The 57671-nt window shown below is 68.8% G+C and carries 44 protein-coding genes, 3 tRNA genes, 2 pseudogenes and 1 riboswitch (1 of these 50 running past the window's edge); of the genes and pseudogenes, 17 read left to right on the forward strand and 32 right to left on the reverse strand.

Annotated features, from left to right (window positions below; genetic code table 11):
- Positions 1–179 precede the first annotated feature (179 nt).
- Positions 180–1076 carry a hypothetical protein gene (locus BA895_RS13055; protein WP_139142643.1) on the forward strand — a complete coding sequence of 299 codons (897 nt, stop codon included), beginning with the start codon at positions 180–182 and terminating at the stop codon, positions 1074–1076.
- Between the two features lie 118 nt (positions 1077–1194).
- Here BA895_RS13055 and pntB read toward each other — a convergent pair whose 3' ends face one another.
- From pntB to BA895_RS13070, 3 genes are all read right to left on the reverse strand, one after another.
- Positions 1195–2577 (reverse strand): Re/Si-specific NAD(P)(+) transhydrogenase subunit beta, encoded by a 1383-nt coding sequence (gene pntB, locus BA895_RS13060; protein ID WP_070192348.1) that lies wholly within the window; start codon positions 2575–2577, stop codon positions 1195–1197.
- A gap of 3 nt (positions 2578–2580) precedes the next feature.
- Positions 2581–4140 (reverse strand): Re/Si-specific NAD(P)(+) transhydrogenase subunit alpha, encoded by a 1560-nt coding sequence (locus BA895_RS13065; RefSeq protein ID WP_070192349.1) that lies wholly within the window; start codon positions 4138–4140, stop codon positions 2581–2583.
- A 136-nt stretch (positions 4141–4276) separates the two neighbouring features.
- Positions 4277–5272, reverse strand: coding sequence for a sugar-binding transcriptional regulator (locus BA895_RS13070; RefSeq protein ID WP_070192350.1), 996 nt, complete (start codon positions 5270–5272; stop codon positions 4277–4279).
- A gap of 189 nt (positions 5273–5461) precedes the next feature.
- Between BA895_RS13070 and BA895_RS13075 the strand changes: the two genes are divergently transcribed.
- From BA895_RS13075 to xylB, 6 genes are all read left to right on the forward strand, one after another.
- Positions 5462–6811 (forward strand): sugar ABC transporter substrate-binding protein, encoded by a 1350-nt coding sequence (locus BA895_RS13075; RefSeq protein WP_070192351.1) that lies wholly within the window; start codon positions 5462–5464, stop codon positions 6809–6811.
- Entirely contained in the window at positions 6808–7764 is a 957-nt protein-coding gene (locus BA895_RS13080) for a carbohydrate ABC transporter permease (RefSeq protein WP_070192352.1), read from the forward strand. Before BA895_RS13075 ends, BA895_RS13080 begins: the two co-directional genes overlap by 4 nt.
- Positions 7765–7835: 71 nt before the next feature.
- On the forward strand, positions 7836–8675 hold the full coding sequence (locus tag BA895_RS13085; protein ID WP_070192386.1) for a carbohydrate ABC transporter permease: 840 nt from the start codon (positions 7836–7838) through the stop codon (positions 8673–8675).
- Positions 8672–10159, forward strand: coding sequence for a mannitol dehydrogenase family protein (locus BA895_RS13090; protein ID WP_070192353.1), 1488 nt, complete (start codon positions 8672–8674; stop codon positions 10157–10159). Before BA895_RS13085 ends, BA895_RS13090 begins: the two co-directional genes overlap by 4 nt.
- A gap of 67 nt (positions 10160–10226) precedes the next feature.
- Positions 10227–11246 (forward strand): NAD(P)-dependent alcohol dehydrogenase, encoded by a 1020-nt coding sequence (locus BA895_RS13095; protein WP_070192354.1) that lies wholly within the window; start codon positions 10227–10229, stop codon positions 11244–11246.
- A 51-nt stretch (positions 11247–11297) separates the two neighbouring features.
- A complete protein-coding gene (xylB, locus tag BA895_RS13100) occupies positions 11298–12707 on the forward strand; it encodes a xylulokinase (RefSeq protein WP_070192355.1) in 1410 nt (469 codons plus the stop codon).
- Positions 12708–13290: 583 nt separating this feature from the next.
- Here the strand turns inward: xylB and argS are convergent.
- From argS to BA895_RS13125, 5 genes are all read right to left on the reverse strand, one after another.
- Positions 13291–15063: an arginine--tRNA ligase gene (argS, locus tag BA895_RS13105; protein WP_070192356.1), complete on the reverse strand. Its 1773-nt coding sequence runs from the start codon at positions 15061–15063 to the stop codon at positions 13291–13293.
- Between the two features lie 139 nt (positions 15064–15202).
- On the reverse strand, positions 15203–16792 hold the full coding sequence (locus BA895_RS13110) for a hypothetical protein (RefSeq protein WP_070192357.1): 1590 nt from the start codon (positions 16790–16792) through the stop codon (positions 15203–15205).
- Between the two features lie 164 nt (positions 16793–16956).
- Entirely contained in the window at positions 16957–18663 is a 1707-nt protein-coding gene (locus BA895_RS13115) for an AMP-binding protein (protein ID WP_083283316.1), read from the reverse strand.
- A gap of 213 nt (positions 18664–18876) precedes the next feature.
- Positions 18877–21915, reverse strand: coding sequence for a S8 family peptidase (locus tag BA895_RS13120; protein WP_139142644.1), 3039 nt, complete (start codon positions 21913–21915; stop codon positions 18877–18879).
- 195 nt (positions 21916–22110) lie between these two features.
- Positions 22111–22851 carry an SDR family oxidoreductase gene (locus BA895_RS13125; RefSeq protein ID WP_070192358.1) on the reverse strand — a complete coding sequence of 247 codons (741 nt, stop codon included), beginning with the start codon at positions 22849–22851 and terminating at the stop codon, positions 22111–22113.
- 138 nt (positions 22852–22989) lie between these two features.
- On the opposite strand from BA895_RS13125, the gene BA895_RS13130 reads away from it, so the two are divergent.
- Positions 22990–23589, forward strand: a complete 600-nt coding sequence (locus BA895_RS13130; protein WP_070192359.1) for a bifunctional 2-polyprenyl-6-hydroxyphenol methylase/3-demethylubiquinol 3-O-methyltransferase UbiG — start codon at positions 22990–22992, stop codon at positions 23587–23589.
- Between the two features lie 127 nt (positions 23590–23716).
- On the opposite strand, the gene BA895_RS13135 is transcribed toward BA895_RS13130, so the two are convergent.
- From BA895_RS13135 to BA895_RS24935, 7 genes and pseudogenes are all read right to left on the reverse strand, one after another.
- Positions 23717–25651, reverse strand: a complete 1935-nt coding sequence (locus BA895_RS13135; RefSeq protein WP_083283318.1) for an aspartate ammonia-lyase — start codon at positions 25649–25651, stop codon at positions 23717–23719.
- A gap of 114 nt (positions 25652–25765) precedes the next feature.
- Positions 25766–27289: an anaerobic C4-dicarboxylate transporter family protein gene (locus BA895_RS13140; RefSeq protein ID WP_070192360.1), complete on the reverse strand. Its 1524-nt coding sequence runs from the start codon at positions 27287–27289 to the stop codon at positions 25766–25768.
- Between the two features lie 224 nt (positions 27290–27513).
- The gene (locus BA895_RS13145; protein ID WP_070192361.1) at positions 27514–28263 is read right to left on the reverse strand and encodes a succinate dehydrogenase/fumarate reductase iron-sulfur subunit; all 750 of its coding nucleotides are present in this window, start codon (positions 28261–28263) and stop codon (positions 27514–27516) included.
- Entirely contained in the window at positions 28260–30242 is a 1983-nt protein-coding gene (locus BA895_RS13150) for a fumarate reductase/succinate dehydrogenase flavoprotein subunit (RefSeq protein WP_083283319.1), read from the reverse strand. The genes BA895_RS13145 and BA895_RS13150 overlap by 4 nt, the downstream gene beginning before the upstream one ends.
- Positions 30239–31039 carry a succinate dehydrogenase cytochrome b subunit gene (locus BA895_RS13155; RefSeq protein WP_254666458.1) on the reverse strand — a complete coding sequence of 267 codons (801 nt, stop codon included), beginning with the start codon at positions 31037–31039 and terminating at the stop codon, positions 30239–30241. Before BA895_RS13155 ends, BA895_RS13150 begins: the two co-directional genes overlap by 4 nt.
- Positions 31040–31353: 314 nt before the next feature.
- Positions 31354–32103: a GMC oxidoreductase gene (locus tag BA895_RS24930; RefSeq protein ID WP_083283321.1), complete on the reverse strand. Its 750-nt coding sequence runs from the start codon at positions 32101–32103 to the stop codon at positions 31354–31356.
- A gap of 119 nt (positions 32104–32222) precedes the next feature.
- A pseudogene (locus BA895_RS24935) lies at positions 32223–32582 on the reverse strand (GMC family oxidoreductase N-terminal domain-containing protein).
- 10 nt (positions 32583–32592) lie between these two features.
- On the opposite strand from BA895_RS24935, the pseudogene BA895_RS24940 reads away from it, so the two are divergent.
- Positions 32593–32896: pseudogene (locus BA895_RS24940) on the forward strand (IS3 family transposase); the annotation flags it as partial.
- 68 nt (positions 32897–32964) lie between these two features.
- On the opposite strand, the gene BA895_RS13170 reads toward BA895_RS24940, so the two are convergent.
- On the reverse strand, positions 32965–34464 hold the full coding sequence (locus tag BA895_RS13170; RefSeq protein WP_070192364.1) for a hypothetical protein: 1500 nt from the start codon (positions 34462–34464) through the stop codon (positions 32965–32967).
- A 101-nt stretch (positions 34465–34565) separates the two neighbouring features.
- Here BA895_RS13170 and BA895_RS13175 point away from each other — a divergent pair, with 101 nt between their 5' ends.
- On the forward strand, positions 34566–35630 hold the full coding sequence (locus BA895_RS13175; RefSeq protein ID WP_083283322.1) for a LysR family transcriptional regulator: 1065 nt from the start codon (positions 34566–34568) through the stop codon (positions 35628–35630).
- A 977-nt stretch (positions 35631–36607) separates the two neighbouring features.
- Here the strand turns inward: BA895_RS13175 and BA895_RS13185 are convergent.
- Positions 36608–36680, reverse strand: a tRNA-Arg gene (locus BA895_RS13185).
- A 410-nt stretch (positions 36681–37090) separates the two neighbouring features.
- On the opposite strand from BA895_RS13185, the gene BA895_RS13190 reads away from it, so the two are divergent.
- Entirely contained in the window at positions 37091–38926 is a 1836-nt protein-coding gene (locus tag BA895_RS13190; protein WP_217493901.1) for a phosphoenolpyruvate carboxykinase (GTP), read from the forward strand.
- A 76-nt stretch (positions 38927–39002) separates the two neighbouring features.
- Here BA895_RS13190 and BA895_RS13195 read toward each other — a convergent pair.
- Positions 39003–39089, reverse strand: a tRNA-Ser gene (locus BA895_RS13195).
- A 250-nt stretch (positions 39090–39339) separates the two neighbouring features.
- Here BA895_RS13195 and BA895_RS13200 point away from each other — a divergent pair.
- Positions 39340–40872 (forward strand): LCP family protein, encoded by a 1533-nt coding sequence (locus tag BA895_RS13200; RefSeq protein ID WP_070192367.1) that lies wholly within the window; start codon positions 39340–39342, stop codon positions 40870–40872.
- Between the two features lie 93 nt (positions 40873–40965).
- On the forward strand, positions 40966–42522 hold the full coding sequence (locus BA895_RS13205) for an LCP family protein (protein WP_070192368.1): 1557 nt from the start codon (positions 40966–40968) through the stop codon (positions 42520–42522).
- Positions 42523–42635: 113 nt separating this feature from the next.
- Here the strand turns inward: BA895_RS13205 and BA895_RS13210 are convergent, their stop codons facing one another.
- The 3 genes from BA895_RS13210 to BA895_RS13220 form a co-directional block, all read right to left on the reverse strand.
- Complete coding sequence (locus tag BA895_RS13210; RefSeq protein ID WP_070192369.1) at positions 42636–42839, reverse strand: cold-shock protein; 204 nt, start codon at positions 42837–42839, stop codon at positions 42636–42638.
- A 235-nt stretch (positions 42840–43074) separates the two neighbouring features.
- A complete protein-coding gene (gene folP, locus BA895_RS13215) occupies positions 43075–44004 on the reverse strand; it encodes a dihydropteroate synthase (RefSeq protein ID WP_070192393.1) in 930 nt (309 codons plus the stop codon).
- A 476-nt stretch (positions 44005–44480) separates the two neighbouring features.
- Positions 44481–45059 carry a histidine phosphatase family protein gene (locus BA895_RS13220; protein WP_070192394.1) on the reverse strand — a complete coding sequence of 193 codons (579 nt, stop codon included), beginning with the start codon at positions 45057–45059 and terminating at the stop codon, positions 44481–44483.
- Positions 45060–45080: 21 nt separating this feature from the next.
- A riboswitch (cobalamin riboswitch) is annotated at positions 45081–45212 on the forward strand.
- A 31-nt stretch (positions 45213–45243) separates the two neighbouring features.
- On the opposite strand from BA895_RS13220, the gene BA895_RS13225 reads away from it, so the two are divergent.
- Both BA895_RS13225 and BA895_RS13230 read left to right on the forward strand, forming a co-directional pair.
- A complete protein-coding gene (locus tag BA895_RS13225) occupies positions 45244–45462 on the forward strand; it encodes a CbtB-domain containing protein (protein ID WP_070192370.1) in 219 nt (72 codons plus the stop codon).
- A gap of 10 nt (positions 45463–45472) precedes the next feature.
- Positions 45473–46336, forward strand: coding sequence for a CbtA family protein (locus BA895_RS13230; protein WP_070192371.1), 864 nt, complete (start codon positions 45473–45475; stop codon positions 46334–46336).
- Positions 46337–46385: 49 nt separating this feature from the next.
- Here the strand turns inward: BA895_RS13230 and BA895_RS13235 are convergent.
- From BA895_RS13235 to cysK, 4 genes are all read right to left on the reverse strand, one after another.
- Positions 46386–46476: transfer RNA gene (locus tag BA895_RS13235), tRNA-Ser, on the reverse strand.
- 40 nt (positions 46477–46516) lie between these two features.
- Positions 46517–47071 (reverse strand): hypothetical protein, encoded by a 555-nt coding sequence (locus BA895_RS13240; RefSeq protein ID WP_139142647.1) that lies wholly within the window; start codon positions 47069–47071, stop codon positions 46517–46519.
- A gap of 118 nt (positions 47072–47189) precedes the next feature.
- Positions 47190–47927, reverse strand: a complete 738-nt coding sequence (gene epsC / locus BA895_RS13245; protein WP_083283324.1) for a serine O-acetyltransferase EpsC — start codon at positions 47925–47927, stop codon at positions 47190–47192.
- 16 nt (positions 47928–47943) lie between these two features.
- Positions 47944–48873, reverse strand: coding sequence for a cysteine synthase A (gene cysK / locus BA895_RS13250; RefSeq protein ID WP_070192373.1), 930 nt, complete (start codon positions 48871–48873; stop codon positions 47944–47946).
- 298 nt (positions 48874–49171) lie between these two features.
- On the opposite strand from cysK, the gene BA895_RS13255 reads away from it, so the two are divergent.
- Complete coding sequence (locus tag BA895_RS13255) at positions 49172–51505, forward strand: (Fe-S)-binding protein (protein WP_070192374.1); 2334 nt, start codon at positions 49172–49174, stop codon at positions 51503–51505.
- 104 nt (positions 51506–51609) lie between these two features.
- Here the strand turns inward: BA895_RS13255 and BA895_RS13260 are convergent, their stop codons facing one another.
- Positions 51610–52251 carry a TVP38/TMEM64 family protein gene (locus tag BA895_RS13260; RefSeq protein WP_175442322.1) on the reverse strand — a complete coding sequence of 214 codons (642 nt, stop codon included), beginning with the start codon at positions 52249–52251 and terminating at the stop codon, positions 51610–51612.
- Between the two features lie 362 nt (positions 52252–52613).
- Here BA895_RS13260 and BA895_RS13265 point away from each other — a divergent pair, with 362 nt between their 5' ends.
- The gene (locus BA895_RS13265; RefSeq protein ID WP_070192375.1) at positions 52614–53312 is read left to right on the forward strand and encodes a hypothetical protein; all 699 of its coding nucleotides are present in this window, start codon (positions 52614–52616) and stop codon (positions 53310–53312) included.
- Positions 53313–53429: 117 nt separating this feature from the next.
- On the opposite strand, the gene rpmG is transcribed toward BA895_RS13265, so the two are convergent.
- The 6 genes from rpmG to BA895_RS13295 form a co-directional block, all read right to left on the reverse strand.
- Entirely contained in the window at positions 53430–53597 is a 168-nt protein-coding gene (gene rpmG / locus BA895_RS13270; RefSeq protein ID WP_070192376.1) for a 50S ribosomal protein L33, read from the reverse strand.
- A 162-nt stretch (positions 53598–53759) separates the two neighbouring features.
- A complete protein-coding gene (locus BA895_RS13275; protein ID WP_070192377.1) occupies positions 53760–54686 on the reverse strand; it encodes an ABC transporter substrate-binding protein in 927 nt (308 codons plus the stop codon).
- A gap of 39 nt (positions 54687–54725) precedes the next feature.
- On the reverse strand, positions 54726–55514 hold the full coding sequence (locus tag BA895_RS13280; protein WP_070192378.1) for an ABC transporter permease: 789 nt from the start codon (positions 55512–55514) through the stop codon (positions 54726–54728).
- Positions 55511–56149 (reverse strand): ABC transporter permease, encoded by a 639-nt coding sequence (locus BA895_RS13285; protein ID WP_070192379.1) that lies wholly within the window; start codon positions 56147–56149, stop codon positions 55511–55513. The genes BA895_RS13280 and BA895_RS13285 overlap by 4 nt, the downstream gene beginning before the upstream one ends.
- Positions 56146–57303: an ABC transporter ATP-binding protein gene (locus BA895_RS13290; RefSeq protein ID WP_070192380.1), complete on the reverse strand. Its 1158-nt coding sequence runs from the start codon at positions 57301–57303 to the stop codon at positions 56146–56148. The genes BA895_RS13285 and BA895_RS13290 overlap by 4 nt, the downstream gene beginning before the upstream one ends.
- A 127-nt stretch (positions 57304–57430) precedes the next feature.
- A protein-coding gene (locus BA895_RS13295; RefSeq protein WP_254666459.1) for an alpha/beta fold hydrolase crosses the window boundary here: on the reverse strand, positions 57431–57671 show its end. Its footprint extends 548 nt past the window's final position; only the last 241 of its 789 coding nucleotides appear in the window; its start codon lies beyond the right edge, outside the window — the gene reads right to left on this strand; the stop codon is at positions 57431–57433.

Genomic DNA, 57671 nt, shown 5'->3' on the forward strand with positions numbered 1-57671 from the left:
CCCCACCCTTTCCCGCGAACGACTCGTTCGAGGGCGAACGACGGGGTATGCCGCGTCGTTCGCTCACGAACCCGTCGTTCGAGCAATGTGGCCGAGGTTTTCCACAGGCACTCCGACGCCCAACGTCGACAAGCGTCACCATGGTCGGCATGTACCTGCAGGCCATATCCACTGACGGCGTGTTCTCTGCCCGCCATGCCGCAAACATCGGCGTCGACGGCACGACGTTGCGTCGGCTGGTCAAAGATGGCGACTGCCACCCGCTTCACCGCGGGTGGTACGCCGTAGACCGGCCTCGCGACCCCAGGGAGCACCATCGACGGCGGACCGCTGCCCTGCTTCAGGAATACGCCGGGCAGGTCGTGGCCTCGCACGGATCGGCGGTGGTGCAGCTAGGGCTTCCCACCGAGGCGATCGACTTCGGCACCGTGCACCTGATGTGGGTCGACCCGAAGAAGCCGTATCAGGCCTTCAGCCGAACCCGCATCCACGAGACCGTCCTGGAACCGGGCCTACCCCTTCAGGATCGAACCGTCCACCCCGCACTGGCCGTCGTCCAAGCCGGCCAGACCGACCCCCGAGCGCTGGTCGTCGCCGCGGATGCCGGGATGCGAGCGGGGATGATCGAGCAGGCCGATCTGGTGACGGCCTGCTCCGCATCGAAGGGGCAGCGCGGCATGACACGAGTGCGGGCCGCCCTCGGGCTGTGCGACCCACGGCACGAATCACCCGGCGAGTCACTGACCGCCTTTGTGCTCCACGCCCTCGCCTACGAGTTCGAGCCGCAGTTCCCCCCAGGAACCAACGGCCCCGGCGGCAAACCCCAGTACGCCGACTTCCGGATCAGCGGCACGTGCGTGCTCGTCGAGTTCGACGGTGAGAGCAAGTACAGCGCCGCAGACCCGGAGCAGGCCCAGGCGTTGCTCTTCGCCGAGAAGAGGCGCGAAGACCGCATCCGGGCACTCGGTTGGGAGGTCGTGCGCCTCACCTGGGCAGATCTCTATCGACCCGACCTGGTGCGCGCCAAGATCGAGGCGGCGATCGCGCGGGGCCGGTCGCGGCCGAAAGCCGGCTGACCGGCATCCTGCCTGGCGGGCGGCTCGAACGACGGGTTCATGAGCGAACGAGTCGGCATACTGCGGCGTTCGCCCTCGAACGAGTCGTTCGCGGGGACAGGGAAGGGAGGGGGTGGGGTCAGAGGGCCTTGATGATGTCTTCGACGCGCTCCTTGGCGTCGCCGAAGAGCATGGCGGTGTTGTCGCGGAAGAAGAGCGGGTTCTGCACTCCCGCATACCCGGCGTTCATCGAGCGCTTGAACACGATGACCTCACCGGCCTTCCACACCTCGATGACCGGCATCCCCGCGATGGGTGAGGTGGGGTCGTCGTTGGCGGCGGGGTTGACCGTGTCGTTGGCGCCGATGACGAGCACCACGTCGACGCCGGCCAGGTCGTCGTTGATCTCGTCCATCTCGAGCACGATGTCGTAAGGCACCTTCGCCTCGGCGAGCAGCACGTTCATGTGCCCGGGCAGACGGCCGGCGACGGGGTGGATGCCGAACCGCACGTCGATACCGCGTTCGCGCAGCTTGGCCGTGAGGTCGGCGACGGGATACTGCGCCTGCGCCACCGCCATCCCGTAGCCAGGCGTGATGACGACCGAACCGGCGTGGGTGAGCAGCTCGGCCACCTCGGACGCTGAGGTCTCGCGATACTCGCCATAGTCGACGTCGACGTTCGAGACCGTTCCGTCGGAGCCGAAGCCGCCGGCGATGACCGACACGAACGACCGGTTCATCGCGGTGCACATGATGTACGAGAGGTAGGCACCCGAGCTGCCCACGAGCGCCCCGGTGACGATGAGCAGGTTGTTGCCGAGCATGAAACCGGCCGCCGCCGCGGCCCAGCCGGAGTAGCTGTTGAGCATCGAGACCACGACCGGCATGTCGCCGCCGCCGATGGAGGCGACCAGGTGCCACCCGAACGCGAGCGCGATGACGAGCATCAGCAGCAGCGGGACGAGCGAAGCGGCGGCGACGAACCAGACCAGCAGCGCCGTCGACGCCACGAGCGCAGCGAGGTTGAGCCAGTGCCGGTTCGGCAGCATCAGCGGCTTGCTCGACATGCGGGCCGACAGCTTGAGGAACGCGACGATCGACCCGGTGAAGGTCACGGCCCCGATGAACACCCCGAGAAAGATCTCGACGAGGTGCACTCCGTCGCTGCCGCGTCCGCCATCCACAAACGTGTTGAGGCCGACGAGCACCGCCGCGGCACCGACGAAGCTGTGCAGCATCGCGATGAGCTCGGGCATCTGCGTCATGCCGACCCGGCGCGCGAGCCAGATGCCGATGGCAGCACCGATCGCCATGGCGACGACGATGGCGACGACGTTGCCCCACAACGCTCCCCGTAGCGCGAGCCACCAGGTGGCGACCAGAGCGATCGCCATGCCGACCATGCCGAGCACGTTTCCGTCGCGGGCACTCTCGTGCTTCGACAGACCGGCGAGCGAGGTGATGAACAGCAGCGCAGCAACCACGTAGGCGGCCTGGATGAGGGCGAGATCGGTTCCCATCGCTCAGCCCTTCCGGAACATCGTAAGCATCCGCCGGGTCACGGTGAACCCGCCGAAGATGTTGATGCTCGCGATGAGCGTGGCCAGGAACGCGAGCACCACGACGACCGCTTGGCTCCCGCCGTCCATGGGGTTGCTGCCCCCGAGCTGGATCAGCGCCCCCACGATGATGATGCCGCTGATGGCGTTGGTCACCGACATCAGCGGGGTGTGCAGCGCGTGGTGCACTTTGCCGATCACGTAGTAGCCGATGACGACCGCGAGCGCGAACACCGTGAAGTGGCCGAGGAAGTCAGCGGGCGCGAAGGCGGCCACAAGACCGAACACTGCCGCACCGATCGCCATGCCGACGTAGCGTCGTCGCGGGTCGGGCGGTCGGGGTGGCTCCTTCACCACCGGGGCGGATGCCGCTGCGCTCGCCGGCGCAGCCGACACCTGCACCGCCGGCGGGGGCCAGAGCAGCTCGCCCTCCCGCACGACCGTCATGCCCCGTTGCACGACGTCGCCCAGGTCGAGCACGAGCCGCCCATCCTTGGCCGGCGTGAGCAGCTTCATCAGGTTGACCAGGTTGGTGCCGTAGAGCTGGCTGGCCTGGGTGGGCAACCGGGCCGGAAGGTCGGTGTAGCCGATGATCTTCACCCCGTTCTGCGAGACCACCATCTGATCGGCCACGGCGCCCTCGACATTGCCGCCGTTGGCCGCCGCCATGTCGACGATGACCGACCCGGGCTTCATCGTGGCGACCATCTCACCAGTGATGAGCCGTGGTGCCGGGCGCCCCGGGATGAGCGCGGTCGTGATGATGATGTCGACGTCGGGCGCCTGGGCGGCGTAGAGCTGGGCGGCTCTCGCGTTGTAGTCCTCGCCCATCTCCTTGGCGTAGCCGTCCGTCGATACGGCGTCAGCAGCCTCGGCCGCCTGCACCGAAAGGAAGTCGGCCCCCATCGACTCGACCTGCTCGGCCACCTCGGCCCGGGCGTCGGTCGCCCGTACGATCGCCCCCAGCGAGCGCGCCGTGCCGATGGCGGCCAGCCCGGCGACGCCCGCCCCGACGACGAGCACCTTGGCCGGCGGCACCTTGCCCGCGGCCGTCACCTGACCGGTGAAGAACGACCCGAACTCGTGGGCGGCTTCGACGACCGCCCGGTACCCGGCGATGTTGGCCATCGAGCTGAGCACGTCGAGCGACTGGGCGCGGCTGATGCGCGGAACGGCATCCATGGCCATGGCCGTGACACCCGCCACACGAAGCCGCTCGAGCAGCTCGGGCTGCAGGGCCGGCGCCATCAGGCTGACCAGGGTCGTGCCCGAGCGGAGCCGGGCGATCTCTTCGTCGTCGGGAGGGTTGACCTTGTGCACGATGTCAGACCCCCAGACCTCGGTGGCCGGCGCCAACCGGGCCCCGGCGGCGGCGTACGCCTCGTCGTCGAAGCTGGCCGCGAGACCGGCCTGCGACTCGATCACGACGTCATAGCCGAGGCCGACAAGCTGGCTCACGGTCTTGGGGGTGGCGGCGACGCGCGTCTCACGGGCGCGACTCTCGCAGGGGACACCGATCTGCACAGCGGGCTCCTTTGACCGGGCGACGAGACGACGGGGGGTGCATGACGAACCTATGTCACGAGCCTCGATCCTCGGGCGGGAGAGCCAGAATCACCGCTCGCCTCCGACCGGTCGAAGACAGCGGCGCGGTCGTCGGTCAGCCGGCCGCCGCGCCTTGTGCGTCGAGCAGCCGGGTTGCGCTCGCGACGTCTTCGAACAGGGCGTCGGCGTGCACTGTGTCGACGACGAGCGCGTTGACGAGACCTCCGCGCAGCGCCGCGCCCACAGCGCAGGCCTTCGGGCGACCGGAGACGAGACCGATCACCTCAGGGATGCCGCGCAGCTCGTCGGCGCCGATGGTGACGATGCGCTCGGCAAGGGGTGGTTCGACGAGGTGTCCGTGAGCGTCGAAGCAGCGGCCGGCGATCTCACCGACAACGCCGGCGGCTCGCGCCTGCTCACGGTCGTCGGGGGTGGCGGCGTCGTAGACGGTCGACAGCCCGGCCGACCATGAGCCGATCCCCACCACTGCTGTCGTGACCCGTGACGCCTCGGCGAGGCCACGCAACACCGCGCCGTCACGACGAAGGGTCTGGGCGGCCACGACGTCGTCGAGCAGCAGCGGGGCGTGGAAGATCGACGACGACCCGCCGGTGAGCCGCGCTGCTCGGCGCACGATGTCGACGGCGCTGCTGTCGACTCCCGGGATCTCCATCGCGCCCGAGAGCTGCACCACGTCGACCCGCGGCAGCTGGCCCAAAGCGTGGGTCATGATGTCGATCGACCGAGCCCAGGGCAGGCCCAGCACGTCACCCTCCTCGAGGATCTCGGCCAGCAGCGCGGCTGCCGCCTCGCCGAGGTGCTCGCTCAGGGTGTGGAAGTCGAGGCCCGTGCCGTCGATGACCACGGCGTGGCGCAGCCCGAACGCCTCCTGCAGCCGCGCCGACCGGTCGAGGTCGATCTCACCGTCAGCGACGATCTCGATGTGCACCATGCCCCGCTCGTGGGCCAGGTCGAGCAGCCGGGCGACCTTGAACCGACTGATGCCCAGGTCAGCGGCAATCTCGGTCTTCGACTGGCCCTCGAGGTAGTGGCGCCGCGCCACTGCAGCGGCGCGCACCAGCTCAGCCGGTCCGCGGCTCTCTTTCGCCATTGCCCTCACGCCCCGATTCTGGCGCCTCATCGCGCCGTTCGTGGTCGCTCGCCGGATGTTGGCCCAACGGTTGACACCAGTGACCTGAGTCACTTTACTCATACGTGCAATGTCTCGCTCAAGTGAGCGGGCCTCGACGAGGAGGGCGACGTGCGACGAAGCAGACACGCAACAAGGCGACGGGCCAAGATGGCCGGCGCCGTGGCGCTCACGGGTGGGCTCGTCGCGAGCCTCTCGGCCTGCGCCGGCTGGGGTGGTGGCGGCGGCGGCGATGGCGGGGCGAACAGCATCAACGTGCTGATGGTCAACAACCCGCAGATGATCGACCTCCAGCAGCTAACGGCCGCGAACTTCACCAAGCAGACCGGTATCACCGTCAACTTCACGGTGCTGCCCGAGAACGACGTTCGCGACAAGATCAGCCAGGAGTTCTCCAGCCAGGCGGGTCAGTACGACATCGCCACGGTCAGCAACTTCGAGATCCCGATCTACGCGAAGGCCAAGTGGCTCAGCCCGCTCGACCCCTTCATCGCCAAGGACGCGGCGTTCGACCAGGCCGACATCCTCAAGCCGATGCAGGTCTCGCTGTCGTCTGACGGCAAGGTCTACGGCGAGCCCTTCTACGGCGAGTCCTCGTTCCTGATGTACCGCAAGGACATCATGCAGCAGAAGGGCATCACGATGCCCGCGAAACCGACCTGGCAGGAGGTCGCCGACATCGCGGCCAAGGTCGACGGCGCGCAACCCGGTATGGCCGGCATCTGCCTTCGTGGCCAACCCGGCTGGGGCCAGATCTTCGCCCCCCTCACCACCGTGGTCAACACCTTCGGCGGCACCTGGTTCGAGAAGGACTGGACCCCCGGCGTCAACGCCCCGCCGTTCAAGGAGGCCGTCAACTTCTACGTCAACCTCGTGAAGGCGCACGGTGAGAAGGGCGCTCCGCAAGCCGGCTTCACCGAGTGCCTCAACAACCTCACCCAGGGCAACGTGGCGATGTGGTACGACGCCACGTCGGCCGCCGGTTCGCTCGAGGCAGAGGGCTCCCCGGTCAAGGGCAAGCTCGGCTACGTCGCTGCCCCCGTCGTCAAGACGAAGAGCTCGGGTTGGCTCTACGCCTGGTCGTGGGGCATCCAGGCCGCGAGCACGAAGCAGGAGAACGCCTGGAAGTTCATCTCCTGGGCCTCGGGCAAGGACTACGAGAACCTCGTCGGCAGCAAGCTCGGCTGGTCACGAGTCCCCGCCGGCAAGCGCGCTTCGACCTACGAGATCCCGGAGTACCTGAAGGCCGCATCGGCCTTCGCCGGGCCGACCAAGGCCGCGATCGAGGCCGCCGACCCGACCAACCCCGGCGTGCAACCGCGACCGGCAGACGGGATTCAGTTCATCGACATCCCCGAGTTCCCCGACCTGGGCACCCAGGTCAGCCAGGACGTCAGCGCGGCCATCGCCGGCCAGACCACGGTCGACGATGCCCTCAACAAGGGCCAGAGGATCGCTGAAGACGTCGCCGAGCGCTACCAGTCCCGGGAGAAGAAGTGAGCACCGCAACCACGAACCCCCCTGCCGGTTCGTCCGCGCCGAAGGCTGCGAACCAGAAGCCGAGCACGCAGCTGGCCCGAGCCGGCAAGTGGGCGAGGCGGGCCCCGCTGCTGCCCGCGCTGATCTTCGTGATCCTCATGACGCAGCTGCCGTTCCTGGCCACGCTCGTCATCTCGTTCATGAACTGGAACGCCTACTACCCCGACGAGCGCGGGTTCGCCGGCTTCGACAACTTCAAGCGGGTCTTCACCGATGTCAACGCCCGGCAAGCTGTCGTCGTCACCATCTTGCTGACGCTGGCCGTCGTGATCATCAGCCTTCTGCTCGGCCTCGGTATCGCACTGTTGCTCGACCGCAAGTTCCGCGGCCGCGGCATTGTGCGAACCCTGATGATCACGCCGTTCCTCATCGTGCCGATCGCCGCCGCCCTGCTCTGGAAGCACGCGCTCTACAACCCGGAGTACGGCCTGTTCAACGGCGCGCTGAAGTTCGTCTTCGGTGACAACGCTCCCCAGCCCGACTGGATCAGCAACAACCCTCTCTGGGCCATCATCGCGGCGCTCGTCTGGCAGTGGACACCGTTCATGATGCTGATCCTTCTCGCGGGTCTACAAGGTCGACCCCTCGACGTGGTCGAGGCGGCCCGCATCGACGGGGCCAACGGCTGGCAGATCTTCAAGAGCATGACCCTGCCCCACCTGCGCCAGTACATCGAGCTGTCGGGCCTGCTGGGCGCCATCTACGTGGTGCAGAACTTCGACCACGTGTTCACCATCACCTCGGGTGGCCTCGGCACCGCGAACCTGCCGTACTACATCTACCAGACCTTCTACACCGCCCAGGACTACGGCCGCGCGTCGGCCGCCGGCGTCGTGGTCGTCGTCGGCACGATCATCATCGCCACCTTCGCCCTGCGATCTGTGTTCAGCCTGTTCAAGGAGGAGTCCCGATGAGCGCCAGCACTCCGGTCACACCCGAAACCTCCGGGGGCCCGGTGCCCCAGAGCGTCGGGGCACCGCAACCGATGCAGAGCACGGCGATCAACCATCGCAAGCCGCCACGCAGCCACGGGCTGCTGGGCCTGCTGGCCTGGGTGATCGGCATCCTGTTCGCCCTGCCGGTGGCCTGGATGATCCTCACCTCGCTGCACAGCGAGACCGACGCCGCCACCAACCCGCCGCGCATCTTCGCGCCGCTCAGCCTCGAGGGCTACAAGGCCTTCTTCGACGCCGGCCCGTGGCCCGCGCTGCTCAACTCGCTCACGGCCAGTGTGCTCTCGACCCTGCTGGTGCTGCTGCTCGCCTTCCCGGCGGCCTACGCCCTCTCGATCCGGCCGGTGAAGGCCTGGACCGACGTGCTGTTCTTCTTCCTCAGCACCAAGATGCTGCCGATCGTGGCCGGCATCCTGCCGCTGTACCTCTTCGCCCAGAAGACGCACCTGCTCGACAACATCTGGTGGTTGATCGTGCTCTACACCTCGATGAACCTGCCGATCGCGATCTGGATGCTGCGCAGCTTCCTCGCGGAGGTGCCCGTCGAGATGCTCGAGGCCGCTCAGGTCGACGGAGCCAGCCTGGTCCGCACGCTCAAGGACGTCATCGCGCCGGTCGTCATGCCCGGTATCGCGGCAGCGGCGCTGATCTGCTTCATCTTCAGCTGGAACGAGCTGCTGCTCGCCCGGGTGCTCACCGGCACCGCGGCCGGAACGGCACCGGTGTTCCTCACCGGGTTCGTCACGAGCCAGGGCCTGTTCCTGGCCAAGGTGTGTGCGGCCTCCCTGGTGGTCTCCCTGCCCGTGCTGGCGGCCGGCTTCGCTGCGCAGGACAAGCTGGTGCAGGGCCTGTCGATGGGCGCCGTGAAGTGAGCGACACCGCTACGCCCCTCTCGGCGGCTGCACTGCCCGGCCTGCGTGAGCAGGTGGCCAGGCCGGGCTACGACCGTCAGCAGGTCACGGCGAGCATCGTGCACTTCGGAGTGGGCGGCTTTCACCGCGCCCACCAGGCCATGTATGTCGACCAGCTGATGAACGAGGGAGGGTCGCTGGAGTGGGGCATCTGCGGTGTCGGCGCGCTACCGCACGACCAGCGCATCATCGACACGCTGACGGCTCAGGACGGCCTTTACACCCTGGTCGTCAAGCACCCCGACGGCCATCGGGAGGCTCGGGTGATCGGTAGCATCACCGAGCTTCTCTTCGCCCCCGACGACCCCCAGGCGGTGGTCGACCGGCTCGCCGACCCCCAGACCCGCATCGTGAGCCTCACCATCACCGAGGGCGGCTACCTCGTCAACCAGGTCACCGGTGAGTTCGACCCGAGCGATGAGAACATCCAGCACGACCTGGAGCCGGATGCCGTGCCGCGCACCGTCTTCGGGTTCATCGTCGCGGGTCTCGCCGCGCGGCGAGCGGCGGGCGCAACCCCGTTCACCGTGATGTCGTGCGACAACCTGCCGGGCAACGGCGATGTCGCCCGCAAGATGATCACCGCGTTCGCCCGGTTGCGCGACCCCGACCTCGCCGACTGGATGGACGAGCACGTCGCCTTCCCGAACGCCATGGTCGACCGCATCACCCCGGTCACCGTTCAGGACGACATCGACCGGCTCGCCGACGAGTTCGGCGTTGCCGACGGCTGGCCCGTCGTCTGCGAGCCCTTCACGCAGTGGGTGCTCGAAGACCGCTTCACCGACGGACGACCTCCGTTGCAGGATGCCGGGGTGCAGGTCGTGGGCGATGTCGTGCCCTACGAGCTGATGAAGCTGCGGCTGCTCAACGCCAGCCACCAGGCGTTGTGCTACCTCGGCTACCTCTCCGGCTACCGCTACGCGCACGAGGTGTGTCAAGACCCGCTCTTCGTCGACTTTCTGCTCGGCTACATGGAGCACGAAGGCAGCCCCACCCTGCCCGAGGTGCCAGGCGTCGACCTCGACGCCTATCGCCACCGGCTCGTCGAACGGTTCGCCAACCCCGAGGTGCGTGACACCCTCGCGCGACTGTGCGCCGAGAGCAGCGACCGCATCCCGAAATGGCTCGTGCCCGTCATCACCGCGAACCTGAGCAGCGGCGGTGAGATCGACCGGTCGGCCCTGGTCGTCGCGTCGTGGGCGCGCTACGCGGAGGGCACCGACGAGCAGGGTGACCCGATCGAGATCGTCGACCGACTGAAGACGCGGGTCATGGCCGCCGCCGGCCGGCAGGGTGAGGACCCCCTCGCCTTCCTGCGCGACCGCGACCTCTTCGGTGATCTCGTCGACAATGAACGGTTCACGAGGGCGTACGCCGAGGCCCTCGAGCGCCTGCACGTGCACGGGGCCCGCGCTACCCTCGAGGCGTCCGTGCGCCGCTGAGGCTCGCCAGTGGCGCCGGTGGCGCCGGTGCAAGAATGAACGACCCAACAGAATCTGCGGAGGAACCATGCGCGTTGCGGTGCTCAACCGGCCGGGCGAGATCGAAGTCGTCGAACGGGCCGATCCGCAGCCGGGCCCCGAGGAGGTGCGGGTGCGGGTCGCGGCGGTGGGGGTGTGTGGCTCCGACACCCACTACTTCGACCACGGACGCATCGGCAGCTTCGTCGTCGAGTCGCCACTCGTGCTCGGGCACGAGGCCAGCGGGGTCATCGACGCCGTCGGGCCGGGGGTCGACCAGAGCAGGGTCGGCCAGCGGGTGTCGATCGAACCAGGTGTGCCCTGCCGCAGGTGCGAGCAGTGCCTGGCCGGCCGCTACAACCTCTGCCCGCGGATGCGCTTCCACGCCACCCCGCCGATCGACGGTTCGCTTGCCGAGCTCGTCGTGACCCACGAGGCGTTCGCCCACCCGGTTCCCGGCTCGGTCTCCGACGAGGCCGCCGCGCTGCTCGAACCGCTGTCAGTCGGCATCTGGTCGGCCCGCAAGGCCCACGTCGGGGTCGGCAGCCGGGTGCTCGTCACCGGGGCCGGGCCGATCGGGCTCGTCGCCGTGCAGGTGGCCCGGGCCGCCGGGGCGGTCGCGATCACCGTGGTCGACCTCAACGACGAGCGGCTCCGCGTCGCCACCGATCTCGGTGCCACGTCTGTCGTCAACCCCTCCCGCGACGACCTGTCCGGGGCCATCGCCGGCGCCGCACCCCACGCCCTCATCGAGTGCACCGGCAACGCGGCCGTGACGAAGCAGGGCGTCAGCGCTCTCGCCCCGGCCGGTAGAGCCGTTCTCGTGGGCATGGGCGGCGACGAGGTGGCCCTGCCGCTCTCGGCGATCCAGGAGCACGAGCTTGTGGTCACCGGCACCTTCCGCTACGCCAACACCTGGCCGACGGCGATCGGGATGGTCGCGGCCGGCATCGTCGACCTCGACCGTCTCGTCACCTCCCGGCATACTCTCCAGGAGAGCGCGGCAGCGCTCGTCGCCGGTCGCAGTGACCCGAAGGGCATCAAGGCCGTCGTCTCGCCGCAACGCTGACCTTCCGGTCAGCCTGACGCCCGCGTCTTCGCAACCAGAGCAAGGACCCCCATGAGTGCCCGCACCCTCGTCGCCGGAGTCGACAGCTCGACCCAGTCGACCAAGATCGTCGTGTGCGACGCGCAGACCGGGCAGGTCGTGCGCGCCTCCCGCGCTCCCCATCCCGACGGCACCGAGGTGCACCCCGACCGCTGGTGGGAGGCCTACACGCAGGCGAGCGGTGACGGCATCCTCGATGGCGTCGACTCGATCGCGGTCGGGGGGCAGCAGCACGGCATGGTCACGCTCGACGACGACGACGAGGTGGTGCGCGACGCGCTGCTCTGGAACGACACCCGCAGCGCCCCCGCCGCGGCCGACCTCGTCGCCGAGCTCGGCGGAGTGGGGGCGTGGGTCGACGCGGTGGGCAGCGTTCCGGTCGCCAGCTTCACCGTCACCAAGCTGCGGTGGCTCGCCGAGCACGAGCCCGACAACGCCGCCCGGGTCGCTCGGGTGGTCCTCCCCCACGACTGGCTGACCGGCCGCATCCTCAAGCAGGGCATGGGTTTCGAACGCTGGAGCACCGACCGCGGTGATGCGTCGGGCACCGGCTACTGGTCGGCCGCCACCGGCGAGTACCGGCTCGACCTGGTCGAGCGGGCGCTCGGCCGCGTCGTCGACGTGCCAGAGGTGATCGCCCCCGCTGCTGCGGCGGGGCGTACCTCGTCCGGCGTGATCGTGGCCGCGGGCACCGGCGACAACATGGGCGCGGCCCTCGGTCTCACTCTCACCCCGGGTGACGTCGTCGTCTCCCTCGGCACCAGCGGCACGGTGTTCACCCCGACCGACGGGCCGATTCGCGACGAGACCGGCGCCATCGCCGGATTCGCCGACGCGACCGGGCGACACCTGCCGCTCATGTGCACCCTCAACGCCGCGAGGGTGCTGAGCGCGACGGCCACCATGATGGGCGTCGACCTGGCCACCCTCGACCGGCTGGCGCTCGAGGCCGAGAGCGGCGCCGGAGGGCTGTCGATGCTGCCCTACCTCGACGGCGAACGCACGCCTGACCTGCCGCTCGCCACCGGCACCCTCAGCGGGCTCACCCGCGCCAACGCCACCCCGGCGAACCTCGCCCGGGCCGCTGTCGAGGGAATGCTGTGCAACCTCGTGGCCGGCGTCGATGCGCTTCGCGCCCACGGGGTGCAGGTCGACCGGGTGCTGCTCATCGGCGGGGCGGCCGCGTCACGGGCCGTGCGGGAGATCGCGCCGGGTCTGTTCAAGGCACCGGTCGTCGTACCCACCCCGGCCGAGTACGTCGGCATCGGGGCCGCCCGCCAGGCCGCGTGGGCGTTGTCCGGCGAGCCCGAACCCCCGTCGTGGCAGCTCGTGCTCGACTCCGAGTACGACGTTCCCGCCGTCGACACCTCCGGCGTGACCGGTCGGTACGCCGCCTTGCTGGCCAAAATGCACGACCGCTGAAGCGCCCCAAGCCCGCCACGGTCCGATTCATGCGGTCGGATGCCGCCTGAGCCCACCGCAACTCCGCCACGGTCCGATCCGCGCGGTCACAACCCGCCTGAGCCCACCGCAACCCTGCCACGGTCCGATCCGCGCGGTCACAACCCGCCTGAGCCCACCGCAACCCTGCCACGGTCCGATCCGCGCGGTCACAACCCGCCTGAGCCCACCGCAACCCTGCCACGGTCCGATCCGCGCGGTCAGATGCCGCCTGAGCCCACCGGCAGCCCGCCACGGTCCGATCCGCGCGGTCACAACCCGCCTGAGCCCACCGCAACTCCGCCACGGTCCGATTCCTGCGGTCAGATGCCGCCTGAGCCCACCGCAACTCCGCCACGGTCCGATCCGCGCGGTCACAACCCGCCTGAGCCCACCCGAACTCCGCCACGGTCCGATCCGCGCGGTCAGAACCCGCCTGAGCCCACCGCCAGCCCGCCACGGTCCGATCCGCGCGGTCAGAACCCGCCTGAGCCCACCGGCAGCCCGCCACGGTCCGATCCGCGCGGGCTGGGATGCCGTGCAGCCAGCGGCAGCGGGTCGCGTGTCACATGCGCTCGGGCGCCTCGATACCGAGCAGGTCAAGCCCCGTGATCATGACCCGGAGAACGAGGGCGCACAGCGTGAGCCGTGACTCCTTGACCGAGTCGAGCTCGGCCTTGAGCACGGGGCAGAACTCGTAGAAGGCTGAGAACGACTGCGCCAGCTCGAAGAGGTAATGAGCCAACCGGTGCGGTTCGTAGGTGGCTCCGACCTCGGCCACGACGTCGCCGAACCGCAGCAGGGCCGTGGCCAGCGCCCGCTCCTGCGGCTCCCCCAGCACGACCGGGGAGTGCTGCGACAGCGGGTCCAGACCAACCGAACGGAAGATCGAGCGCACCCGGGCCACCACGTACTGCAGGTACGGCCCGGTGTTCCCCGTGAGCGAGACCATCCGGTCGAGGTCGAAGACGTACTCGCTGCTGTGCGCCACCGACAGGTCGGCGAACTTCACGGCACCGATCCCGACCTGCCAGGCGATGGCGGAGCGGGTGTCGGCGTCGAGCTCGGGACGGGCCTCGTCGATGACGGCCTCAGCTTTGGCGACCGCTTCGTCGAGGAGGGCGACGAGGCGCAGCGACGCCCCTGACCGGGTCTTGAGGATCTTGCGGTTCTCGCCCAGCACGTTGCCGATCTGCACGTGAACAGGGGTGACCGACTCGGGGAGCCAGCCCGCCTTGCGCGCCGTGTCCCACACCATGTTGAGGTGCAGCGCCTGGGTGGCGCCGATGACGTACAGGGCACGGTTGGCGCCGAGCTTGGCGACCCGGTAGCGAATGGTGGCCAGGTCGGTGGTGGCGTAGCCGTAGCCGCCGTCGGACTTGCGGATGATGAGGGGCACCGGCTTGCCCTCCCGCCCGGTGTAGCCGTCGAGGAACACGCAGAGTGCGCCGTCCGACATGACGGCAAGGCCACTGGACTCGAGCTCGTCGCAGATGCCGCGCAGGTCGTCGTTATACATCGACTCACCGGCGAGATCGTCGTCGGTGAGGGTCACGCCGAGCATCGAGTACACCTTGTTGAAGTAGGCCTTCGAGAGGTCTACCAGCTCGTTCCAGAGCCTCATCGTGTCGGGGTCGCCAGCCTGAAGAGCGACCACCCGCGACCGGGCCCGCACGTTGAAGTCGCCGGCGCTCCCGGTGGGCTCGGCCTGCTCGGCGGCGTCGAACTTGACCCGCGCGCCCTGGTAGAACGCGTTCGGGTCGCTGACGAGCAGCCCGGCCTCGGCTGATCCCTCGCCGACCTCGAGCAGGTGCTCGATGAGCATGCCGAAGGGGGTGCCCCAGTCGCCGACGTGGTTCTGCCGGACGACGTGGTGTCCGAGGTGCTCGAGCGTGCGCGCCAGCGAGTCACCGACGATCGTCGTGCGCAGGTGCCCGACGTGCATCTCCTTGGCCACGTTGGGTGAGGAGTAGTCGATCGGGATGACCTCGCGCTGCTGCGTGACCACCCCCACCCGGTCATCGGCCGCGATGTCGTCGACCAGACTCGCCAGCCAGTCGCTCTTGTACGTGACGTTGACGAACCCCGGCCCGCTCACCTCGAGCGTCTCGCACATGTCGCCGGTCGCCGGCATGGCCTCGAGAGCCGTCACGATCTTCGTCGCCACCTCGCGCGGTGGCAGACCGACCTTCTTGGACAGGGCCAACGCCGCGTTGACCTGCACGTCGGCGAACTGTGACGCGCGCAGCACCGGGTCGGCCTCGCGGAACTGCTCGCCGAGCGCTGCGGCGATGGCGGACTGCACCACGGGGGTGAGGGCGAGCAGCGGGGAGACCATGACGTCAGTTTATGGGCGTCGCCCCGGTGCTTGCGCCGCGGTTTCGTGCCGGCGACGGGGCCCCACAGCCGGACGAACGGCAACGGGACGGCATCCACCAGCGTGCGTGGATGCCGTCCCGCGGCGACGGGCGGTTCGCTCAGCCGCCGTCGCGACCGAATCCTGCTCGGCGAGCAGCATCCTCGTTGTAGAACCAGACATCGGGCTCGGCGCCGTCGTAGCCCTCGTCACCGGGAGCCGCGAAGCTCTTGCGGTCGGTCCATGCCTTGACGGGGTGGGCGAGGGGCTGGGCGCCGTCGTCGATGGGCTGAGCCGACCCGATGCCGTAGCCACCGTCGAAGACCTCGTCGAAGCCCGAGATCCTCCGTTCGGCACTCATCGGGGCTTCATCGTGCGAGGCCTCGTCGGACTCGGCGTCGTCGGCGTCCTCGGCGTCCTCGGCGTCCTCGGTCGGCTCATCCGCCACGGACTCACTGGCTGACACGTGAGCCGGCTCGTCGGTTGCGACGACCGGTGACTCGGGAGCGGCGTCGTCGGAGCCTGCAGTCGCCGAGGCTGTGGCCTCGCCCGGGGCGGGCGTCTCGGTTGCCGCGGCTTCGGCGTCATTGCCACTCTCGGTGTCGGCGCCACTCTCGGTGTCGGCGCCACTTTCGGTGTTGCCGTCACTTTCGGTGTTGCCGCCACTCACGGTGCTGTCATTCTCGGGGGCGGCTTCAGACGGAGTGTGGGCCGCGAACCCCTCGTCGGTGTTGTCGGCCACCTCGTCACCCTCGTCGAGGCCGGGCTCACCCGGTGTCGTGGCCCAGGGCTGGCCGCGGTGGTCTCCGGGGTCGCTGTCGGGCGGCCCGCCGCCGACCAGCACGTCGTCGCGTTCGCTCAGCGCCGGCACCGAGACCTCTGTGGGCTGCGTGGCGGTGGCCACCTCCGGGCCGTCGTCGGAGGCGAGGGGTTCCACGGCATCCGCCTCCGGTTCCCCGACTGCTTCAGCAGCAGTCGGGTCAGCGCTGACGGCGGTGCTTCCCGAGGTCTCCGACTTGGCAGTGCTTCTCTTCTTCTTCTTCATGTCATCGTCGTACCCGTCAGCGGCCGCTTCCTCCCCTGCTGTGGCGAAGGGGTCTGCCGCGTCGGCCAGATCGGGCTCGTCGTCGTGGTCGTCTAACGTGCTGGCGCCGCCGAGCACGCCCGTGTTCTCGGTCGTCTGGGCGCCTGAGCCGGAGGCCGCAGGGGCGCCCTGGTCGCGCTCGACGGGCTGCGCGGCCGCCTGCTCCGAGGCAGGGCCTGGGTCGGGGCGCGAGTCAGGGTCTGAGTGATCGTCTGAGTGATCGCCCGAGTGATCACCCTGCTGACCGACCCGGTGGCCCTCATCGTCGGTGGCCACGTCGGGGTCGATCCGGTCGGCCTCACGGGCGAGGTCGTCACGTTCGGCCCTGACCCCGTCAGCCGCCGCCCGCTGGGCGTGGGCCTGGTCCTCCAGCGCCGCGGCGGCGGCCTCCTTCTCGTCGGCCTCAGCGCGAGCGTCGGCCGCGATCTGCTCCGTGACGGAGGCGCGGTCGGCGCGCTCCTGGAGCAGCGGCGTCTTCTCCTGCGCCTCGGCACGCAGCTCGCCGGCCTGGAAACGTCGCTCGTCGAGCACCCGGCGTCTACGCGAGGACATCACCACCGCGACGATGACCAGAATGACGACGACAGCGAGTGCGATCCAGAGGATCGTCTTGGTGGAGTCGGACATGGCTACCCCTTCAGGTCACGCTTGGTTGCAACTGTTGCACCGCAACCTACCGGCGCCGCGGTGGGTCGGGTCACGAACCGCCACGGCGTGGGTCGCCGGGCCGGCGTTCCTGCCCCTCGCCCGACCCGCTCCGGCCCACTCCGACCCACTCCACCGCCCTCTGCTCAGCTGAGCCCGAGGCGTCTCGCGGTGGTCTCGCGCATCTCGATCTTGCGGATCTTGCCGGTCACCGTCATCGGGAACTCCTCGACGATCTCGACGTAGCGGGGAATCTTGTAGCTGGCGAGCTTGCCTTCGCAGAAGGCGCGCACCGACTCCGCCGTGAGGGGTTGCGCCCCGTCTTTCATCCGGATCCAGGCGCACAGCTCCTCGCCGTACTTCGCGTCGGGCACCCCGATCACCTGCGCGTCGAGGATGTCGGGATGCGTGTAGAGAAACTCCTCGACCTCGCGCGGGTAGACGTTCTCGCCCCCGCGGATGACCATGTCCTTGATGCGGCCGGTGATCTCGACGTAGCCGTCGTCGTGCATGACCCCGATGTCGCCGGTGCGCATCCAGCCGTCGACGAGGGCTTCGGCGGTCTTCTCGGGCGCCTCCCAGTAGCCGAGCATCACCGAGTAGCCCTTGGTCTGAAACTCTCCGGCCTGCCCGCGCGGCACCGTCTCACCCGTCAGCGGGTCGACGATCCTGATCTGCAGATGCGGCCCGACCCTGCCGACGGTGCCGACCTTCTGCTCGAACGTGTCGTCGGTGCGGTTCTGCGTCGACACCGGCGACGTCTCGGTCATGCCGTAGGCGATCGTCATCTCCTCGATGCCCGATGCGATCAGCTGCTTCATCAGCTCGGCCGGGCACGGCGAGCCGGCCATGATGCCGGTACGCACGCTCGAGAGGTCGTAGTCGGCGAAGCCGGGCAGGTTCCACTCGGCGATGAACATCGTCGGCACGCCGTAGAGGCTGGTGACCTTCTCGTCCTGCGTGGCCTGCAGCGTCGCGGCCGGGTCGAAACCGGGGGCCGGGATGACCATGCACGCACCGTGCGAGGTGCAGGCCAGGTTGCCCATGACCATGCCGAAGCAGTGGTAGAACGGCACCGGGATGCACACCCGGTCGGCCTCGGTGTAGTCGCAGAGCTCACCGACGAAGTAGCCGTTGTTGAGGATGTTGCGGTGGCTGAGGGTGGCGCCCTTGGGAAAGCCGGTGGTGCCCGAGGTGTACTGGATGTTGATCGGGTCGGTGTTCGACAAGCTCGCCTGAACCCGCGCCAGCTCGTTCGCTGACACGTGTCGGGCTTGTCCGAGCGTTGTCTCCCACCCCCCCGTGCCGAAGTAGACCCAGTGCTCGAGCGCCGGGCACTCTTCGCGAACCTCCTCGATCATGTCGATGTACCTGCTCGTCTTGAACTGCTCGACCGCGAAGAGATAGCGGATGCCGGACTGGTTGAGCACGTACTTCAGCTCGTGAGAGCGGTAGCTGGGGTTGATGTTGACGAGGATGGCGCCGATCTTCGCGGTGGCGTACTGCAGCAGCGTCCACTCCGAGCAGTTCGGGGCCCAGATGCCCACGCGTTCGCCCGTTGTCACCCCGAGGGCGAGCAGCGCCCGAGCCAGCTCGTCGACGTCAGCGCGTAGCTCGGCGTAGGTCCACCGCTTGCCCTGGGCCACGTCGACGAGCGCCTCCCGGTCAGGGAAGCGGGATGCCGTCTCGTCGAAGTTGTCGCCGATGGTGGCCTCGAGCAGCGGGGTGTCGGTCTCTCCTTGAGTGTGGGACAGGGTGTTCGGCAGTGTGTCCGACAGGGCGTTCGACAGGGTGTGGGGGGGCCGGCCCGGGCCAGGTCTGGGCGAACCCTGCTCAGGCGTGACGTCGGTCATGGGTTGCCTCCCGGGCGGCGGTGTGGATGTGGAGCGGGCGCAACGCATCGAGACCACCCAACCCCCGACGGGGCTCAGGTGCAAGGGACCACCCCGGCATCCGCCTCGTGCGTCGTGGCTCCCGGCATCCGACACCTTCGACGGGCGCCGGAAAGGGCGGCCCGGGCACTGGCCCGGACCGCCCCTCCTGGTTGCTCTACCGATCGCGGCGACCTACTTGAGGGTCACCAGGGTCAGGCTCGGGCTCGTCGAGTACCCGACCCAGCCGAGGTAGCGCTTCGACGCGTCGAGACCGCTCCAGGTCGCCGTCACCGTCGCCGAGGTGCCCTGCGTGAGGGTGACCGGGTTCGGCGTCACCGCGAAACCGCCCTGGTCGGTGGCCGGGTTCACGTTGAAGACGTCGAGCCGGTAGTCGGTTGTGGCTCCGGAGGACTCATAGCCATCGACGAGGGCGATGTAGTCACCCGCCGCGAGACCGAGCAGGTCGATGCGCTCATCGCCTGAGCTCGTCGCCGACTGGCCGACCAGCGTGGCTGCCCCGCCCTCGACCTTGTAGAGGTAGAGGTCGAAGTCGGAGGCGTCGGGAGTGACATCGAGGTCGACCCGGGTCAGTGACGTACCCGCTGCGACGGTGAACGGCACCTGCTTCTGACCGCCCGTCGCGAGCGAGCCCGTCGTGGCGTTCGACTCGGCGAGCCCGGTCGGGCTCATCGTGACCTGGGCCGACTCGCCGCCGGTGACGGTGTAGCCCACCGAACCGGCCGCGACCGAGCCGGTGACCTCAGCCGGAGCGGCCAGCGCCACGGGCTTGAGGGCGACCGGGATCCGAACGAACTTCGGGCCCACGAGGAAGACGTTGCCCTGGGTCCACTGGTCGACGGCGGCCCGGGTGCGGGTGAAGGTGATCGCCACGGTCTTGGTCTGACCGACCTTGGTGAACTTCACCGTGGCCGGCTTGGCCGTCACCTTGAAGCCGGGCACGCCCGACGTGACCTTCCAGGTGCCCTTCTGCACGGCCGTGAAGGTGCGCTTGACCGTGACCGACCCGGTGACGTTGCTCGAAGCGATCGACGGACCATTGAAGTCGGTCGCCGAGATGGCCGGCACACCGGTGTCGAGGCCCTGTCCCGTGATGAAGCCACGGAAGTCGGCAGCACCGGAGTCGATGACCAGGCCCGGGTTGAGGAAGCTCTTCGGGTTGACGAAGCCCGCCCCTTGGGCGAAGCCGTCGCGCTCCTTGTCGCCGGTCGCGGTCTTGTTGTCGAAGGCGGTGGTCATCATGGCCGACTTGACCGCCATCGGGCTCCAGGTCGGGTGCACCCCGAAGTAGAGGGCGGCGAGACCCGCGATGTGCGGCGAGGCCATCGACGTGCCCGAGTAGAGGTCGAAGTCACGCCCGCTGTTCGTCGGCGGGGCGACCGCGGCGAGCACCGAGCTGCCGGGAGCCGAGATGTCGGGCTTGAGCAGGTCAGAGCCGTTGGCCAGCGCCGGGCCCCGCGAGGAGAACGCGCTCACCTGCGGCAACGGGGTGGTGGGGCCACCCGTGGTGTCGCCGAGCACGAAGCTCGCCGTGGCACCAGCCGTCGCGGCGTAGGCCTTGATGTCGGCGCCGGCCACCTCGTCGACGTGCACGGTCGGCACGGCGTGGAAGTCGGCGTCGAGGCTGTTCGGCGTCGCGTTCGCGAGCACCATCCCCACCCCGCCCGCGCGCTTGACCTCAGCTGACTTGGCGACGCGGTCGTAGGTGCCGCGGGTGCAGACGACGATCTTGCCTGTGACCGCGGCGGGGTCGAGCACGTCCGGCCCGCAGAGGTCGAGAGCTGTCGGGTCGGCGCCGGCGACGCCAGCGGCGGTCGCGTTGACCAGCGGGCTGCTGGGCAGAGCCGTGCGGGCGATGCTGGCACCCTTGTACTTCGCGCCGTTACCGAGCACGACGGTGTTCTCGAAGTTGACGTGGGTCGAGCTCGCCACCGTCATCAGCCACGGGCTGTTGTGGGCCACCGTCGACGCTGCGGGCCCGCTGTTGCCGGCGGAGGCAGCCACGAAGATGCCGGCCTCGGCCGCCCCCTCGAAGGCGATCTCGACCGAGTCGATGACCGTGTTCTGGGCGCCGGAGATCGAGTAGTTGATCACGTCGACGCCGTCTTCGATGCTGTCGTCGATCGCCGCCACTGAACCGCTGGTGTAGCAGTCACCGGTGTCGGGGTTGCCGTCGTCGAAGCAGGTCTTGTAGACCGAGAGCTTGGCACCGGGCGCCATGCCCGAACCCGTGCCGAAGTCGACGCCCTCGACCGACATCTTCACGCCGTGGTTGCCGGCCGCCGTGGAGGCCGTGTGTGATCCGTGGCCGTCACCGTCGCGGGGCGAGATGTACTCGGTTGCGGGGCGGGCAGACTCGGGAACGTTGGCGAGGTAGGTGTCGGCGTAGTAGCGGGCCGCGATGAGCTTGCTGTTGCAGTTGGCGAGCGTCCACTCCTGCCCGGTCTGGCAGACGCCGGTGAAGATGCCGCCGTCAGCCTTCTTCATGACGTTGACGCCGTTGGCGCGCTTCAGCCCCCACTTGCCCTGCGGGGTGCTGGCGATGGGGTCCCCGGCGAACGAGGCGCTTTCGGGCCAGGCGCCGGAGTCGATGACCCCGACGACCACACCGTCGCCGGCCTTCTGGTAGCCACCCAGCTTGCTCCAGACGGAGTTCCTGCCGCCTTCGAGACCGAGGAACGACGGGGTCTGCCAGGTGTCGAGCTGTCGGGCCTCGTCGCGCTGCACGAGCAGCACATCCTTGTTGCCCGCCAGCTTGGTCGCCTGGGCCTTGGTGAGCTTGGCCGAGAAGCCGCTCAAGGCGAGCGAGAAGTGGCGGTTGGCCTTCGCGCCCACTGCCGAGGCCATCCGGTCCTGCTTGGTCTTCAGCTGGTCACGGTAGGTCGTGACCGCGCTTCGCTTGGCGTCGAAGTGCTCGCCGGCCGCGGCCCGCGTCGCCGGGTTGGTGGTGGCGCCACGGTCTCTGGTGACGACGATGTAGTTGCCGTCCTTGAACGCAGCGATCGCCTTGGCGGTCGTGCCCGGGCTGGCCTGTGCGGGCAGCTTCGGAAGCATGGGCAGAGCGGCCGAGCTGGCCCCTTCGCCTGCGGTGGTGGTCGCGGCCGTGGCCGTGGTGGACACCGCGGAGATGGCGCCCGCGGCGACCATGGGCGCGAGGGCCAGGGCCGCGATGCGCTTCGTGGCGCGTTTCGGCCGTCGTTGTGGACTGGTCAAGGCATATCCCCCATCAGGTCGCCCGAAGGCTGGTAAAGGCACTCGACCTCGTCGTGAAAGGCGACTGTGCCCGGCGAGTGACAGACAACCCGCGTTCCGGAACCGCGTCAAGGGCTACCGCGACGCGCGTCGCCCCCGAACCCTGACGTATCGGTTGAAATACGGACATTGGGTCCGGAGATCGTCGGAGGCGTGTCACCCGCGCCCGATGAACGGCATCGTCGTGGCCATGATCGTCATGAACTGCACGTTGACGCTCAGCGGGAGCCGCGCCATCGCGAGCACGGCGTCGGCCACGTGGGTGGGGTCGAAGGTCGGCTCGCCCCGGGTGCTGCCGTCGGCCTGCCGGGCGGCGACCGCCAACCCGGCGGTCATCTCGGTGGTCGCGTTGCCGATGTCGATCTGACCGCAGGCGATCGCGTGCGCACGCCCGTCGAGCGAGATGGCCTTGGTCAGACCAGTGATCGCGTGCTTGGTCGCGGTGTAGGCCACGCTGGCCGGCCGGGGGCTGTGCGCCGAGACCGAGCCGATGTTGACGATCCGTCCGCCCTGCGGCTGCTGCGCCTTCATGACTCGCACCGCCTCTCGCGCGCAGAGGAACGGGCCGGTCACGTTGACGTCGAGGGTCTGCTGCCAGGCGTCGACCTCGATCTCGTCGACCTCCCCTGACGGCCCGAACGTGCCGGCGTTGTTGACGAGCAGGTCGACCCGCCCCCACCGGCCCACGACCGCCTCGAACAGGTCGCTGACCTGTTGCGCGGAGGCCACGTCGGTGACGTGCACGAGCGCGTCCGCGTGATCCGCCGCCGTCGCCTCCAGCGACGCGCGGGTGCGGCCGGCCAAGGCGACGGCGTAGCCCGCTCCGAGCAGGGCCGTTGCCATCTCCCGGCCCAACCCGGATCCGGCCCCTGTCACGACCGCCACTCCTTCAGACATCGGTCTCCTCCCACCTCGGTCGTGGCGTCGCGCCGGCCCGCCCTCGGATACTGCCCTGGATGCCGGGTGCCCGGCGGTTCAACCATGGTGGCGTCAGTGTTGGTGCCAGTGTTGGCGCCAGTGTTGCAGGATGGCCCCATGAGCACACCACCGCGCTGGTTCACCGAGACCGACGAGAACCACTCGCAGTGGTACGTCGACCGGTTCCGCCGGCTGGCCGAGGAAGGTGCTGACCTGGCCGGCGAGGCAAGGCTCGTCGACGCCCTCGTGCCGCCGGCCTCGCGGGTGCTGGATGCCGGCTGCGGGCCCGGGCGCCTGGGCGCCGAGCTGTTCCGGCGAGGCCACGACGTCGTCGGCGTCGACGTCGACCCCGTGCTGCTCGCCGCCGCCGAGCACGACCACCCCGGCCCCACCTGGTTGCAGTCCGACCTCAGCGCGCTCGACCTGGCGTCCCTGGGTCAGCCCGAGCCCTTCGATGCTGCCGTGCTGGCCGGCAACGTGATGGCCTTCGTCGCCGCCGGCACCGAGACGGTGGTGCTCGAGCGCGTCGCGGCTCACGTGGTTGCGGGTGGGCGCGTCATCGTCGGGTTCGGTCTCGAACGCGGCTACGCCCTGGCCGACTTCGACACCCACTGCGCTCAGGCGGGTCTCGAACTCGAGCTGCGGCTGGGCACCTGGGACGTCACGCCGTTCACCGCCGACAGCGACTTCGCCGTCAGCCTGCTCCGTCGTCGCTGAGTTTCGGCCCCAGCGTTCGCCTCCACGACAAAAACTCCCCCAGCACAACCATCTCGACGCACAACCACCCCGGGCGGGGTTGACCCGCTCGGGGTGGTTGCGTCGGCGACGTCCGACCGGCGACCCGTCAGGCGGTGGTGCTCGGCTGCAACGGGCTCGTCATCCGTGCCGGGTCGAGCATCTCGTCGAGCTGCTCACGGGTGAGCCAACCCTTGGCGATGACGAGGTCGTAGACGCTTTCTCCACCGGCCAGCGCCTCCTTGGCCACCTGGGCCGAACGCTCATAGCCCAGCACCGGGTTGAGGGCGGTGACCAGGCCGATGGAGCGCTGCACGTAGCCAAGGCAGACCTCCCGGTTGGCCGTGATCCCCTTCACACACTTGTCGGTGAGCACGATGGTGGCGTTGGTGAGGATCGTCAGCCCCTGCAGCAGGTCGTAGGCGATGATCGGCTCGGCCATGTTGAGCTCCAGCTCGCTGGCCTCGGCGGCCATGCCGATCGTCGTGTCGAAGCCGATGATCTGATAACACACCTGGTTGACCATCTCGGGCATCACGGGGTTGACCTTGCCCGGCATGATCGACGAACCGGGCTGCATCGGCGGCAGGTTGATCTCGTTCAACCCGGCCCGCGGGCCGCTCGAGAGCCAGCGCAGGTCGTTGCAGATCTTCGAGACCTGGATCGCGACCCGCTTCAGGGCCCCGGACAGGTAGGCGAACGCGCCCGAGTCCTGGGTCGACTCTACGAGGTCGCCGGCGAGAGTGAGCGGCATCCCGGTGATCGTGGCCAACCTTTCGGTGACGAGGGCCGCGTACCCGGCGGGGCTGTTGATCCCGGTACCTATGGCGGTGGCACCCATGTTGATCTCGTGCAGCTCCAGGGTCGCGTGCTCGAGCGCGTGGCGAGCCGTGGTCACCATGCGGGCGTAGGCGCCGAACTCCTGGCCGAGCGTCATGGGCACGGCGTCCTGGTTCTCGGTGCGCCCCATCTTCAGCACGTCGGCGAACTCGACCGACTTGCCCCGCAGGGCGTCGGCGAGCTGGTCGAGGGCTTGCAGGGCCTGCCCGATGGTCAGCAGCACGGCGATCTTGACGGCGGTGGGGTAGGCGTCGTTGGTCGACTGCGAGAGGTTCACGTGGTCGAGCGGGTGCAGGTGGGTGTACTCCCCTCGCCGGTGCCCGAGCAGCTCGAGGCCGCGGTTGGCGATCACCTCGTTGGCGTTCATGTTCGTCGAGGTGCCGGCGCCCCCCTGGATCAGGTCCACCACGAAGTGTCGTCGCAGCTTGCCCTCGATGATCTCGTCGCACGCGGTGGAGATGGCCGCCGCCCGATCGGAGTCAAGCACGCCGAGCTCGGTGTTTGCCTGGGCTGCAGCCTTTTTCACCATGGCCAAGGCTGTGCACATCGCACCGACGTCGTGCAGCCGTTGCCCCGAGATGGGGAAGTTCTCCATCGCTCGCAGGGTCTGTACTCCGTAGTACGCGCTGGCGGGCACCTCCCGCACGCCGAGCGAGTCCTTCTCCAGCCGGCTGGTGCCGATCGGCTCGAGCGCCTCGCCGTGGTCGGCGAGGTGGGCGGTCGCGACTCGTAGGCGGGCTCGCAGTCGTTGGGCAACGCGCAGCATCAGCTCGGACCAGACGTCGGGTCGCTGCGTACGCAGGCCGTCGACCGCAGCCGTGTCGACGACCAGCATCTCGACCGGTCCGAGGGCGCGGGTAGACAGACGGTGCGGCGTCTGGTCCTCCATCAGCACGCCTTCGAAGACCATGGCACCCCGTTCGAGCAGGCCCACTCGCCGAGGGTCGCCATGACGGCCGTGTAGCAGCTCGAGCTCGCCCGCGAGCAGCACTCCGAACCACTCACGCGGGGCGCCCTGCTCTGCGACGAACACCCCCGAGGCGAACGTCTGCACGCGGCCGATGTCGTGCAGCACGTCGAGCAGCTTCTGGTCGGCGTCGTTGACCTCGGGCGCAAGGTCGTCGATGTCGTGGAGGTCACTGACACCGACGATCTCTCGTTTACCGTCGGTGTCGTGCTGGTCGACGTAGGTCGTGTCGTTCATGGTGGGTCCCTTCGAGCGGTGGTCTTGCTGGTCTGTGCAAAGTCCCGGCAGCGTGCCGGTTGGGTCATGGGGTGGGCGACCCGACCGGGTGGTCCGGCCGGTCAGCTCGGACGCTCAGAAGAACCGGGCGATGAGCAGCCCCACGCCCACCGAGCCGATGGTGGCCACGAGCCCCGGGAGCATGAAGGAGTGGTTGAGCACGAACCGTCCGATGCGGGTCGTGCCGCTGCGGTCGAAGCTGATGGCCGCGATGAGGGTTCCGTAGGTCGGCAGGAAGAAGTAGCCGTTGACCGCCGGCCACATCGCGACGAGCTGGGGGCCGCCGAGGCCGAGAGCGAGCCCCAGCGGCAGTAGCGCCCGGGTGGTGGCGGCCTGGCTGAAAAGCAGCACCGAGGCGAGGAAGAGGCCGATCGCGAAGGTCCACGGCGCCGCGGTGACCATGCTCGTCAGCCCCCCGACGACGGTCTTCTCGTTGGCGTCGATGAGCGTCTGACCGAGCCAGGCCAGCCCGAAGATTCCCACGAGAGCGACGAAGCCGGAGCGCGCCGTGGCTGCTCGTGGGACGGCCTCGATGTCGACCCGGCAGGTGAGCATGATGATGGCCGCGATGGCGAGCATGGTGATCTGGATGGTCAGAGCCATCGACAGCGGAGTGGCCACGCCATCGTCGTTCGGGAACGCGGGACGCAACCCCTCGAACGCGCCGAGCACGACGATCGACCCGACGCCCACCAGGAAGATGAGGGCGCTGAGCCGGCCCGCCCCCGGTCGCTCGTTCTTCGTCGGGGGGTTGTCGGCGGCGTCCCGGGCCGGCATGAGTGCCGTCGCGGTGGACACCGTCGGCGCGGCGGCTCCCGAGGAGGAAGTGGTGGAACCAGCCGAACCCGCCTTCAGCACAGTCGTACTCGACGATCCGGACGACACCCCAACGGTATCTGCGCCGCTGTCGCTGACGTCACCCGACCGCCCGGTCTTGACTGCTCCCTTGACGGGTATCGGGGGCACCAGCCCATCGCGGACCCGCTGCTGGAACACCGGATCGTCAGCGAGCTCGGCCCCGCGTCGGTACGACAGCAGGGCAGCGATCACGACACCGGCCAGGGTGGCAGGAACCGCGATCGCCATGATCTTGAGCAGCGTCATGCCCTCGGGTTCGAGGATGACGATGATCGCCGCCATCGCCGCCGAGACCGGGCTGGCGGTGATCGCCTGTTGTGACGCGATGGTCGCGACGGCGATCGGGCGTTCGGGCCGGATGCCGTTGTCGTGGGCGACATCGTGGATGACGGGTAGCAGCGGGTAGAAGATGTGGCCGGTGCCGGCGCCGAACGTGAACAGGTAGGCCACCAGCGGAGCCACGATCGTGATGTGCTGCGGGAACCGGCGGATCACCCGCTCTGCGACGCTCACCAGCCAGGCGATACCGCCGGCGGCCTCCATCGCGGCGGCGGCGCTGATCACCGCAAGGATGATGAGCATGACGTCGATGGGCGGCGCCGAGGGCTTCTCGCGGAACACCACGGTGAGGATGAGAACACCCACCCCTCCCCAGAGGCCGAGGGCGATGCCACCCTTGCGCGCGCCGAGGGCGATGACGCCCAGCACGACGATGAGCTCGATGGTGAACTTCCAGTCCATGCGCTGACTCCTGTGATCGCCGACCACACTGATGCCGGCCGTGCGAGCGCACGAACAGACCGATGGTGACCCTCACGGTAGGGCTCTGCCCGCCGGCCCCACAGGGCCAAACGTCCCGTCCGTCGATCCCGCCGACGGGACCGGGGTCGTGCCTCCCGATCGGCGCCGGCCCGAGTCACGAGCTCGTTAGTCGTTGTGCAGCAGAGGATTTCGGTCGGGCGGGGCTAGTCGTCCTTCTGCCGGAAGAAGCTGCGCAGCCCTTCCTTGTTGACGGCCGCGATGGCGGTCAGGGGGATGTGCGCCGGGCACACCCGGGCGCATTCTCCGTAGAGCGAGCACGGGCCGAAGTCCTGCTCCATCTCGGAGAGCATCGCCCGGGCGCGCTTCCCTCGTTCCTGCCTTCCGGTGGGAAGCAGTGACAGATGGGTGAGTTTGGAGCCGACGAACAGGTGGGCAGCACCGTTGGGGCAGGCGGCCACGCAGGCACCGCAGCCGATGCAGGCGGCCATGTCCAGTGCTCGCTCGGCGCTCTCGTGCGGTACCAGCAGCGAGTTGGCGTCGGGTGCGGTGCCGGCGTCGATGGCGACGTGCCCACCAGCCGCAATGATGCGGTCCATCGCAGAACGGTCGACGACGAGGTCGCGGATGACCGGAAAGGCAGCCGATCGCAGCGGTTCCAGCCGAATTCGTTGCCCGTCGGCGTAGCCGGCCAGGCGCTGGTGGCATGAGGGGGTGTTGCGCTGGGGCCCGTGGGGGTTGCCGTCGACGGTGACTCCGCAGGCTCCGCAGATGCCTTCTCGACAGTCTGACTCGAACGCCACCGGCTCCAGCCCGTTCTCGACGAGCTGGTCGTTGAGTCGGTCGAGCAGCTCGAGGATGGACATCTCTGGGGTCGCGTCGTCGACGGTGTGGGTCTCGTATCGTCCCGGACCCTGCGGGGTGTCCTGGCGCCAGACCTCGATGACCAGCCTCATGTGTAGTTCCGTGTCTGTAGGCGCACCGATTCGAACGTCAGCCGCTCGTGGTGGCGCACGAAGTGCCCGTCGTCGACCTGCCACGCGGAGGCGAACGCCCAGTGCTCATCGTCACGGGCCGCTTCGCCATCGACCTGGTGCTCGTCACGAAAGTGCGCGCCGCACGACTCCTCGCGGTCAAGCGCATCGACGCACATCAGCTCTGCGAGCTCGAGGTAGTCGGCCACCCTCCCGGCCCGCTCCAGCTCCTGGTTGAGACGCTCGGCGCTGCCCACGATGCGCAGGTCGCTCCAGAACTGCTCTCGAAGCTGCCGAACGGCGGCGATGGTCGCGGTCAGCGACGGCTCGGTACGCGTGACCCCGCACCCCTCGTAGAGCAGGTCGCCGAGGATGCGGTGAAAGTGGCTGGGGCCGTGGGTGCCACCGATGGTCAACAGGCTGTCAACGCGCGCCCGGGTGCGGGTGAGCGCCTCCTGAACCGGTGCCGAGTCGGGCGCGAGCGGGGCGGTTCCGAGCAGCGGCGCCAGGTAGTTCGGCACCGAGTAGGGCAGGGTGAACCAGCCGTCCACGCACGCCGACAGCAAAGAGTTGGCCCCGAGTCGGTTGGCACCGTGGTAGCCCCAGCCGCACTCGCCGCCCACGAAGAGGCCTGGCAGCGAGGTCATCTGGTCGTAGTCGCTCCACAGCCCGCCCATGGTGAAGTGCGCACCAGGGGCGATGCGCATCGGCACGGCATACGGGTCCTCCCCGGTCGCGTGCTTGTACATGTCGAAGAGATTGCCGTACCGCTCGGAGATGGTGGCCTTGCCGAGCCGAGCGATGGCGTCACGGAAGTCGAGGTACACACCGTTCTGCAATGAGCCGACGCCGTGACCCGAGCGGATCTGGGCCACCGCGTTGCGGGAGGCGACGTCGCGGGGCGTGAGGTTGCCGAAGGCGGGGTACTTGCGTTCCAGGTAGTAGTCGCGCTCCTCCTCGGGGATGCTGCCTGCGGCCCGCTCGTCGCCCGCCTTCGCCGGCACCCAGATGCGACCGTCGTTGCGCAGGGACTCGCTCATGAGGATGGTCTTGGACTGCCACTTGGAGCCCACCGGCAGTGCGGTCGGGTGGAACTGGATGAACGAGGGAGACGCGATGAGCGCGCCGCGCTGCACGGCCCGCCATGCGGCCGAAGCGTTGGAGTTCTTGGCCAGCGTCGAGAAGTAGTAGATGTTGCCGTAGCCGCCGGTGCTCAGGACCACGGCATGAGCGGTGTGGGCCGTGATTTTTCCAGAGACGAGGTTGCGCATGACGACGCCGGCCACGCGGCCATCGTCCATCACCAGGTCGAGCATCTCGTGCCGGGTCCGTAAGGTGACCGTGCCGGCATCCACCTGGCGCAGCAACGCCTGCGAGCCCGCGACCTGCAGCTGCTGCCCGGTCTGCCCACGCGCGTAGTAGGTGCGCGAGACCTGCACCCCGCCGAACGACCGGGTGGCCAACGTTCCCCCGTACTCACGGGCGAAGGGTGCCCCGATGGCGTTGAGGTGGTCGATGACCCGCTGCGACTCCTCGCCAAGGCGGAACGCGTCGGCCTCTCGCCCACGGAAGTCGCCGCCCTTGACCGTGTCTCTGACGAACCGCTCGAGAGAGTCGTTGTCGACCGTGTTGTCGCCGGCCGCGTTGATGCCGCCCTGCGCAGCGACAGAGTGCGCCCGTCGCGGGGAGTCGTGGTAGGTGAAGCACTCGACCTCGTAGCCCAGCTCCCCCAACGCGGCAGCGGCGCCGGCGCCGGCCAGCCCGGTGCCGACCACGATGACCTTGAGGCGGCGCCGGTTCGCAGGGTTGACGAGTCGGTAGTCCAGCCGGCGTCGTTGCCAGGCGGCCGACAAGGGCCCCTCGGGCGCGCCTCCGTCGATCACGCCACCGGCTCGCGCCCCCGGAACGGTGCACGGCGGCGGCATCCAGCCCGAGGCGGCAGCAGCGGCAGCGGTCGTCATGACAGCAGTCCGGTCAGCACGCTGATGGGGATGATGATGTTGCCCAGCATCACTGCGAGGGCAAGCACCCCCGCGACGGCGTACCCCACCGCGCGCAGGCGTCGACCGGTGGCGCCCAGGTCACTGACGGCGGCCCATAGCCCGTGCGCGAGGTGCAGGAACAGGGCGATCATGGCGAGCAGGTAGAACGCCGCGGCGACCGGGCGCTGGAAGCTGGCGATGAGGTTCTCGTAGGCGTAGGCCTGGTCGAGCGTCGCGGCCCGGAACGAGGTGGATGCCGCACCGCCGGTACCGGTGGTCAGGTCGAGCACGTGAAAGACGACGAAGCCGAGGAGCACCACGCCGGTGACCAGCATCGTGCGGGCCGTGAAGTTTCGCAGCCCCAACCCCTGATGCCGGTGGGTTCCTCGCGAAGCCCGGCCGCGTGACCAGAGCACCCCGGCCGCACCCACGTGCGCGACCAGGCAGACGAGCAGCACGACGCGCACGACCCACAGCAGGCCCTCGTAGGGCAGGAACGGCTGCAGCACCGTGCGCAGCCAATGTGCGTATTCGTTGAAGTGATCGGCGCCCGTGAACACCTTGAGGTTGCCGATCATGTGAACCAGCACGTACAGCGCGAAGACGACTCCCGAGAGGGCCATCACGACTTTGAGCACCCAGCTGGGCACTCTCGGCGCTCGGCGTACCCGGGCATCACGCACCCTGCCCAGTTCCAGAGCAGCATCGTCGGCACCGGGCAGCGCGGAGCCCATGGCCCGAGAGGGGTGGCCTGCGGCCGTCTGCGATGACGCCATGCTCGCCTCCTGTAACGGCGAACTGTACACGCGCCTCTCGCCGACCGCCGGCGGCGTCACTCTCACGCCGCGGAAGTCCCGTGGTCAACGCCGCTCACACCCGAGCTCCCTCAAGGCCTCTCGACGCTGCCTGCATCCTGCGGGCCGGCGCCGAGCACGAAGACGAAGACGGTTGACGTGTTCACCTCCGTTTCATTGAGGTGAACACGTCAACCAGACCCTGGCGTGTTCGATCGGTCCATCCATGCTCTCCAGCACAGCCCGCCACTCGATGAGGGCCTGCTGACCGCAGCCAGGGCAGATGGTGGTGTCGTTCACAAGTTTCTGTCGTCGGTGAGTGACCACCCTCGGTTGCCCTCGAGCGGTCCCTGCCGGGAGGACACCCCCGGTGGTTGCGCCCGGCGGAGGATGTCTGCCGCTCGCTCCGCGATCATGATCGTCGGGGCCTGGGTGTTACCTCGAGTGATGGTGGGCATCAGCGATGCGTCTACGACATGAAGGTCCTGAATCCCGTGCACCTGCAACGTCGCCGGCACGACCACCGACATCGAGTCGGTGCCCATGCGGCAGGTTCCGACCGGGTGCCACTGGGTGACGACGCTGTCTTGGATCCACCTGTCCAGGTCGGCGTCGCTGGAGCCCGCGGCCGGGTGCAGCGGTGGCCCGGTGACAAAAGCCAGGGCCGGCGCCTCGAAGAGACGCCGCACACGCTTGAGCGCGATACGCAGGCGGAGCCGGTCGGCGGGGTTACTGAGGTAACGGGGGTCGACGACCGGGGTGCGCCGGGATCGGCTGAGCTCAGCTGCACGTGGCCCCGGCTGGACGGGGTGACCAGGGAGATCACGCAGGTGATGGCGGCCACCTCGAGCGGCACCAGGGCCGCGCTGAGGCCGAGCAACAACGGGGACAGCTGGAAGTCCGGCGCTTCCAGGTGCTCGTCGGTCCGCAGGAGTGCGGCCGCTTGGCCGAGGGGAGGCAAGCGGTCCGCGAAGAAGGAGCTGGTAGCTGCGAAGGTCGTCCGGCCCAGATCGGTGAGCAGGTGGCTGCCATCGGTGACCGGCCAGACCGCAGGTAGCAGTGGGCGGCCGTGCAGGTTCTGCCCCACTCCGGGCAGGTCTGCGACGACGTCGGTTCCATGGGCATAAAGGTGAGCGGCCGGCCCGACGCCCGACAGCATCAGCAACTACGGAGTGCGTAGCGCTCCCGCAGAGAGCACCACGGACGTCCGAGCGCTCACCTCGTGTTCGGTGTCATCGCCAGATGTGGTGCGGAAGCGGACGCCTACGGCACGACCTGACTCGATGGCGACCGATGTGACCTGCACCCCCTAGGCGATCGTGAGGTTCGAGCGCGTCGCTGCGGGCTTCAGGTACGCCGCGACAACGCTGTGCCGAGCGCCGTAGCGGATATTGCTCTGGGCCAGGCCGATTCCCTCGCGGTCGGCCCCTTTGAAGTCATCGATCAGGGGCAGTCCCTGCTCCACTCCGGCCGCGATGAACGACATCGACAGCGGGTGCACGTCGCGGGGACGGGTCACCGTCATGGAGCCGTCTGCGCCGGTCTTCCCGGAACGGTTCGGCTCGCTCCAGCACGCCCGGGCCTTCCTGGAGGAGTTCGTGGCGGCGTACAACCACGAATTTCACCACAGCGGCATCGGGCTGCACACCGCCGCCGATGTCCACTACGGCCACGCCGGCGCCCAGACCGCCGCCCGCAGCCAGGCCCTGGCCCACGCGCGAGCCGCTCACCCCGAACGGTTCACCAACCACCACGACCCCAAGATTCTCGCCCTACCCGAAGGCCTGGATCAACCCACCCGCAGCCCCGCCCGAACCCACCGACATCGTCGCCGCGTAACACCCACTGGCCTCAACCACCTTGATAAATTCCGCTGCCGCGACTACCGCCGCGCTGGACGGCGACACTCAGATCGACGTGACCAGGACCTTGTTGGGGCTGATCTGGTGTACGAACGTTGCTGTCCCGCGGCCGACGTAGAACACGTATGTCCACGACGGCAGTCCTCCTCGCTGAGTCAGCCTCTCGGGCGGGGTGACCGTGCTGCTGCCGTCAGCGATCAGCATGTCGCTGGGATCCTTCAACGGGTCCACGAGCGTGAACTGCTGGTGTCCCACCTCCACGGCTCCGGGCCCGTTGGTGTCGTCGTGGTCGGACGGCCCGTGGATGCGTGGCCACATGCCGACCCGCTTCGCTTGAGCCACCTGCTTGTTGAGCCAGACCAGGCTGACGTGCCCGTCGCCGTCGTCGGTGTTGGGATCCGGCCGCTTCGGGTCGTCTGCAGGCTTCGGAGCCTCGGGAGGGGGGACCGGGGTGCCTCCGGCCGGATGAACGAGCTTGTCGACGTACGGGTCGATGAAGTTAACGATGACTCCCCCGATGTAGACGCCGGCCAGGAAGCTTCCGGCCACCATCTCCGTCTTCTCGACCAGTTGCTTCGGGGCGCCCAGCTTCTCAGCCCAGCCACCGACATCCTTGATCTTGTCGGCGGCCTTGGTGGCGAAGTCCTTGGCTCCGTCGCCCACCGGGTGTCCAGCCATGTCCGTGGGGTCGACGACATCCTCGCGGTGGTACGGCTCCTCTCCCCAGGTGCCGTCCGCCATCCTCTTAGCCTCCGAGAGGGGGTCAGCGGCACCGGCCTTCAGGCCGCCGATACCGTGTTCGTTGGCGTAGTCCTCGAGGGAGGTCTTGTGGAACGGGGCGTCGATTCCGGACCATTCCTCCCACCCCGGGCCGAACCACTCGCCGAGCTTTCCCACCGTGCCCGTTCCGACTGAGGCGCCCGCGATGGCGTCGCTGATCTCCTGCTTCTTGTCGTCGAGCAGGCCCTTCAGCCGCGCATCGCGCTTGCGGGTGTAGGTGTGGGCAGCCAGCTTCCGGCGCCAGTCGTCGTCGAACGTGAGCACCTGCCCGGCGTCGTAGGTGGCGGCTGCACCGCTGCGCTCCATCACCAACGTGGGCCACTGCGCCGTGTACGCGCTGGTCGCGCTCAGATCGGCGGCCGTCTGGGCCAGCGCGCAGGCGACGTGCTCGGGCACCTGACCCCACAGCAGGTTAGCCAGAGAAGCGGTGAGGCCCTCCAGCCCCTGCCCGCCATGACGCTCCCCGTGGGAGACGACCATGGCAGCCAGTGCCGTGCAGGACCAGACGTCGGCCTGCCGTGCCTGACCGATCGCCATGCCCTGGACCGCCGCGAGTCCCAACACCGCGTCGACGCCGGCGAGGTCGTCGGCGATCGACGAGGTGACTCGTGCGGAGGGATCCAGCGCCTTGCGCGCCAGTTCCTGCATCAGCATGAGGCAGCTCGACCACGGGATGGCAACCGCCACTCCCGTGGTCATGTAGATGGGTCCGAGCGCAGTCGTGGAGACGAGCTCGTCGGACGTGGCGTTCAAGGGAGCAGGCATCTGTCTTTCCGATACGGGTCAGAGGGGAGTGCTGGCGAGCTGAGACGCCCGGGCAGCAGCAGCCGCCGGCAGCAGCCGCCGGCGCACCACTAGGAAGTGGCGTGCGAATCGGTAACATCGTGCTACCGCTGGCATGGCTGCCGCAGCGGGTGATGACGGGCCCGCATGGGGTCTTGCGGTCAGGGCTGCCGGTTTCCCGGGTGCCCGCCGGTGAGCGAGAAGCCTCGAAGGAGCAGCCCGCGCAGCTGGAGCCTGAAGTGGAACAACTAGACCTGAATGCTGTAGCCACCTTCGTGGTCCTGCTCGAGGAACGTCACTACGGTCGAACCGCCGCGCGGATGCACCTGACTCAGTCCGCAGTCACCCGCCGACTGCACCGACTGGAACGCCAACTCGGCGCGGAGCTGATCGTCCGTGGAGGCAGTGGCGTCAGCGGGCCCACCTCAGCCGGGTTGCGGTTCGCGACCGAGGCCAGGGCGCTGCTGCAGCAGGCAAGCATCGCTCGGCAGGCTGCCGGTCACGCCCCCGCGGGCCACACTGTGCGGCTGGGGGTGCCCGGCGCCATCGGCGACTACCCCACCACCGCCCAGTTGCGCGGCGTCGCCGACGCCCTGCGCGGCGAGTTCCCGGGTGCACGACTCCATGTGATCGCCGTACCCCTACGCGAGCTCGACAACTGCCTCTACGACCAGCAGGTCGACGTGCTTTGGACCGCGGCGCTGCAGCACCGGAACGACAGCCTGTCCTACACGAACCTGACAACGGTGCGTCGGGTTGGCCTGGTCGGCGGCCGACACGAACTCGCCGACACCGCAACGATCGACGGACCGGCTTTCGCCGAGTACCCCATGTTCTGTGACGTCAGCGCACCAGCGGCCTGGATGTCGCTCTGGCTGCTCCACGATATGAGGCCACCGGGCGAGACGCGGCTGGTGAAGGTCGATCGGTTCTCGACAGTGTCCGATCTGTACGCCCAAGTCGGCCTGGGTCGCACGGTGACCGTAGTGCACGCGCCGATCGTGGACCGGCTGGCGCCGTCCCTGCACGTACTCCAGCTGACCGGGGTCTTGGATATTCAGTACGTCGCTGTCCGAAGAAGAACTGACCACCGAGAGGTCGTAACAAGTCTCGTCCGTGCCCTGCGCGTTCTCGCCTCCGCCATCTGAATGGGCGCCCCCTTGCGGGACCCGGTGGCCCCGGCCGAACCGGGTGGGATCCGGCGCCTGGGGCGCCCCACATGTCTCCTGCCTCGGGTGGGGCCTCCACGAGAGCAGCACCCCCGGACGCGGGGTCCCCTGCGTGTCAGGGTGAGTTGAGTTCTGGGCGCAGCGCACTCAGCTTCACCGGTGCCCAGTGCAGGAACGATGTGAACGTGCATCTGGCTGCGGTACGTCGACAGCGTCTTCCACCGGACCGTGGACGGCAGGACGTTCTGAAGCCAATGCTCCAGCCACTGACCAAGGGTGGGGTCAGACTCGGTCCAGGTGTACTGACCGGTGTCGCGCGATCGCTCCAGAGCACGGACTGCGCGGTCGAGCTCACTCTTCGTGCCCCGGCTGATGTGCTTGCGGTCCGGGCGTCCATCGAGTCGCGCTCCCATGGTGACGCGTGCGTGCCCCCGACCGTCGGCCCCCCGGCACCTGGACGAGGAGGTCTCCTCGGCTGGGATCCGCCGCCGACCCCTCACTGAGCTCCCTCAACGAGGTGAGGTGCGATTGAGCTCGAGTCGCTCGACCCGGACGGAGCGGCCGATGCGCACCACGTGCAGGTGATGACCGGCGATCTCACGTTCGATGCAGCGCCTGGTGCACCGCAGGTGCGATGCGACTTCTCCCGGGGTCAGCAGGAGCGGGAGCTGGGTGTCTCGTCGGCCCGGTGGGCGGTCGCTGTGTTCATGACGACGTAGGACGTACGGGGCCGTCTGGCGGTCACCGGAGAGCACGGCGAATGCCGTGTTTGGGGCTCGATGCGACTGGTGCACACCACCAGTGTCAGCACCCGTCCGAGGCCACCGAACTCCAATTGTTGGGCCCATTTTTGGGCCCACCGACCGGCCACAGTACCGCCATCGACCCCGGGCAAGAGTAAGGCCCTGACCGCGTCTCCGCAGGTCAGGGCCCCAGTCTTCTGTCTCAACACAGAGTGCACCCGGAGAGATTCGAACTCCCAACCTTCTGATCCGTAGTCAGATGCTCTATCCGTTGAGCTACGGGTGCGAAAGCGCCACCGCGGATCACGCGGCGGCACGAAGAACGACTTTAGCGCCTCGACCCGGCATCCACTAAATCGGGCGGGTCCGCCAGGGTGGGCAGGCCACGGCCCATCAAGGCCACGTCGCCCGGTCGGCGATCACGACCGATGGAAGCCAACGCAATTCCTGCAAGAAAAAGGCAGCAATCGGTCTCGCGTCTTGCAGCGCCGGGGGCTTGTGAGCCGTCTCACCACGTGGACGACCGGATCCGGTCCGACGTCGAGACGCCGGGGGCTACCTTGAGGCATCACGTCATTTGTTCACCATGTGGACACCGATCTCCCTCGGGTCGAGGCGACGTCGGATGCCCACAGGGTGCGCGACCACCAGCACGGCGAGCTGCTGCGGGCACCTCGCGAAGAGATGGGGCAGATCATGACCACGACCGAGTCGAAACCGAGTACGCACACCACCGACCCCCGTCTTGCGGCCTGGGTGGGCGAGATGGCCGATCTCACCGAGCCCCGCGACATCCGCTGGATCACCGGCACGGAGCAGGAGTGGGTCGAGCTCACCGACCAGCTCGTCGCCGCCGGCACGTTCGTGCGCCTCAATGAGAGCAAGAAGCCGAACTCGTTCTACTGCGCGAGCGACCCCAGCGACGTGGCCCGGGTCGAGGACTGCACCTTTATCTGCAGCAGCCTCGAGAAGGACGCCGGCCCCACCAACAACTGGATGGCACCCGAGCTGATGAAGGCGCGGTTGACCGAGCTCTACCGCGGGTCGATGCGCGGGCGCACGATGTACGTCATCCCGTTCGTCATGGGCCACCTCGACGCCAAGGTCCCCATGTTCGGCGTCGAGATCACCGACTCGGCCTACGTCGCCGTCTCGATGCTCGTCATGGCCCGCTGCGGCAACACGGTGCTGCACCGGCTCGAGCAGTCGCACTCGGACTTCGTGCCCGGCCTGCACTCGGTCGGCGCCCCCCTCGATCCGGGTCAGGCCGACGTCACGTGGCCGTGCTCCGACACCAAGTACATCGTCCACTTCCCCGAGGAGCGCACGATCTGGAGCTACGGCTCCGGCTACGGCGGCAACGCCCTGCTCGGCAAGAAGTGCTACGCGCTGCGCATCGCGAGCGCCATCGCCCGCGACGAAGGCTGGATGGCCGAGCACATGCTCATCCTCAAGCTGACCAACCCCGCGGGCAAGACCCACTACATCGCCGCCGCCTTCCCCTCCGCGTGCGGCAAGACCAACCTCGCCATGATCACCCCGACCATCCCCGGCTGGAAGGCCGAGATGGTCGGCGACGACATCGCCTGGATGCGCTTCGGCGACGACGGCCGCCTCTACGCCGTCAACCCCGAGTTCGGCCTGTTCGGCGTGGCGCCGGGTACCAGCGAGGTGACCAACCCCAACGCCATGGCCACCATCGAGCTGGGCAACTCCGTGTTCACCAACGTCGGCCTCACCGACGACGGCGACGTGTGGTGGGAGGGCATGACCGGCGAGACGCCGGCCCACCTGACCGACTGGCACGGCCACGACTGGACCCCCGAAGACGGCGCCAAGGGAACGAAGGCCGCGCACCCGAACAGCCGCTTCTGCACCCCGGTGAAGCAGTGCCCCATCACGGCAGAGGAGTACGACCTTCCCGACGGTGTGCCGATCAGCGCCATCCTCTTCGGCGGGCGACGCAAGACGACGGTGCCGCTCGTCTACGAGAGCCACGACTGGGGCCACGGCACCTTCATCGGGGCCACGCTCTCGTCGGAGACCACCGCAGCGGCGACCGGGGCCGTCGGCGTCGTGCGCCGTGACCCGATGGCGATGCTGCCGTTCATCGGCTACAACGCCGGCGACTACCTGGGTCACTGGCTCGACATCGGCGAGGCCCACGACCCCGCGAAGCTCCCGCGCATCTACGGCGTCAACTGGTTCCGCCGCGACGAGAGCGACGGCAGCTTCCTGTGGCCCGGCTTCGGTGACAACAGCCGCGTGCTCAAGTGGGTCGTCGAACGTCTCGAGGGCGAGGCGGATGCCGTGTCGACCCCGATCGGGCTCGTCCCGACACCCGGTGCCATCGACGTCGAGGGCCTCGACCTTCTCGAAGGTCAGATCGAGAAGGCCGTCGCCGTCAACCCCGACGACTGGCGCCGGGAGCTGCCGCTGATCGAGGAGTGGTTCGCCATCTTCGGCGACCACCTGCCGCCCCGGATGCGCACCGAGCTCGACGCTCTGAAGGCGCGGCTCGACGCGAGCTGACCGGCCCGGCAACGCCGAAAGGGCAGCTGGTGTCGTTCCAGACGACACCCGCTGCCCTTTCGACTGCCACTTTCGGCGGAGGCGGCGAGATTTGAACTCGCGAGGGGTGTTATCCCCAACCCGCTTAGCAGGCGGGCGCACTAGGCCACTATGCGACGCCTCCATGCTTGTCGAACTGCCCGTCGAACGGCACACCAGGTGCAGCACGGCCGGGCGCACACAGGCTACCGGGCCCGGTGACGCCAACCAAACCAGGCCCTCGCGCGTTGTATCCCTGAACACCCGTCTCACACCCCTGCCCCGACCCGCCCCGTGCGTCTTCCCACGCCTCCCGCCGCCGCGATGGGGCCATCGGAGGGCCGGGGGTGCAGAATTGTCGAGGTTGCCGTGCGCGGCCGAGCCGAGAGGACCGTATGACCGAGCCCCACGTGAGCCGCGATGAGCTTCGCCGCCAGACGACGGCAAACTTTCGGCGCTCCATCGGTCTGACCGCTCTCGGCACCGTGGTGCCCGGTGCCGGGCTGACCCAGACCCGCAACCGGCGGCTGGGCTGGGCGCTGTTCGCGCTCGCCGCGCTCGCGGCCGTCGGGTTGGCGTTCGTGGTGATGACCAAGGGCGTCACGGCCACCGCCCTCTCGGTGGTCAGCCGCCCCGGCACCCTCCAGTGGCTCGTCATCGGCTTCCTCGTGGCCGGTCTCGTGTGGTCGGCCTCCATCGTGCTCACCGCCGTGCAGACCCGCCCGGGCCGTCTCGACCGGGTCCGAACCCGCTGGCTGGCCGCGTTCACCACGGTCATGGTGCTGCTCGTCGCCTCCTCCTCTCTCAAGGCCGCGGAGTATGCCGCGATCACCAAGCAGACGGTGAGCGATGTCTTCGGCGAGACTCCCGACCAGCCCGGCGAGGGGGCCAAGGTGGCGCAGGGCGACAACCCTTGGGCCGACACCCCCCGCGTCAACATCCTGCTCATCGGCTCGGATGCCGGGTCCGACCGGGTCGGCATCCGTACCGACTCGATGATCGTCGCCAGCATCGACACGGCATCCGGGCGCACGTCGCTGATCCAGCTGCCCCGCAACCTGCTCAACGCGCCCCTGGCCGAGAACAGCCCGCTGCGCGTCCGCTACCCGTCCGGCCACTTCGGTCAGCCCGACAGCACCTGCGACCAGAACGGGGGCGGCGCGACCGGTCAGTGCATGCTGACCAACCTCTACGTCGAGGCGCAGACGTTCGCCAAGGACCACCCCGGCGCCTACCCGGCGGGGGCGACCCCCGGCCGGGTCGAGATCCGTGGCGCGGTCGCGCAGATCACCGGTCTCAAGATCGACCAGATGGTTGTCATCGACCTCAAGGGCTTCCAACAGCTCATCGACGCCATGGGTGGCCTCGACATCAACGTCAAGCTGAGCGGCGTCGGAACCAAGCTCACCATCGGCGGGCAGCACGACGCCAGCGGCCGCCTGTTCGGCGTGACCGGCTACTTCGAGCCGGGGCGCCAGCACCTCGACGGTTTCCACTCGCTCTGGTACGCCCGCACCCGGGCCGCCGACGACGACAACTTCCGCCAAGACCGCCAGCGCTGTGTCGTGCAGGCCATCGTGCAGCAGGTCAACCCGGCCGAGATGGTCTCGAAGTACCCCGAGGTCGCCGCCATCGCCAAGGACAACATCTACACCGACATCCCGGCCTCGAGCCTGCCGGCCTTCGTCGACCTCGTCGAACGGGTCCAGAAGGCGAAGATCACCAGTGTCGCCCTGACGCAGGCCCAGGGTGTCAAGTCCGGCGACCCCGACTACGCCCTCATCCGCAAGCTCGTCAAGAAGGCGATCGCGCCCCCCGCCACGAGCACTCCCCGCGCCAGCGGTACCCAGCCGCCGAAGCCGACCAGGTCGGCAACGGCCACCTCCACCCCAGGCGTCGTGGAGTCCACCCCGTACTCGGAGTGCTGACGGGTTTCGTCTGCACCGCCGGCACCCACGACCGGCTCGGCCAGTGCACAATAAGGGTCGCCCGGCCCTCCGTCGGCGGGCTGGAGGGAAGTCATGTCAGAGCCGCAGAACGCGCCGGTGGCGTCGGGCGAGTCGGGCGACGCTGACCCGACGTCCGGCGCAGAGAGCCGTCGAGGTCTCGGGCGTGCCCTCGGACTGACCCTGCTCGGCACCCTTCTTCCGGGGGCTGGGCTCACCCAGACGCGACGCCGCCGGCTCGGGTGGGCGCTGCTCGCGCTCGCAGTGGCCCTGGGGGCCTTCGTCGCGTGGCGCGTCGCCAGCCGTGGCGCGACACGAGCGGCTCTGTCACTCGCCACCGACCCCGGCTCCCTGCGCGCGGTCGCCGTCGTGGCCGTGGTCGGAGGTGCCCTGTGGTGCGGCTCGATCATCCTCACCGCCGTGCTGACCCGGCCGACCGGCCCCGATCGTGGCCCGAAGGTCGTGCTCTCCCTGGTGGCCACCGTGCTGGTGCTCGCTGTCGGCGTCGTGTCCTTCACGGCGGCCCAGTACGCGACCATCACTCGCGACACCGTGAACGAGGTGTTCCTGCCGACGGTGCCGACCCCCGGCGTCACCCAGCCCGGCCCGGTCGTGGCCCAGGGTGACGATCCATGGGCCGACACCCCTCGGGTGAACATCCTGCTGCTCGGGTCGGATGCCGGCGTCGGGCGTACCGGCACCCGTACCGACTCGATGATCGTGGCGAGCATCGACACCAAGAGTGGTCGAACGGCCCTCATCTCGCTGCCTCGCAACCTCGAGCGGGCGCCGCTGCCGAAGAAGAGCCCCCTGCGCGAGGTCTACCCCAGCGGGATCTACGGCCGCCCGACCTGCTTCAGCGGCCCCAACGAGTGTCTGCTCAACGCCATCTGGACCGAGGCCGACCAGTTTCGTGCCAACCATCCGGAGTCCTATCCCGGCGTGGCATCGCCCGGTCGCGACGAGATCCGAGATGTCATCAGCGAGGTGACCGGCCTCAAGATCGACAACACCGTCGTCATCGACCTCAAGGGCTTCCAGCAGCTCGTCGACGCGATGGGTGGCGTCGAGGTGAACGTCAAGCTGAGTGGCTACGGCGCCAAGCTGCCGATCGGCGGTCACATCAACGAGAGCACCGGAGTGCTCGAGGGCGTGACCGGCTACTTCGAAACCGGGCGGCAGCGCCTCGACGGGTTCCACGCACTCTGGTATGCCCGCACTCGTGCCGGCGACGACGACTTCTTCCGTCAAGACCGGCAGCGGTGCGTCGTCAAGGCGCTCGTCGAGCAGGTCAACCCGACGACGATGCTGGCGCGGTACCCCCAGCTCGCCCGGATCGCCAAGGACAACATCTTCACCGACGTGCCGGCGGCCCACCTGTCGGCGTTCGTCGAGCTGGTCGAGCGCATCAAGGACGCTGAGATCACCAGCGTCGGGCTCTCGCCCAAGACGGGGGTGTCGAGCGCCAACCCCGACTACGACCTGATCCGCGACCTGGTGCGCCAGGGGATCAACCCGCCCAAGGCAAAGCCGTCGTCGTCATCGTCGACACCGACGCCGACGAAGAAGGCCACCTCGCCCACCCGATCTCCCACCCCGTCGCCGACCGCCACGCCCTACGCCGACTGCTGAGGCCTGAACCGAGAACGCGGCCGGAACGCGAGCCTGACCGAAACGAGACCCCCGACCGTAGGCCGGGGGTCTCGTCACAAACGACTATGGGCGTCGCTCGTTGCGTGCTCTTGTCAGAGCGGACTAACTGCGTCAGCCTGGGGGCCCTTCGGACCCTGGGTGACCTCGAACTCGACGCGCTGCGCCTCTTCCAGCGAACGGTAGCCGTTCGACTGGATCGCCGAGTAGTGGACGAAGACGTCGGGGCCGCCGCCGTCCTGGGCGATGAAGCCGAAGCCCTTTTCAGCGTTGAACCACTTGACGGTGCCCTGTGCCATACCGGTAACTCTTTCCTTCTTTAGCGTGTGGGAAGACGCACCTCGCGTATCCCAAGCTGTCGCCGCGACTCCCCATGTCGGGCAGACCCGCCAGTGACGAAGAAAGCCCGTCACTGTGGATGACGGGCACCTACTCGACGACGAGAAACTGCAACTGCAACCGCGACGAACGTAGCAGAATACCGGCGGGTCGTCCCGTTCGTGTACAGGCCATTTCCGGCCCGAGACGAGAGCATCACGACCCGTCCCCCGGCGGGTGCACCCGGGCGCCACGGTCAGCCCGCACCGGGGCCCGGTCGCCACGGAGCGTGGCCACCATGTCGAGGACTCTTCTGGTGGCCCGCACGTCGTGCGAGCGGAACACGGCGGCGCCCAGCCAGGCAGCGACGGCAGTCGCTGCGAGTGAGCCCTCGAGACGCTCCTCCGGGGGCAGGCCGAGAGTCTCGCCCACGAAGTCCTTGCGCGACATCGCTTGCAGCACAGGAAATCCCAGGGAGGCGACGTCGGCCGTGTGCCGAAGCACCTCGAGCGAGTGCACGGTCGTCTTGCCGAAGTCGAGCGTCGGGTCGATGAGAATCCGCTCCCGCGGGATGCCGCACCGCGCCGCGGTTGCGGCCCCCCGGCTGAGGGTGCGCAACACATCGACCACGACGTCGAGCGGGTTCTCCCCGTAGGTCATGTCGACCGGGTCGGTTCTCGGCGGCAGACCACCGGTGTGGGAGACGACATACCCGGCCCCGATCTGCGCCGCGACCTCGACGAGCTCGGGGTCGTGGCCGGCCCAGGTGTCGTTGACGAGGTCGACTCCCGCGGCCGCGGCGGCCCGGGCCACGTCGGACCGCCAGGTGTCGAGGCTGAGAACGATGTCGGGGTGTGCTGCGCGCGCGTACTCGAGGAAGGGAACGACTCGGGCGATCTCCTCCCCAGAGTCGACGCTCCCCCCCTCCTGTCCGGCCCGCACCCCACCGACGTCGATGATGTCGGCGCCGTCGGCGATCGCCCTCTCGAGGGCAGCCTTGGCCGAGTCCAGGTCGGAGTGGCGGTTGCCGCTGAAGAACGAGTCGGGAGTGCGGTTGACGATGGCCATGACGGCCGGGCGGGCCGCGTCGAAGCACCGCCCTCGCAGGACGAGCGCGGGAGGATGCGGTAGGTCGAGGGGGGCCAGCGAACGCACGATCTGCTCGGTTCGAGGCTCGCCGGGGGGAGTTCGTGGGTGGCTGGTCACCCCTCCATTCTCACGCCATCGGGTCGATCCCGCCGAGATGCGGTTGGCCGTTGAAAATGCTATGATTACTTCGAAGTCGAAATTCAAGGGAAACCGGTTTCCGGTGGCACCTCAAATCGACTCCCGGTACCGACCGTCCCGCAACGACGATCAACCACGGTGACCCGAAGTGGTCGCCAGCAGGAAAGGCAGCAACACCGTCATGTCGCAAATCGTCACGTTCTTCGCGGCCATGAACCGTCCGTCCAAGCAGCAGCCCGTCGGACAGTACAGGGCCCACACCACGAACGAGGAGATGATGGGCCTCCTCTGAGGTCACGACTCACCTCGGCCGCGTCAAAGGCGACGAGGGTTGACAGACAAGGGATTCCGGTAACGGGGTCCCTTTTCTCATACCCCGTTGGCAACACCCGGCTTCACGACCGGTCGGCACGTTCCAGTCCCGACAGCCGCCACCGACCCCCATGACGTGCGAGGCGAACACTCCCCGACGGCGCGACGTCGACGTGGAGGATCGAGGCCGGCCGTGCGGCCAGTGCGTGCACCACGGCGGCCCTGGCCACGAGCGGCGTCACGACCAGGGTCGCGCCCGCCTCAGGCCAGATCGCCGACCGCGACGCGTCCGACGCAACCGGTCCGTCGAGCACCCGTCCGACGCGTTCCACCAGACCCGCCAACGACTCGCCGCCGTGAGGGGTCGCGAACGGGTCGATCAACCACTGCTCGAGCCCCCTGGGGTCATCGGCTGCCACCTGCGCCACAGAGCAGCCCCGCCACCGGCCGGCATCCGGCCCAGCCAGCTCGTCGATCACGCCGGCCACCCGAACGCCGAGGCGGTCGGCCGTCTGGCGGCACCCCGGCTCGGGCGCCGACCACCACGTCACCGGCATCCGGTGAAGCGCGTCGGAGCTGAGGGGGAGCCCCTCGAGGAGGTCACTCTCATCACCGAAGACCAGCTCGCGAGTTCGCTCCGTCTCGCCGTGGGCCAGAAGCATCAGTCGCACCGCGCACCATCCTTTTGTGTCTGCTACGTTGACGACGTTCGCGAGTGACCTGGAAGTCGGTGAGAGTCCGACACGGTCGCGCCACTGTAAGGGAACGGTTCGCCGCTCTCGAGTCAGATACAGCTCACCCGCCAACTCCGCATCGAATGGGTCGCACGAACCCTCAGGAGGAAACATGGCACACGTCTCTGCCCAACCCACCATCGCACCGGTGATCGTTCCGGTCGTCTCACTGCGCTCGGCCTTGCCCTGGCTGCTTTTCGCCCTGCTCCTCGCCGTCATCGTGGCCTACTTCGTAGGGGCCGAACAGGGCGCAACCTCCGTGTTCGCCGGCACTGCGGTTCACGAGTGGGTGCACGATGCGCGCCACCTGCTCGGGTTCCCCTGTCACTGAGGGCGACTCGATGATCACCATCCGTGACTTCCTGGTGCGCGGCCTGCTGGCTGGTCTCGTCGGAGGGGTGCTCGCCTTCGGCGTCGCCTACTTCGTCGGGGAGCCGTCGGTCGACGCATCCATCTCCATCGAAGAGGCCGGCTCTGCCGCCGAGACCCCCGTGACCAACCCCGCGACCGCAGCGACCGAGACCCACACCCACGGTGACGAGGCCACCGCCGAGCACTCGCACGGCGAGGGTGAGGCCGTCACAGCGCACAGCCATGGCGGCGAGACGGAGGTGCCGCGCTCGTTGCAGTCGACGGTCGGGCTGCTCACCGGAACCGCCCTGCTCGGAGTGGCGCTCGGCGGCCTCGTGGGCGTCGGGGCCGGCGTCTCAGTCGGACGACTGGGCCGGCTCGGGGTGAGAGGCACGGCCATCGCGACGGCCGCGACCGGTTTTCTGGTGCTCTACGCCGTGCCGTTCCTGGCCTACCCACCCAACCCACCCGCCGTCGGACACGGCGACACCATCGGTTACCGCACCATGCTGTACTTCACCATGGTCGGTCTCTCGGTCGCCTTCGCCGCCATCGGGCTGATCGCCTGGAAGCGTCTCGAACCACGGGTCGGAGGCTGGCACGCCGGCGTGATCGCCGTGGCCGGCTACGTCGTCGTGGCAGTGGTGACGATCGCGTTGATGCCCGGCTACAACGAGGTGCCCGACGACTTCCCGGCACAGGTGCTCTTCCAGTTTCGGCAGGGGAGCCTACTCACCCAGCTTGCCCTGTGGACGGGCATCGGAGTGACGCTCGCCGAGCTGAGCCACCGGTTGGTGACCTCTCGGAGGTCGGTGGCTCCCGTTGAGCCGGAAGCCACCCCGGTACCCGCCTGACCCAGATCGCGAAACAGCCCGAACCCGTTGGGGTTCGGGCTGTTTCGCGTGGCGGAGGGCGTGGGATTCGAACCCACGATGGGCTATGAACCCATAGCGGTTTTCAAGACCGCCGCACTCGGCCACTATGCGAGCCCTCCCGTGCGTGAGCAGTCTACTGGGGCCAGTCGCACGACCCGACTAGAGGTTCGCGGGCGCGCATGACGACTGGGTGCGGGCTGAGGCGCACAGTCGCACCGACACCGGCAGAACCAGTGCGCCTGGGTGACCGTCGACGAGGTAGGAGACCCGCAACCCTTTGCCGCTGCCGTCGACCGCGCCGTCCAAGGAGACCGTGTAGGCGAGGAAGGTGACGCGGTCGGCGGCTCCGCACGCCACCGTGACCGGCACGTGTTCGAAGTCGGCGTCGTGGAGCGACCCGCGCGTGACGTCAACCGTGAGGCCGCCGGCGACAATGGGGAACTGCCGAACCCCGAAGCCGAGAATCGACAGGTGAGACGAGGTGACGAACTCGACGTCGGTGACCGTGGCTGAGGTGCCGCCGCCGGTCAGGCACAGGTTGCTCTCGGCCAGGTTGCGGGTCTGAGTGGGCGTCGCGACGTTCATGCCGATGCCGTACTCCCCCGAGCCACCGTGATCGATGCCGTCGCCTGTCGCGAGCGACGGCCCTCCGCGCCCGACAGCGAGAGCGAACAGCACCGCCAGAAGGGCCAGGGCCACGAGAACTCTTCGCACGATGCTCCGCTCGACTCACGGTTGCCGCCCATGACGAACCGTTGAGGTCATCACACCACAGGCCGCCACCCCGGATGTCGTGCAGGCGACCGCGATCGGGTCATCCGAGGGTGGTGGGTCAGATGAAGATCGCGGGGTCGAGCCACTGGTTTTCGGCGTCGCGCTTCGGAAAGCGCACGACGGCAGGAATGCCGGTCGCCACGGCACCGCCGGGCACGTCCTTGACGACGACCGAGTTGGCGCCGACCTGCACATCGTCGCCGATGAGCACCGGGCCGAGGATGCGCGCCCCCGCGCCGATGGTCACGCGGTTCCCGACGGTCGGATGCCGCTTGACCGGGTGCATCGACCGGCCGCCCAGCGTGACGCCGTGGTACATCATGACGTCGTCGCCGACCTCGGCCGTCTCGCCGATGACCACGCCCATGCCGTGGTCGATGAAGAACCTTCGCCCGAGCCGGGCGCCCGGGTGAATCTCGACACCGGTGGCGAAGCGGACTCCTTGGGCCAGCACCCGCGCCGGCAGGCGACCACCGGGTCGCGACCACAGGGCGTGCGTGCCGCGGTGGGCCCAGATGGCAAGCAGCCCGGGCGAGGTCAGCGCCACCTCGACCCGCGAGCTCGCCGCGGGGTCGCGCTCGATCGCGGCGTCGAGGTCTTCGAGGGCGCGTGAGGCAACCGTGCGAACGAGACCGAGCACAGCGGCGTGGGGCCGGCGTGGGGCGGAGGCCGTGACTGCCTCGTCACCGTCGGGGGGCGGAACGGCATCCGCACCACGAACGAGCGCCAACGGCGTCAGACTCGTGCAGGCCCCAGAAGTGGTGGCCGGCGGTTCGGCCGAGGCGGCGTTGCTCATGGTCGGCTCCGGTGGGTCAGTCGACGAGCCCGTCGAAGAGCACCGTGGAGAGGTAGCGCTCACCGAACGAGGGGATGATGACCACGATCGTCTTGCCCGCGTTCTCGGGGCGCTGGGCCACCTGCACGGCGGCCGCGATCGCAGCCCCAGAGCTCAGTCCGACGAGCAGGCCCTCCTCCGTAGCGGCCCGCCGAGCCCACTTCACCGAGGTGTCGATGTCGACGTCGATCACCTCGTCGTAGACCTCACGGTCGAGGATCTCGGGCACGAAGTTCGCGCCGAGCCCCTGGATCTTGTGGGGGCCGGGGGCGCCGCCGTTGAGGATGGCGCTCTCGGCCGGCTCGACGGCGATGATCTGCACGCTCGGCTTGCGCGACTTGAGCACCTGGCCGACGCCGGTGATGGTGCCGCCGGTGCCGATGCCGGCCACGACGATGTCGACCTCGCCGTCGGTGTCCTTCCAGATCTCCTCCGCGGTGGTCCTGCGGTGGATCTCGGGGTTTGCCTCGTTGGCGAACTGACGCGCCAGCACCCCACCGCGCTCAGCGGCGATCTCCTCGGCCTTCGACACGGCGCCCTTCATGCCGGTCTTCGGGTCGGTGAGGATGAGCTCGGCGCCGAAGGCCCGCAGCAGAGCGCGCCGCTCCTTGCTCATCGACTCGGGCATGGTCAGCACAACGTCATAGCCACGGGCTGCCCCGACCATCGCGAGCGCGATGCCGGTGTTGCCCGACGTGGCCTCGATGATCGTTCCGCCGGGCTTGAGCTGGCCGCTGGCCTCTGCCGCGTCGATGATCGCGACGCCGATGCGGTCTTTGACCGAGTTGGCCGGGTTGTAGAACTCGAGCTTCGCCGCGACCGTCGCCGACGCACCGTCGGTGACCCGGTTGAGACGAACGAGCGGCGTGTTGCCGACCAGCTTCGTGACGTCGTCGTAAATCGGCATGTGCACTGCCCCCTTGGGCGTTGTCGGTACAAAGTGGCTGTCGTACAAGTGGCTGTCGTACAAGTGGCTGTCGTACAAGTGGCTGTCGGTAGACGGTCGCTCGGGTCTGACCCGGCGGCACGACCCGCTTCCCCGGCGACAACTGTGCCGCCGTTATACATATTCCAACGAATGCTTATCCGGCGACAGGGGGCGACCAGGATCCGGTCGCCCGGCTCGGTCACCGCGACCCTCGTCACAGGGGGAGCGCCCCCACTATCCACTAAGCGCTTGCTCACCCACCCGTAGACTCGGGCACATGAGCGTCCTTCAGATCGTGGCCGCCGTCGTCTGCCTCGGTGTCACCGCGGTGGCGGTGGCCCTGCTGGTCAAGACCGTGGTCGGCATGGTCGCCACCTTCCGCCTGGGTCAGCCCGACAACCGAGGCGACGACAAGGGTGCCCGCACCCGCACCCTGGTGCGTGAGTTCCTCGGCCACACCCGCATGTCGCGCCTGCCCGTGGTGGCGGTGGCCCACTGGTTCACGATGGTCAGCTTCGGGGTGCTGTTCTTCACCCTGCTCAATGCCTTCGGCCAGCTGTTCAAGCCCGACTTCGCGCTACCGCTGATCGGCCACTTCCCGCCCTTCGAGTGGGTGACCGAGTTCTTCGCCTGGGCCGGCCTGCTCGGCATCGTCGTGCTCATCGGCATCCGTCAGAAGCACCACCCACGCTCGGCGCCAGGAGACGACGGCCGTCGCAGCCGCTTCTTCGGCTCCACCTGGTGGCAGGCCTACTACGTCGAGTTCACCATCCTCGGCGTCACCCTGTGCATCCTGACGCTGCGCGCCCTCGAGTACGCCCTCGCCAAGGCCGGCGGCACGCAGGGCGACCTTGGGCTCAGCGACGCCAACGGCCTGCACTACCCCCTCACCGGGTGGCTCGGCGAGATGTTCACCGGCACGTCAGTCACCACCCTCGAGAACGCCATCGTCGTGGTGGCGGCAGTGAAGATCCTCATCTCGTTCGCGTGGATGATCACCATTGCGCTCGTGCCGACGATGGGCGTGGCCTGGCACCGCTTCCTCGCGTTCTTCAACATCTTCTTCAAGCGCCACGCCGACGGGCGCACCTCCCTGGCCGAGCTGCAACCGATCATGGTCGACGGGGCGCCCCTCGACTTCGAGAACGTGGAGGAGCTCGACGAGGACGCCGCGCTCGGCGTCGGCAAGGTCGAGGACTTCACCTGGAAGGGCCTGCTCGACTTCAGCACCTGCACCGAGTGCGGCCGCTGCCAGAGCCAGTGCCCGGCGTGGAACACCGAGAAGCCGCTCAGCCCCAAGCTGCTCGTCATGACGTTGCGCGACCACGCGAACGCCAAGGCGCCGTGGCTGCTCGCCAGCGAAGAGGTGCGTGCGGCCGGTATCGAGCAGGCCGAGGGCATGGGCGCGGCGACGCAGGCGGCGGTGGCCACCGAGTCGCTGGTCGGGCCGACCGGCTACGACATCCGGCATCCGCTGCAGGCCTACAACCCGCACGGGCCGGATGCCGTCATCGACGACGACGTGCTGTGGGCCTGCACCACCTGCGGAGCCTGTGTCGAACAGTGCCCCGTCGACATCGAGCACGTCGACGCGATCGTTGACATGCGTCGCTACAAGAACCTCATCGAGTCGGCCTTCCCGAGCGAGCTGAACGGCCTGTTCAAGAACCTCGAGAAGAACGCCAACCCGTGGGGTCTGGCGCCGCGCCTGCGGATGGACTGGGCCAAAGACCTGCCGTTCGAGGTCAAGCAGGTCGGTACCGATGTCGAGAGTGCCGACGAGGTCGACTACCTCTTCTGGGTCGGCTGCGCCGGCGCCTACGAAGACCGGGCCAAGAAGACGACCCGGGCCGTGGCCGAGCTGCTGCACACGGCGGGGGTCAGCTTCGCGGTGCTCGGCGACGGCGAGTCGTGCACCGGCGACGCCGCCCGACGCGCCGGCAACGAGTTCCTCTTCCAGATGCTGGCCCAGCAGAACGTCGAGACCCTCGGCGAGGCGGGCGCGACCAAGATCGTCGTCACCTGTGCACACTGCTTCAACACCATCAAGAACGAGTACCCGCAGCTCGGTGGGCACTACGAGGTGCTGCACCACACGCAGCTGCTCAACCGGCTCGTGCGCGAGAAGCGGCTGGTCCCGGTGGCCCGGCCCGGCGAGGCCGCCTCGGCCGGCACCCTCACCGGCGCCGCCTCGACCGGCACCAAGGTGACCTACCACGACCCCTGCTACCTCGGCCGGCACAACCAGGTCTACGCCCCGCCCCGTGAGCTGCTGCAGATCCTGCCCGGTGTGGAGTACGCCGAGATGCAGCGCAGCAAGGAGACCTCGTTCTGCTGCGGCGCCGGCGGAGCCCGGATGTGGATGGAGGAGAAGCTCGGCACCCGCATCAACGCCAACCGCATCGACGAGGCCATCGCCACCGGCGCCAACCGCGTCGCCATCGGCTGCCCCTTCTGCAAGGTGATGCTGAGCGACGGCCTGAACGCGAAGAAGGACGAGGACAGCAGCCTGGCCGACCTCGAGGTGGTCGACATCGCCCAGATGCTGCTCGCGGCGGTGCGACGCGGCGACGGCGACGCCAGGCATGATGCCGCGCTCACGTCCTCCTGACGCCCCGCGGCCAGCCCGTACGAAAGTGGCCACTCGACCGAGATCCTCAGTCGAGTGGCCACTTTCGTACGCACGTCGAGTGGCCTCTTTGACTCGGTGGCATCTCAGGGCGAGGCGGACCGTCGTGAGCGGAGCAAGCCGACCCCGGAGAGCACCACGAGCCCGACGACGGCGATCACGAACGGCCACGAGCCGGGCCGGGTGCCGTAGGCACCGACCGTGACGTAGAGCGTGGTTCCGGGGACTATCCCGACCGCGGTGGCGAGCACGTAGGAACGCGCAGTCACCGAGGTCAGCCCGAAGGCATAGTTGAGCGTGCTGAACGGCAGCAGCGGTACCAACCGGGCCATCAGCACGGTGCCGAAGCCGTGCGCGCGGACGGAGTCGTCGAGGCGCCGCACGCGGTCACTGCCCACCCTTCGCACGACGTCCCCGCCGAGTCGCCGGGCGACCAGGAACGACACGCTGGCCCCGAGCACCGCGGCGACGAGCACGGCGGGCAGCGCGACGGGCAGGCCGAGCACCGCTCCCCCCGCGATCGTCACCAGAGCGGTCGGGCCGGCCGGCAAGAGCGAGATGCCGACGTAGAGCGCGATGAAGACCGGCACCGCCACCGGTCCGACCCCGTCGAGCAGAGACCGCAGATCGGCCTGACTGGGTAGGCCGACCCGGATCTGCACCACGACAGCGACCGCGACGAGAGCCGCGACGAGCACGAGGCGAACGACCACCGAACGGCGGCTCACCCCTCGCCCGCCGGAAGAGCCCACGGCTCGGTCAACACAGGTCCACGCGCTGCAGCCGCGGCAACAGACTCCTCGACCGCAGCGGGCACGCCTAACGGCCGCCGACCTGTTGGCCCGGTGACGAGGACGGAAAGACGCCTCGAGCATCTCGTCCACGTGCGCGTCCACCCCGGCGTACGCCTCATCCGCAGACCGTAGCCGACGGTTCACCCAGGAGACGACCAGTGCGATGGACGACGGCCTGGGAAGGCGGAGAGCCGTGCGACGCCCCCATGTCAGTGCGGATGCCGGCGCAGGGGTGGCCTTTCGCAGCAATCACGCGCATGCTTGGCAATGAGGTCCTGACGAATCCGGGAGGAACGATGTTCAGACGCGCAGCGAGTTTCGTGCCAGACGGGGTGCCGATCCTGTCACGCGGGCGCCACCGCAACGCTCGCAAGGGCGCCTGCTTCATGGAGATGGCCTCCTTTCTGGCCGGAGAGCAGTGGAGCGACCACCCCGCCTGCACGCATCCGCTGCTCGCCACGGTGGCCCGGTGTGTCAACGACCTGGCCGACGATGCGACCCGCCAACAGCTGACGCCGATGATCAACGAGGTCATCGGTCTGCACCCCACCGACCCCCAGGTCGATGCCGAGATCGTGCTCTGCGCGGCTCGGTCCGCCTTACCGGTGGCGCCCGAGGAACGTCAGAACCTGATGGCCATCGCCATCCTGGCCGCAGAGGTCTCGCGCAACCCCGCGGTCGCCCACGGGGCTCCCCTCAGCCAGGCGTCACGCGCCGCACTCGACGAGGCCCCTCTCGCCGAGAAGTGGGCCCGTTCGTTCATGGCGTCGGCCGGCACCAGTGGCCAGCCCCTGAAGGAACGCTCGGCTCCGAAGATCTCCGCACTGGCCGTCGAGAGCATCGCGATCTCGTGCACGGCGGACACCGAGGCGAGGCTGGTCGCGGTGTTGCGCAGCTGCATCGAGGTGACCCGGTCGTTCATGCCCGAGAGCGAGCCGGCCCCGGCCCAGCCCGTCGAGGTGCTCACCCGAGAGACGCTGCGGGCCACCGTCTGACACGGAACACCAGAGCGGCCCCTTCCCACAAGGGAAGGGGCCGCTCTGGTGTTGCGCGGGTCGCAGGCCGGCTCTTGGCTGGATCAGCGGGTCTTGCGGGTCAGTGGGTCTTGCGGATCAGCGGGTCTCGCGGAAGTCGACGTGCTGACCGGCGATCGGGTCGAACTTCTTCAGCACCAGCCGGTCGGGCTGGGTGCGGCGGTTCTTGCGCGTGGTGTACGCGAACCCGGTTCCGGCGGTTGACCGGAGCGTGATGACCGGTCGAAGGTCGGTGTGTCTGGCCATTGGATCTTCCTCTCGTGGCGGACGGCGCCGCTCGTAGATGAGAACGGTTCTCGACTCTGCCGCATTCCCGCGAGACGCAGAAGCGGTCCACCCCGCGCCGATGAACGGCACGGGGTGGCGGTTGCTTGCTCAGTCTCGATGACCGGAGCCGCTGGAGCTGCCTCAGCCGAGACCGACGCTGGCGAGCCAGGCCTTGGCGACGTCCTTGGCGTCCTTCTTGTCGACGACGACCTCCTTGACCATGCCGGCCAGCGCCGGGGTGTCGAGCTTGGCCGAGACGGCGTTGAGCACCGGCTTGAGGGCGTCAGCCTTCTCGGTGCGCACGAGCGGCACGATGTTGTCAGAGCCGAAGAGGCTCTTCGGGTCTTCGAGCACGACGAAGCCGTTGGCAGCGATCGACGGGTCGGTGCTGAAGATGTTCGCGGCCTTGACCTGGCCGTTCTTCAGCGCGTCGACCGTGGCCTGAGGCTGCAGCGGCCGGAACTGGCTCGGCACGACGTTGTAGGCCGACTTCAGACCGACGAGGCCCTGCTGGCGGGTCTTGAACTCGGGCGGGGCCCCGATGCTCAGCTCGCTGTTGTGGGCGGCGAGGTCAGCGATCGACTTCAGCGACCACTGGCTCGCGGTGTCCTTGGTGACGACCATCGAGTTCTTGTCCTCGGCGGCCGACTTGTCGAGCACCGTCAGACCCTCGGGCAGTGCCTTCTGCAGCTCGGCGTACACCTCGTCGGGCGCCGTGACCTTGGCATCCTTGTTGTAGAAGGTCAGCAGCGATCCGGAGTACTCGGGAACGAGGTCGACCTCCTTGTTGGTGATCGCCTTGAGGTAGGTCTCGCGGGTGCCGATGTCGAACTTCCGGGTGACCGTCATGCCCTTGGCCTCGAGGGCCTGGGCGTAGACCTCGCCGAGCAGGGACGCCTCGGGGAAGTTGGCCGATCCGACCTTCACCGCTCCTGCTGCGGCAGCGGTCGAACCACCGGCGCCCGGCTGGGTGTCGGTGGCCAGCGGGTCGCCACCACCGCCACAGGCAGCGAGGGGGACCACTGCGGCCAGCAGAAGGCCGACGGCCATGGTGCGGGTGCGTGTCATTGTCGTTCCCTTTCGAAAGGTCTGCCGGAGGTCGGTCGACTAGGCAGGGTCGGCACCAAGGGGTGCATCGGTGCTGTTCTTGACGGATGCTGCGGCGTCGCCGCCCCGTCCGAAGCGCAGACGGCGTCTGCGGGCAACGCCCTGACCCCGGCCGCTGATTCCCGGGGAGACGGCGAATCGTTCGAGCAGGGCCAGCACCAGGTCGGCGACGAGAGCGAGCAGAGCCACCAGGATCGAGCCCGCCACCATCTGCACGTAGTCCTGCGAGGCCAGCCCGTCGATGAGGTAGCGGCCCAGTCCACCGAGACTGATGGAGGCCGCGATCGTGGCGGTCGCGATCACCTGGAGGGTGGCGCTGCGCAGGCCGGAGAGGAACAGCGGCATGGCGCACGGCAGCTCGACGCGCGTCAGCACCTCCCAGTCCGACATGCCCATCCCCCGGGCCGCGTCACGGGCCGCCGGGTCGACGCTCTCGATGCCCGAGTAGGTGCCCGAGAGCAGCGGCGGAATGGCGAGCAGCACAAGCACGGCGATGCTCGGCACGGTGAAGGCGAGGCTGCTGGTGAACAGCGGCGAGACCAGCATCGAGACGGCGAAGAGCAGGCCCAGGGTGGGGATCGCCCGGGCCGCGTTGGCGCCGGTGACCAGCCACCGCATCCGCCCGCTGTGCCCGACCCAGGCGCCGATCGGTACGGCGATGACCAGCGCGATGGCGAGCGTGATGCCGGTGAACTTCAGGTGTTCGAGCATCCGGGTCGGAACGCCGTCGGCGCCCTGCCAGTTGGCGGGGTCGGTGAACCAGGCCCACACGGTGGCGAAGGTGATCATGCGGCCACCCGCGTCCAGGGGGTGAGCACTCTGGCCAACAGCTGGATGACGAGGTCGAAGACGAGCGCCAGCAGCAGACAGGCGACGATCCCGACCCAGACCTCGGTCGGGAAGGAGCGGGCGTAGCCGTCGGTGAGGAAGTAGCCGAGCTGCGATATGCCGATCAGCGACGCGACGCTGACGATGCTGACGTTGCTCACCGCAGCGACCCGCAAACCCGCAGCCACCACGGGGATCGCCAGCGGGAGGTCGACGGCCCGGAACCGGCCGAAGGTGCTGTAGCCCATCGCGACGGCCGCTTGCCGGGTGGAGGTGTCGACGGCGGAGAGCCCGTCGGCGACGGTGCGGGTGAGCAGGGCAATGGTGTAGATACTCATCGCGATGATGACGTTGGCGGGGTCGAGCACCTTGGTGCCGAGCAGTGGCGGCAGCAGGATGAACAGGGCCAACGAGGGAATCGTGTAGAGCAACCCGGTCACGGTGAGCAGCCCGGTGCGCAGCCACGCCTTGCGCGTGGCCAACCAGCCCAGCGGCACCGAGATGACCAACCCGATCAGCAGCGGGAGTCCGGCCAGCCAGGCGTGCTGCCCCGCCAGCGTGAAGATCTGGTCGAGGTGGTCGAGAGCCCAGGTCACGCGGGTGTCGCCTCACCCTGCAGGGCCGACGCCGCGGCATCCTCACGCTCGGCCACCGACTGCTGCCGAGCCTCGATCACGGGAACCACCTCGGACGCACGGATCGTGCCGGCGAACCGGCCGTCGGCGTCAGCGACGACGCCCCGCCCGCTGGGCGAGCTGAGAGCGGCATCCAGCAGCGCGCGAAGCGAACCCGCGGTGGAGGCCACAGTGCCGCCGCGCTGCAGCAGGTCGCGGGTGACCTCGCCACTGACGGCGCCGGCCCGCACCCAGCCCATCGGCTCGCCGTCGTCACCGACGCAGAGCACCCACGGCTGCCCGACGGCGCGAACCTCGGACGCCGACGTACCGATCGTCACCGTCGGCTCGTTCGTCAGCTCGAGCTCGGGCGCCTCGGCGAACTGTAGGGCGCGGTAGCCGCGGTCGCGACCGACGAAGCCGGCCACGAAGTCGTCGACCGGGTCGGCCAGCAGCTGCGCCGGGGTGGCGAGCTGCGCGAGGGTGCCGCCGACGCGCAGCACGGCGACCTGGTCGCCGAGCTTGACGGCCTCGTCGATGTCGTGGGTGACGAACAGGATCGTCTTGCCGAGCTCGGACTGCAGACGCAGAAACTCGTTCTGCAGCTGTTCGCGAACCACGGGGTCGACGGCCGAGAACGGCTCGTCCATGAGCATGACGGGCGGGTCGGCAGCCAGCGCCCGCGCCACGCCCACGCGCTGCTGCTGACCGCCCGAGAGCTGGGCCGGGTAGCGCTTGGCGAGATCGGGGTCGAGCCCGACGCGCTCGATGAGCTCCATCGCCCGAAGGCGAGCGGTCTTCTTGTCGGTGCCGAGCAGGCGAGGCACCGTGGTGACATTGTCGAGCACGGTGCGGTGCGGGAAGAGGCCGGCGTGCTGGATGACGTAGCCGATGCCACGGCGCAGCTCGGCAAGGGGAAGGTCGGCCGTGTTGCGGTCGTCGATCGTGATGACGCCCGACGTGGGGTCGATCATCCGGTTGACCATGCGCAGGGTCGTCGTCTTGCCGCAACCCGATGGCCCGACGAGCACCGTGATGCGCCCCGTGGGAGCCTCGAGAGAGAAGTTGTTGACCGCGATCGACTCGCCCCCGGAGCCGTCGCCGTACTTCTTGGTCACGCCTTCGAAGCGGATCATGAGTTCCAACGTACCCAAAACAGATGGTGCGCCCTCGGTCCCGTGTGCACGATCAGGTCTCGAAAGAGACACGACGGCCGAGGCTCAGGTCTCCTGATCGCCGCCCGGGCCGGGACGATCCGCGCGGTCAGAGATCGAGGATGCCGCCCCGGTGCACAGCCGTCTGCACCACCGCGTCGATCCGGTCGAGACCTGCGGATGCCGGATCGTGCCCCTCGCGCCCCTCGTGCCCGCCGTCGCCGGCTGCTCTACCGAGCTCGTCGGCGAACGCGACCTGAACCACCTCGGTCACGAGCCTCGTCCAGAGCCCGGCCCGCAGCAGCATGGCGTGGTCTGACCGGGCGACCCGGATCAGCGCGGCCTCTCTG

It is taken from the genome of Humibacillus sp. DSM 29435 (genome assembly GCF_001758225.1).
GTDB lineage: Bacteria > Actinomycetota > Actinomycetes > Actinomycetales > Dermatophilaceae > DSM-29435.

Coding starts and splice junctions, on each gene's coding strand:
- BA895_RS13125 (WP_070192358.1), bottom strand. CDS start 22,851: ATGTCTGAAGGAGTGGCGGTCGTGACAGGGGCCGGATCCGGGTTGGGC.
- BA895_RS13280 (WP_070192378.1), bottom strand. CDS start 55,514: ATGATCACCTTCGCCACCGTGTGGGCCTGGTTCACCGACCCCGCCAAC.
- BA895_RS13205 (WP_070192368.1), top strand. CDS start 40,966: ATGTCAGAGCCGCAGAACGCGCCGGTGGCGTCGGGCGAGTCGGGCGAC.
- rpmG (WP_070192376.1), bottom strand. CDS start 53,597: ATGGCCAGACACACCGACCTTCGACCGGTCATCACGCTCCGGTCAACC.
- BA895_RS13230 (WP_070192371.1), top strand. CDS start 45,473: ATGATCACCATCCGTGACTTCCTGGTGCGCGGCCTGCTGGCTGGTCTC.
- BA895_RS13140 (WP_070192360.1), bottom strand. CDS start 27,289: ATGGACTGGAAGTTCACCATCGAGCTCATCGTCGTGCTGGGCGTCATC.
- xylB (WP_070192355.1), top strand. CDS start 11,298: ATGAGTGCCCGCACCCTCGTCGCCGGAGTCGACAGCTCGACCCAGTCG.
- pntB (WP_070192348.1), bottom strand. CDS start 2,577: ATGGGAACCGATCTCGCCCTCATCCAGGCCGCCTACGTGGTTGCTGCG.
- BA895_RS13155 (WP_254666458.1), bottom strand. CDS start 31,039: ATGGCGTCATCGCAGACGGCCGCAGGCCACCCCTCTCGGGCCATGGGC.
- BA895_RS13210 (WP_070192369.1), bottom strand. CDS start 42,839: ATGGCACAGGGCACCGTCAAGTGGTTCAACGCTGAAAAGGGCTTCGGC.
- cysK (WP_070192373.1), bottom strand. CDS start 48,873: ATGCCGATTTACGACGACGTCACGAAGCTGGTCGGCAACACGCCGCTC.
- BA895_RS13110 (WP_070192357.1), bottom strand. CDS start 16,792: ATGTCCGACTCCACCAAGACGATCCTCTGGATCGCACTCGCTGTCGTC.
- epsC (WP_083283324.1), bottom strand. CDS start 47,927: ATGAGCAACGCCGCCTCGGCCGAACCGCCGGCCACCACTTCTGGGGCC.
- BA895_RS13275 (WP_070192377.1), bottom strand. CDS start 54,686: ATGACACGCACCCGCACCATGGCCGTCGGCCTTCTGCTGGCCGCAGTG.
- BA895_RS13190 (WP_217493901.1), top strand. CDS start 37,091: ATGACCACGACCGAGTCGAAACCGAGTACGCACACCACCGACCCCCGT.
- BA895_RS13225 (WP_070192370.1), top strand. CDS start 45,244: ATGGCACACGTCTCTGCCCAACCCACCATCGCACCGGTGATCGTTCCG.
- BA895_RS13170 (WP_070192364.1), bottom strand. CDS start 34,464: ATGCCTGCTCCCTTGAACGCCACGTCCGACGAGCTCGTCTCCACGACT.
- BA895_RS13265 (WP_070192375.1), top strand. CDS start 52,614: ATGTTCAGACGCGCAGCGAGTTTCGTGCCAGACGGGGTGCCGATCCTG.
- BA895_RS13150 (WP_083283319.1), bottom strand. CDS start 30,242: ATGACGACCGCTGCCGCTGCTGCCGCCTCGGGCTGGATGCCGCCGCCG.
- BA895_RS13075 (WP_070192351.1), top strand. CDS start 5,462: ATGGCCGGCGCCGTGGCGCTCACGGGTGGGCTCGTCGCGAGCCTCTCG.
- argS (WP_070192356.1), bottom strand. CDS start 15,063: ATGGTCTCCCCGCTGCTCGCCCTCACCCCCGTGGTGCAGTCCGCCATC.
- BA895_RS13135 (WP_083283318.1), bottom strand. CDS start 25,651: ATGAACGACACGACCTACGTCGACCAGCACGACACCGACGGTAAACGA.
- BA895_RS13070 (WP_070192350.1), bottom strand. CDS start 5,272: ATGGCGAAAGAGAGCCGCGGACCGGCTGAGCTGGTGCGCGCCGCTGCA.
- BA895_RS13115 (WP_083283316.1), bottom strand. CDS start 18,663: ATGACCGACGTCACGCCTGAGCAGGGTTCGCCCAGACCTGGCCCGGGC.
- BA895_RS13220 (WP_070192394.1), bottom strand. CDS start 45,059: ATGCTTCTGGCCCACGGCGAGACGGAGCGAACTCGCGAGCTGGTCTTC.
- BA895_RS13085 (WP_070192386.1), top strand. CDS start 7,836: ATGCAGAGCACGGCGATCAACCATCGCAAGCCGCCACGCAGCCACGGG.
- BA895_RS13255 (WP_070192374.1), top strand. CDS start 49,172: ATGAGCGTCCTTCAGATCGTGGCCGCCGTCGTCTGCCTCGGTGTCACC.
- BA895_RS13200 (WP_070192367.1), top strand. CDS start 39,340: ATGACCGAGCCCCACGTGAGCCGCGATGAGCTTCGCCGCCAGACGACG.
- BA895_RS13130 (WP_070192359.1), top strand. CDS start 22,990: ATGAGCACACCACCGCGCTGGTTCACCGAGACCGACGAGAACCACTCG.
- BA895_RS13145 (WP_070192361.1), bottom strand. CDS start 28,263: ATGAGGCTGGTCATCGAGGTCTGGCGCCAGGACACCCCGCAGGGTCCG.
- BA895_RS13095 (WP_070192354.1), top strand. CDS start 10,227: ATGCGCGTTGCGGTGCTCAACCGGCCGGGCGAGATCGAAGTCGTCGAA.
- BA895_RS13290 (WP_070192380.1), bottom strand. CDS start 57,303: ATGATCCGCTTCGAAGGCGTGACCAAGAAGTACGGCGACGGCTCCGGG.